General features: G+C 72.4%; 34 protein-coding genes. 22 read left to right on the top strand and 12 right to left on the bottom strand.

From position 1 onward, the window contains the following. Window positions 1–104 precede the first annotated feature (104 nt). The 15 genes from QI554_RS38550 to QI554_RS38480 all read left to right on the top strand — a co-directional run bounded on the left by QI554_RS38550 (window position 105) and on the right by QI554_RS38480 (window position 16,220). Window positions 105–1,082 carry an ABC transporter permease gene (locus QI554_RS38550; protein ID WP_281477258.1) on the top strand — a complete coding sequence of 326 codons (978 nt, stop codon included), beginning with the start codon at window positions 105–107 and terminating at the stop codon, window positions 1,080–1,082. After that, window positions 1,079–2,167: an ABC transporter ATP-binding protein gene (locus tag QI554_RS38545; RefSeq protein ID WP_281477256.1), complete on the top strand. Its 1,089-nt coding sequence runs from the start codon at window positions 1,079–1,081 to the stop codon at window positions 2,165–2,167. Before QI554_RS38550 ends, QI554_RS38545 begins: the two co-directional genes overlap by 4 nt. Then, on the top strand, window positions 2,164–3,291 hold the full coding sequence (locus tag QI554_RS38540; protein ID WP_281477255.1) for an ABC transporter ATP-binding protein: 1,128 nt from the start codon (window positions 2,164–2,166) through the stop codon (window positions 3,289–3,291). Before QI554_RS38545 ends, QI554_RS38540 begins: the two co-directional genes overlap by 4 nt. 116 nt (window positions 3,292–3,407) lie before the next feature. Continuing rightward, entirely contained in the window at window positions 3,408–4,850 is a 1,443-nt protein-coding gene (locus tag QI554_RS38535; RefSeq protein WP_281477253.1) for an aminopeptidase P family protein, read from the top strand. 180 nt (window positions 4,851–5,030) lie between these two features. Next, a complete protein-coding gene (locus QI554_RS38530; RefSeq protein ID WP_281477251.1) occupies window positions 5,031–5,897 on the top strand; it encodes an SDR family oxidoreductase in 867 nt (288 codons plus the stop codon). A 65-nt stretch (window positions 5,898–5,962) separates the two neighbouring features. Next, the gene (locus tag QI554_RS38525; protein WP_281477249.1) at window positions 5,963–6,448 is read left to right on the top strand and encodes an anthrone oxygenase family protein; all 486 of its coding nucleotides are present in this window, start codon (window positions 5,963–5,965) and stop codon (window positions 6,446–6,448) included. A 141-nt stretch (window positions 6,449–6,589) separates the two neighbouring features. Further along, complete coding sequence (locus tag QI554_RS38520; RefSeq protein WP_281477247.1) at window positions 6,590–7,126, top strand: SigE family RNA polymerase sigma factor; 537 nt, start codon at window positions 6,590–6,592, stop codon at window positions 7,124–7,126. Window positions 7,127–7,145: 19 nt separating this feature from the next. Continuing rightward, entirely contained in the window at window positions 7,146–7,973 is an 828-nt protein-coding gene (locus QI554_RS38515; protein ID WP_281477245.1) for a hypothetical protein, read from the top strand. Between the two features lie 193 nt (window positions 7,974–8,166). After that, window positions 8,167–9,084 (top strand): NADP-dependent oxidoreductase, encoded by a 918-nt coding sequence (locus tag QI554_RS38510; RefSeq protein WP_281477243.1) that lies wholly within the window; start codon window positions 8,167–8,169, stop codon window positions 9,082–9,084. Between the two features lie 249 nt (window positions 9,085–9,333). Next, on the top strand, window positions 9,334–10,236 hold the full coding sequence (locus QI554_RS38505) for a hypothetical protein (protein WP_281477242.1): 903 nt from the start codon (window positions 9,334–9,336) through the stop codon (window positions 10,234–10,236). Between the two features lie 177 nt (window positions 10,237–10,413). Continuing rightward, on the top strand, window positions 10,414–12,039 hold the full coding sequence (locus tag QI554_RS38500; RefSeq protein WP_281477240.1) for an ABC transporter substrate-binding protein: 1,626 nt from the start codon (window positions 10,414–10,416) through the stop codon (window positions 12,037–12,039). 6 nt (window positions 12,040–12,045) lie between these two features. Then, window positions 12,046–12,990, top strand: a complete 945-nt coding sequence (locus QI554_RS38495; RefSeq protein ID WP_281477237.1) for an ABC transporter permease — start codon at window positions 12,046–12,048, stop codon at window positions 12,988–12,990. Between the two features lie 13 nt (window positions 12,991–13,003). Continuing rightward, a complete protein-coding gene (locus QI554_RS38490; protein WP_281477235.1) occupies window positions 13,004–13,909 on the top strand; it encodes an ABC transporter permease in 906 nt (301 codons plus the stop codon). Continuing rightward, window positions 13,906–15,642, top strand: a complete 1,737-nt coding sequence (locus QI554_RS38485) for a dipeptide ABC transporter ATP-binding protein (RefSeq protein WP_281477234.1) — start codon at window positions 13,906–13,908, stop codon at window positions 15,640–15,642. Before QI554_RS38490 ends, QI554_RS38485 begins: the two co-directional genes overlap by 4 nt. Window positions 15,643–15,953: 311 nt before the next feature. After that, window positions 15,954–16,220, top strand: coding sequence for a hypothetical protein (locus QI554_RS38480; protein ID WP_281477232.1), 267 nt, complete (start codon window positions 15,954–15,956; stop codon window positions 16,218–16,220). Between the two features lie 100 nt (window positions 16,221–16,320). On the opposite strand, the gene QI554_RS38475 is transcribed toward QI554_RS38480, so the two are convergent. Further along, entirely contained in the window at window positions 16,321–17,037 is a 717-nt protein-coding gene (locus tag QI554_RS38475; RefSeq protein WP_281477229.1) for a VC0807 family protein, read from the bottom strand. Between the two features lie 423 nt (window positions 17,038–17,460). On the opposite strand from QI554_RS38475, the gene QI554_RS38470 reads away from it, so the two are divergent. Beyond that, window positions 17,461–18,381: a glutathione S-transferase C-terminal domain-containing protein gene (locus QI554_RS38470; RefSeq protein ID WP_281477228.1), complete on the top strand. Its 921-nt coding sequence runs from the start codon at window positions 17,461–17,463 to the stop codon at window positions 18,379–18,381. Between the two features lie 68 nt (window positions 18,382–18,449). Here the strand turns inward: QI554_RS38470 and QI554_RS38465 are convergent, their stop codons facing one another. The 3 genes from QI554_RS38465 to ssuE are packed head-to-tail and all read right to left on the bottom strand — an operon-like array spanning window position 18,450 to window position 21,660. Then, a complete protein-coding gene (locus QI554_RS38465; RefSeq protein ID WP_281477226.1) occupies window positions 18,450–19,841 on the bottom strand; it encodes an NtaA/DmoA family FMN-dependent monooxygenase in 1,392 nt (463 codons plus the stop codon). Then, window positions 19,838–21,055, bottom strand: a complete 1,218-nt coding sequence (locus QI554_RS38460; RefSeq protein ID WP_281477224.1) for an LLM class flavin-dependent oxidoreductase — start codon at window positions 21,053–21,055, stop codon at window positions 19,838–19,840. The genes QI554_RS38465 and QI554_RS38460 overlap by 4 nt, the downstream gene beginning before the upstream one ends. Further along, window positions 21,055–21,660, bottom strand: coding sequence for an NADPH-dependent FMN reductase (ssuE, locus tag QI554_RS38455; RefSeq protein ID WP_281477222.1), 606 nt, complete (start codon window positions 21,658–21,660; stop codon window positions 21,055–21,057). The genes QI554_RS38460 and ssuE overlap by 1 nt, the downstream gene beginning before the upstream one ends. Window positions 21,661–22,257: 597 nt before the next feature. On the opposite strand from ssuE, the gene QI554_RS38450 reads away from it, so the two are divergent. Then, window positions 22,258–24,243: an FAD/NAD(P)-binding protein gene (locus QI554_RS38450; RefSeq protein ID WP_281477221.1), complete on the top strand. Its 1,986-nt coding sequence runs from the start codon at window positions 22,258–22,260 to the stop codon at window positions 24,241–24,243. A 68-nt stretch (window positions 24,244–24,311) separates the two neighbouring features. After that, window positions 24,312–25,196: a glutathione S-transferase C-terminal domain-containing protein gene (locus tag QI554_RS38445; protein ID WP_281477219.1), complete on the top strand. Its 885-nt coding sequence runs from the start codon at window positions 24,312–24,314 to the stop codon at window positions 25,194–25,196. Between the two features lie 2 nt (window positions 25,197–25,198). Here QI554_RS38445 and QI554_RS38440 read toward each other — a convergent pair whose 3' ends face one another. Continuing rightward, on the bottom strand, window positions 25,199–25,843 hold the full coding sequence (locus tag QI554_RS38440) for a TetR/AcrR family transcriptional regulator (RefSeq protein ID WP_281477218.1): 645 nt from the start codon (window positions 25,841–25,843) through the stop codon (window positions 25,199–25,201). Between the two features lie 88 nt (window positions 25,844–25,931). Here QI554_RS38440 and QI554_RS38435 point away from each other — a divergent pair, with 88 nt between their 5' ends. After that, window positions 25,932–27,419, top strand: coding sequence for an MFS transporter (locus QI554_RS38435; protein WP_281477216.1), 1,488 nt, complete (start codon window positions 25,932–25,934; stop codon window positions 27,417–27,419). A 39-nt stretch (window positions 27,420–27,458) separates the two neighbouring features. Here the strand turns inward: QI554_RS38435 and QI554_RS38430 are convergent, their stop codons facing one another. The 4 genes from QI554_RS38430 to QI554_RS38415 all read right to left on the bottom strand — a co-directional run bounded on the left by QI554_RS38430 (window position 27,459) and on the right by QI554_RS38415 (window position 32,832). Further along, window positions 27,459–28,112, bottom strand: a complete 654-nt coding sequence (locus QI554_RS38430; RefSeq protein ID WP_281477215.1) for a response regulator — start codon at window positions 28,110–28,112, stop codon at window positions 27,459–27,461. Further along, on the bottom strand, window positions 28,109–29,281 hold the full coding sequence (locus QI554_RS38425) for a sensor histidine kinase (RefSeq protein ID WP_281477213.1): 1,173 nt from the start codon (window positions 29,279–29,281) through the stop codon (window positions 28,109–28,111). The genes QI554_RS38430 and QI554_RS38425 overlap by 4 nt, the downstream gene beginning before the upstream one ends. Window positions 29,282–29,371: 90 nt before the next feature. Next, window positions 29,372–31,906: an ABC transporter permease gene (locus tag QI554_RS38420; protein ID WP_281477211.1), complete on the bottom strand. Its 2,535-nt coding sequence runs from the start codon at window positions 31,904–31,906 to the stop codon at window positions 29,372–29,374. Window positions 31,907–32,100: 194 nt separating this feature from the next. Continuing rightward, complete coding sequence (locus QI554_RS38415) at window positions 32,101–32,832, bottom strand: ABC transporter ATP-binding protein (RefSeq protein WP_343230856.1); 732 nt, start codon at window positions 32,830–32,832, stop codon at window positions 32,101–32,103. A 467-nt stretch (window positions 32,833–33,299) separates the two neighbouring features. Between QI554_RS38415 and QI554_RS38410 the strand changes: the two genes are divergently transcribed. Together QI554_RS38410 and QI554_RS38405 are read left to right on the top strand one after the other, a co-directional pair. Continuing rightward, the gene (locus QI554_RS38410) at window positions 33,300–34,031 is read left to right on the top strand and encodes an ABC transporter ATP-binding protein (protein WP_281477261.1); all 732 of its coding nucleotides are present in this window, start codon (window positions 33,300–33,302) and stop codon (window positions 34,029–34,031) included. A gap of 24 nt (window positions 34,032–34,055) precedes the next feature. Beyond that, window positions 34,056–36,629 (top strand): ABC transporter permease, encoded by a 2,574-nt coding sequence (locus tag QI554_RS38405; RefSeq protein WP_281477209.1) that lies wholly within the window; start codon window positions 34,056–34,058, stop codon window positions 36,627–36,629. Between the two features lie 101 nt (window positions 36,630–36,730). Here QI554_RS38405 and QI554_RS38400 read toward each other — a convergent pair whose 3' ends face one another. The 3 genes from QI554_RS38400 to QI554_RS38390 all read right to left on the bottom strand — a co-directional run bounded on the left by QI554_RS38400 (window position 36,731) and on the right by QI554_RS38390 (window position 39,288). After that, window positions 36,731–37,363 (bottom strand): endonuclease V, encoded by a 633-nt coding sequence (locus QI554_RS38400; RefSeq protein WP_281477259.1) that lies wholly within the window; start codon window positions 37,361–37,363, stop codon window positions 36,731–36,733. Window positions 37,364–37,523: 160 nt separating this feature from the next. Beyond that, on the bottom strand, window positions 37,524–38,198 hold the full coding sequence (locus tag QI554_RS38395) for a SnoaL-like polyketide cyclase (RefSeq protein WP_281477207.1): 675 nt from the start codon (window positions 38,196–38,198) through the stop codon (window positions 37,524–37,526). A gap of 100 nt (window positions 38,199–38,298) precedes the next feature. Beyond that, the gene (locus QI554_RS38390) at window positions 38,299–39,288 is read right to left on the bottom strand and encodes an acetamidase/formamidase family protein (protein WP_281477206.1); all 990 of its coding nucleotides are present in this window, start codon (window positions 39,286–39,288) and stop codon (window positions 38,299–38,301) included. Window positions 39,289–39,486: 198 nt separating this feature from the next. Here QI554_RS38390 and QI554_RS38385 point away from each other — a divergent pair, with 198 nt between their 5' ends. Beyond that, on the top strand, window positions 39,487–40,761 hold the full coding sequence (locus QI554_RS38385; protein WP_281477205.1) for an amidohydrolase family protein: 1,275 nt from the start codon (window positions 39,487–39,489) through the stop codon (window positions 40,759–40,761). Window positions 40,762–41,107: the final 346 nt, after the last annotated feature.

Raw genomic sequence — 41,107 nt, 5'->3', positions numbered from 1 at the left:
GGGCCCCCCCCCCCCCCCGGGGGGGGGCACCCGCCCCCCCCGGCCCCCCCCGCGCCCCCCCCCCGGGGGGGGGGCCCCGCGCCTCTCGTCGTGAGGACGACCCCATGCTCCGATTCCTGGTACGGCGGCTGTTGGGCGCGGCACTGATCCTGTTCATCGTCGTCACCGCCACCTTCTTCCTGTTCTTCGCCATCCCGGACGATCCGGCGCGGTTGTCCTGCGGCAAGACCTGCACCCCCGAGACGCTGCACGCGATCCGCGCCAACCTCGGCCTGGACGAGTCCGTCCCGATGCAGTACTGGCACTACCTGACCGGCATCTTCGCGGGCCGCGACTTCGGCGACACGCACTGCGAGGCCCCTTGCCTGGGCTACTCGTTCGTCAACCACGAGCCGGTCCTCGACACGCTGATGGACCGCTTCCCGACCACGCTGTCGCTGGCCTTCGGCGCGTCCGTCATCTTCATGGTGGTGGGCGTCGGCGCCGGCATCTTCGCGGCGCTGAACCGGGGCCGCTGGCTGGACAAGGCGACCATGGCGCTGTCGCTGGTCGCGGCGTCGGTCACCATCCAGTTCCTCGGCGTCATCGCGCGCTACGTGCTGGTGGACGAACTGCGCTGGCTGCCACCGCCCAAGTACGTGCCGTTCTTCGACAACAGCGCCGACTGGGCGGGCGGGCTGCTGCTGCCGTGGTTCACGCTCGCGCTCGTGCAGGGGGCCGTGTACACGCGGCTGACCCGCTCGTCGATGGTCGACACGCTCAGCGAGGACTACGTGCGCACCGTCCGCGCCAAGGGACTCAGGTCCCGCGACGTGTACGTCAAACACGCGTGGCGCGGCGCGATGACACCCGTGCTGACCGTATACGGCATCGAGCTCGGCGTGCTGCTCGGCGGCGCGGTGGTCACCGAGACCACCTTCAACCTGCCCGGCATCGGCAAGCTCGCGATCACCTCGGTCGCCAACTCCGACCTGCCGATGATCATGGGCGTCGTGCTCATCGCGGCCACCGCGATGGTGCTCGCCAACGTCGCCGTCGACGCGCTGTACGCCGTCATCGACCCCCGGGTGAGGATCTCGTGACCGCGACCGCCCCCAAGCCCGGCGGCAAGCCGACCTCGGCCGACGCCGTCCCCCTGCTCAGCGTCGACGACCTGCGCATCCGCTTCCGCACGGAGGACGGCGTCGTCAAGGCGGTCGACGGCCTGTCGTTCACCGTCGACCGCGGGCGCACGCTCGGCATCGTCGGCGAGTCCGGCTCCGGCAAGAGCGTCACCAACCTCGCGCTCCTCGGCCTGCACAACCCGGCGCGCACCACCATCGAGGGCCGCGCCCGGTTCGACGGCGTCGACCTGCTGGGCGCGTCCCAGAAGGTGCTGCGCGACCTGCGCGGGCGGCGCATGTCGATGGTGTTCCAGGACCCGCTGACCGCGCTGTCGCCGTATTACTCGATCGGCGAGCAGATCGCCGAGACGTACCGCCGGCACACCGGCGCGGACCGCAAGAAGGCCCGCCTCCGCGCGGTCGACATGCTCGACCGGGTCGGCATCCCGCACGCCGTACGCCGAGTGGACGACTACCCGCACCAGTTCTCGGGCGGCATGCGCCAGCGCGCGATGATCGCCATGGCGCTGGTGTGCGACCCCGACCTGCTCATCGCCGACGAGCCGACCACCGCGCTCGACGTCACGGTGCAGGCGCAGATCCTCGACCTGCTCGCGGAGCTGCAGCGCGAGCTGGGCACCGCGATCATCCTGGTCACCCACGACCTGGGCGTCATCGAGGACACCGCCGACGAGGTCCTGGTCATGTACGCGGGGCGCTGCGTCGAGCGCGGCACCACCGACGAGGTGCTGACCACCCCGCAACACCCCTACACCTGGGGCCTGTTGTCGTCGATGCCGAGGCTCACCTCGGACGTCGACGAGCCGCTGCGCCCGGTGCCGGGGTCGCCGCCGAGCCTGCTCAACCCGCCCTCGGGCTGTCCGTTCCACCCCCGCTGCGTGCACGCGATCGACACGTGCCGCAGCGAACGCCCCGCGCTGGCCCGCCCGGAGGGCCTGCCGGGCGCCGGTTCCGGCGTGTCCGCGTGCCACCTCGACGCCGACGCGCGGCTGCGCGCCCGCGGGCTGCCGGTCGTCCAGCACTCCCAGGGAGCCGCCTCATGAGCCGCGCCATCCCCGCCCCGAAGCGGGCCAAGGACGCCGCGCCGGAGACCGGCGCACCGCTCCTCGAGGTCGAGGACCTGCGCATGCACTTCCCGATCCACGGCGGAATGCTGCGCCGCAAGGTCGGCGCGGTGCGCGCGGTGGACGGCGTGTCGTTCCAGGTGGGCGCGGGCGAGAGCTTCGGCCTCGTCGGCGAGTCCGGGTGCGGCAAGTCCACGACGGGCCGCCTGGTCGCGCGCCTGATGGAGCCGACCGACGGGGCGATCCGCTACGCGGGGCGCGATATCACGCACGCGAGCCGCCGCGAACTGGCGCCGCTGCGCTCGGAGATCCAGGTGGTCTTCCAGGACCCGTACTCGTCGCTGAACCCGCGGCACACGGTCGGAACGATCATCACCGCGCCGATGAAGATCAACGGGATCGACCCGCCGGGCGGGCACCGCAAGCGCGTCCAGGAGCTGCTGGAGCGGGTGGGCCTGAACCCCGAGCACTACAACCGGTTCCCGCACGAGTTCTCCGGCGGGCAGCGGCAGCGCATCGGGATCGCCCGCGCGCTGGCCGTCGAACCGCGCCTGGTGATCGCCGACGAGCCGGTGTCGGCACTCGACGTGTCGATCCAGGCGCAGGTCGTCAACCTGCTGAAGGACCTGCAGCGGGACCTGGGCATCGCGTTCGTGTTCATCGCGCACGACCTCGCGGTGGTGCGGCATTTCTGCGAGCGGGTCGCGGTGATGTACCTCGGCAAGGTCGTCGAGGTCGCGGACCGGCAGACGCTGTACACGAACCCGCACCATCCGTACACGCACGCGCTGCTGTCGGCGGTGCCCGGCGAGCGCGAGGCGGACGGCGCGCGCAAGCCGCGTATCCGGCTGACCGGAGACCTGCCGAGCCCGGCCGACCCGCCGTCGGGCTGCCGGTTCCGGACCCGCTGCCCCAAGGCGCAGGGGGTGTGCGCGGACCAGGAGCCGCCGCTGGTGCGGCTCGGCGCGACGCCCGGCCACGAGGTGGCGTGCCACTTCCCGGCGCCGCTGGAGGAGACCGCGGCGGCGGCGCTGGCCCCGGCGGACCGCGCGGAGGCCGACGAGCCGGCGGTGCCGGTCGAACGCCTGGAACAAACCGCGTAGCCCCGGCCTCATACAGCCGTATAACCACACACGCGGCCGCGCCGGGTAGCGTGCGGGGCGCGCCGCGCCGCAAGTAGACGATGTCCCATTTCGCGTGAACTGACTGGAGGAATCCTGTGACCCAGGACGCCGCCGACCGCTTCCACACCGGCAGCCACGACCTGCCGGTCTCGGACGCCCTGGCCGCTTACGTCAGCGACCGGTGGGCACCGAGCCCGCTGCCCGACCTGAGCCTGGCGGAGATCGGCCCGTGGGCTGCGAAGCGCCGCGAGCGGCTGTCGGCGCGGTTCCCGGGCGAGCGGCTGGTGATCCCGTCCGGCGTGCTCAAGGTCCGCAGCAACGACGACGACTACCGCTTCCGCCCGCACAGCGCCTACACGTACCTGACCGGCGAGCAGGAGCCCGGCAGCGTCCTGGTGCTCGAGCCGGTCGGCGGCGGGCACGAGGCGCGGCTGTACCTGCGCCCGCGCTCGACCCGCGACACCGGCGAGTTCTTCCGCGACCGCCGCTACGGCGAGTTCTGGGTCGGCCGCCGTCCCACGCTCGACGAGGCCACGACGCTGTACGGCATCGAGGCCGTGCACCTGGACACGTTCGCCGACCTGTTCCGCGGCCCGAACGTGCCCACCCGCGTGCTGTCCGGCGAGGACCCGCACGTCGACTCGCTGGTCCCGGTGCGCGGTGACACCGACCAGAACCGCGAACTGGCCTCGTACCTCTCCGAGATGCGCCTGATCAAGGACGAGTGGGAGGTCGCCCAGCTGCAGGCCGCGGTCGACTACACGACGGCGGGCTTCGAGGACGTCGTGCGCTCGCTGCCGCAGGCGATGCGCCACCACCGCGGCGAGCGCTGGATCGAGGGCGTCTTCCGGCTGCGCGCCCGCGCCGAGGGCAACGGCCTCGGCTACGAGACGATCGCCGCGTCCGGCGCGCACGCGTGCGTCCTGCACTGGATCCGCAACGACGGCGCGCTCAACCCGGACCACCTGCTGCTGCTCGACGCCGGCGTGGAGACGGACAGCCTCTACACCGCCGACATCACCCGCACGATCCCGCTGTCCGGGCGGTTCTCGCCGGTGCAGCGCCAGGTGTACGAGCTGGTCCTGGCCGCGCAGCAGGCCGGCATCGACGCGCTGCGCCCGGGCGCCAGCTTCCGCGACTTCCACCAGGCCGCGATGGCGGTCATCGCGGAGGGCCTGCACGACTGGGGCGTCCTGCCGGTCTCCGCGGCCGAGTCGCTCAAGCCGGAGAGCGGGCTGCACCGCCGCTACACGCTGTGCAGCAGCGGCCACATGCTCGGCATGGACGTGCACGACTGCGCGAAGGCGCGCGCCGAGACGTACCTGGACGGGAAGCTGGAGGTCGGGCACGTCCTGACCGTCGAGCCCGGCCTGTACCTGCAGCCGGACGACGAGACCCTCCCGCCCGAGCTGCGCGGCATCGGCGTGCGCATCGAGGACGACCTGGTCATCACCGAGGACGGCGCGCGCCTGATGTCCTCGGCGCTGCCGCGCGACCCCGACGCGATCGAGGAGTGGATGGGCAATCTTCTGGGCTGATGCGCACTTTGCCCAGCCAAGATCATGATCGCGCGGCAGACTCCGCGTGATCTAGACGATCGCATATGTCTTTGCGCTCCTCGGCTATGTTCCGTCTCACGGGCTTCCCCTTGAATTGAGTCAAGCAAGGGAACGCCAAATCCGAGACAAATCCGCGAACACAGCCGAGGAGCGCTTGTCATGTCGAACTCCGTTGAGACCACCGCCGCCACCACCTCGAACGACACCGTCCTGGTCACGGGCGGCACCGGCAAGACCGGCCGCCGCGTCGCCGAACTGCTCGCCGCACGAGGCGTCCCGACGCGCATAGGCTCACGGAGCGCCGAGATCCCGTTCGACTGGAACGACCGGTCGACCTGGAAGCCGGTGGTGCAGGGCGTGCGCGCCGCGTACCTTGCGTACTACCCGGACCTCGCGGTCCCCGGCGCGGCCGAGACCGTGGGCGCGTTCGCGAAGCTGGCCGCCGAGGAGGGCGTCGAGCGCCTGGTGGTGCTGTCCGGCCGCGGCGAGCCCGAGGCGCAGCAGGCCGAACAGCTGGTGATGGCCGCCGGCGCCCAGTGGACCGTCGTCCGCGCCGCCTGGTTCTTCCAGAACTTCAGCGAGAACTTCATGGTCGACCCGGTCATCCAGGGCGAGGTCGCGCTGCCGGTCGACGGCGTGCTCGAACCCTTCGTCGACGCCGACGACATCGCCGAGGTCGCCGCGGTCGCGCTCACCGAGGACGGGCACCACGGCGAGATCTACGAGGTCACCGGCCCGCGCATGCTCACCTTCGCCGAGGCGATCGGCGAGATCGCCGCTGCGGCCGGCCGCCCGGTCGAGTTCGTGCCGGTGCCGATGGACGCGTACGCCCAGGTGCTCACCGAGCTCGGCGAGCCCGACGAGGTCGTGTGGCTCATCCGCTACCTGTTCACCGAGGTCCTCGACGGCCGCAACTCCCACCTGACGGACGGCGTCAAGCGCGCCCTCGGCCGCGAGCCGCGCGACTTCACCGAGTACGCCCGCTCCGTCGCCGCCACCGGCCTGTGGAACGCCCCGGCGGAATGACCGGCCCCGGCCGACGGTTCGCCATGCCCGACCCCTGATCACCCGCACATCTGGAGGGCAGCATCATGAACGGAACCCTGTACGCGCTCACCCTGGCCACCGCGCTCGGCAGTGCCGTGATCGGCGGCGTGTTCTACGGGTTCTCCGTCCTGGTGATGAAGGGCCTCGCCAAAGTGCCCGCCAAGGACGCCGTCGGCGTCATGCAGGCGATCAACACGTCGGCCATCACCTTCGCCTTCCTGTCCGTCTTCATGGGCACCACCGTCGCCTCGGCCGGGCTCGCCGTCTGGTCCTTCGTGGACTGGAACAGCGACTACTCCGGCTACCTGACGGCGGGCGCGGGCCTGTACCTGGTCGGCTCGTTCCTCCTGACCGGCGGCTACCACGTCCCCCGCAACGAGGCCCTCGACAAGGTCACCGCGGGAACCCCGGAAGCCGACCGCATGTGGGCCGCCTACCTGACCGACTGGACCCGCATGAACCACGTCCGAGGCCTCGCCTCCATCGCGGCGGCCGCCCTCCTGATCGCCGGCCTGGCCGCCGGCCGGTAGCCACCACGAACCCCCGCTCCCACGAAGGCCGTACCGCCCCTCGGCGGTACGGCCTTCGGCATGCCGTCGGAAAAAGCCTTTCCGCGACCCGGGCAACCCCGTCCGCCCCATCCGTACTCCATGCCGTTGAGGAGGTGCTCATTGAGACCCGATGAGGTGGCGCAGTTCCACGAGTTCGTCCAGGCGCGCTGGGCGCGGCTCGTGCGGATCGCGTACCTGCTGACCGGTGACCATGCCGAGGCCGAGGATCTGGCCCAGACGGCGCTGATCAAGGTGTACGCGGCATGGCGGCGGGTGCAGTCGAGCGACAGCCCCGACGCCTATGTGCGCCGCATCCTGGTCAACGCCAATGCCGGCCGGTTCCGCAAGAAGCGGGTGACGCAGGTGCTCGGCATGGGCATACCGGACGTCCAAGTTGCCGACTCGACCCGGACCGTCGACCAACGCGACGCGCTGCTCAGGGCGTTGGCGAGGCTCCCGGCCCGTCAGCGGGCGGTGGTCGTCCTGCGGTACTGGGAGGACCTGCCGGAGACCGAGGTGGCCCGCACGCTGGGCTGCTCGGTGGGGACGGTCAAAAGCCAGGCGTCCAAGGGCCTCGCGAAACTGCGCGAGGACCCCGGACTCACCGGTCCCGTCTGGGACTCGGCACACCCCTCGGAGGTTCAGGTTCGTGCGTGACTTCGATGAAGGACAGTGGATGCGCGAGAGATTCGAACAGGGAATGCGGGACGTGCCGGACACGCTCGCCCCGCACCAGGCCATCGAAGGCGGCGGCCGGCGGCTGAGGCGGCGGCGCACCGCGATCGCCGGCTCCATCGCCGCGGTGCTGGTCGCGGCGGGCGGGTTGACCGCGGTGTCGCTCGCCACCGGCGGGGGCGGCGGTCAGAAGACGGCCGCGGCCGGCTCGCCGCCGTTGGCGGTGGCGCAGTCGCCCGCCGCGACACCGGCGCCGGAGTCCACGCCGTCGACCCCCAAGACCCAGCCGGACGGGCTCGGCAAGGTGACCGTGGCCAGCGGCGACTTCAAGGGCCACAAGTGGGAGTTGGTGCGGACTCGGAGCACCGGCATGTACCAGCAGCCGAGTCCCGACGACAAGAGCAAGCTCGTCGAGGCCACCGGATACTGCGAGTTGTACGAGGTGTTCCTCGACGGGCACCTCGACAACCGCGCGGGCAACGCGTGCGCGCCGGACCCGCTGTGGGACCGTCCGGTGACGGACGACCATGCCGGCTTCTCGAACGTGGGGGTCGGTGACACCGCGCTGTACAAGCCCGGCGTCGGCAAGCTCGGCGCGGTGACGTTCGGCAGGATGAGCCCGAACGTCGCGAAGGTCACCGCGACCTTCGAGGACGGCACCAAGGCGGACGCGAAGGTTCTGACCGTTCCCGGGACGTCGGAGCACTACTACGTCTTCGAGGTGCCCGAGGGTTCGCGTCCGGACGGTGCGGCGAGTGCCAAGTGGTTCGACGCCGGCGGCAAGGTGCTGAGCCAGGAGGACAACCTCGGGATCGTCGGCGGCAAGTAGCCGGTGTGGCATCCCGCGAGGCGGGCCCGGGCAATCGCAACTTGCCCGGGCCCGTTCGCGACTCTAGGCGAGCCGCCCGCGCGGCGCCGGGGTTGCCGTCGGAGCGGCCGCGCTTGACTTCAACCGCACTTCACCTCCGATCGTGTCGGGAGACCGCGGCTCGCCGCTCTCCCGCCCCGACAGGATGTGCCCCGTGAAGGCAGTGACGTTCACCGAGTTCGGCACCCCCGACGTTCTGCGGTCGACCGAGGTGCCGCTCCCCGAGCCGGGGCCCGGCGCGATCCGGGTGCGGGTGCGCGCGGCGGGCGTGCAGCCGGCCGACACGATGATGCGGCGCGGCTTCGCGCCGCCGACGATGACCGTCTCGTTGCCCGCGACGCCGGGCAACGAGTTCGCCGGCACCGTGGACGCGCTGGGCGCGGGCGTGTCCGGCGTCGCGGTCGGCGACGAGGTGCTCGGCTGGTCGATGACCGGCAGCTACGCGGAGTACGTGGTGGTGCCCGCCGATCAGACGGTGCCCAAGCCGGCCGGCATGCCGTGGGACGTCGCCGGCGTGATGTCGGCGTCCGGCCAGACCGCGCACCGCGCGCTGCGCGAGCTGCGGGTCGCGGCCGGGGAGACGGTGCTGGTGCACGCCGCGGCCGGCGGCGTCGGCACGATCGCGGTGCAGCTCGCGGTCGCGTGGGGCGCGACGGTGGTCGGTACGGCGAGCGAGGCCAACCACGACTTCCTGCGCGGGCTCGGCGCGGTGCCGGTCGCGTACGGCGACGGGCTCGTCGAACGGGTGCGCGCCGCGGCGCCGCAGGGTGTGGACGCGGCACTGGACGGGGCCGGCCGGGGCGCCCTGGAGGCGTCCGTGGAGCTGGTCGCGGACCGCTCCCGGATCGGCACGATCACCGATTTCGAGGGCGCGGCGCGGCTCGGCGCGGTCGGCCTGCGCGGCGGCCCGGGGGCGCGTTCGGCGGCGCGGCTCGGCGAACTGGTCGCGCTGTACGAGAAGGGCCTGCTGGTTCCGCATATCGGACACCGGATCCCGCTGACCGAGGCGGCGCAGGCGCACCGGCTGGTGGAGGCCGGGCACGTCCGCGGCAAGGTCGTGCTGCTGGTCTGAGCCAATGTCTCGGCCATTCCGCGCGGCGGCCTGGGGGCTCCAGCCGCCGCGCGCCCGGCGCACGCCCCGAAGAACCCCCCTCTGACCTGCGGAAACACAAAATCGCACAGAAACCGAATCGATGGATGAAACCCAACGCGCCCGCCGTTCGTCCATATACGGGCAACCAGAGTCCGCGCCACTCGCATACTTATGATGTATGCCGGTGGCGTCCTGGGGAGTGGCGAGAGTCGGGGTGTAGGTCAGGCCGTGTTCCGAGTACTAGACGTCGTCGACCGCCTCGACGACCTGCGCAAAGACGCGCAGACGGGGGCTGAGGCAGAGCCGAAGGCGCCGTCCGCCGAGACCGGCGTGCCCGCGAAGCGGTACATCCCCCCGATCCGTGTCGTGCTCTTCCTGTGGCGCATGCTGCTGAACGAGTTCAGGTCGATCGTCGTCGCGCCGTTCAAGGAGATCCTGGTCAACCGCCGTTGGGGCGGCCTGAACCTGGCCTTCATCGCGTGCATCGGCGTCATCGTGCTGCACGCCATCCACCTGACCCGGTTCGGGCACGACTTCGTGCGGATCATCGGCGGCGTGCAGGCCAGCCTGCCGCTGCCCATATCGCTGCTGCGCACCCCTGTGTCGCTGTACGTCCCGGCGCTGAACCTGCCGGTGTGGGCCGGCCTCACGCAGCTGTTCATCGCGTTCGCGCTCGCGCAGCTCACGCTGGGCTGGAAGCGCACGCTCGTGATCGCGTACATCTCCACGCTCGCGGGCACCATGACCGCCCGGTTCATGATCTCGCTCGGCCCGCACCACATGCTCGGCCTTCCGCACTCGGCGGCGTACGTGCTGGACACCGGCCCTTCGGCGGCGGTGGTCGGCCTGTTCTCCTACATCTCCGTGGTCAAGCGCGCACCGGTGCTGTTCTCGCTGACCGGCCTGTCGATGACCCTCGAGTCGATCGCCGTGCCGAACCTCGCGGGCCGCGAGCACCTGATAGCGATCGGCGCGGCGATGCTCTTGGGCTTCGTCCGCCTCTACCGCGAGTCGCGGGGCATCGAGGCAGGTGCCCTCGGCCGTGCCGCGAAGGCCGTCGTGATGCGCGGCGTCACGCGGTTGACGAAGAGTTCACACCAGCGTCGCAACTTGGAGGGGCAGAGTATCTAAGCTCCTGGAATGCACTCCAGGAAGCTGTGCAGCCGCCGCCACGTCGACTTCGGACGTGTCTCCAGCGCGGGCTGTCGTCGCGGCTAGAGCGTTCCGCTCGCCGCCCGGCCCCGCCCGTTCCGCGTTCCCCGTGGCTTCCGCATGTGCGCGCGCCGCCACGGCCCACTGGAGACTTCCATGCCCGCGCTCCGCCGTACCCGCCTGCCCGCCTTCTCCTCTCTCCTGACCGCGCTGGCGCTGGCCGCCTCCGGCTGCTCCGGGGCGGACCCCGCCACCGGCGCCGGGGCGTCCGCGGACGCGGGTCCGCCGCGTACCGGCGGCACGCTGACGTTCGCGCTCGCCGTCGACCCGACGTGCGTCGACCCGCAGCAGTACGGGCTGAACGCGAGCCTGAACATCGGCCGCCAGCTCGTCGACTCGCTGACCGACCAGGACCCGGCGACCGGGGAGATCAAGCCCTGGCTCGCGCAGTCCTGGGAGGTCGACCCGACCGCCACCGCCTTCACCTTCCACCTGCGCCCCGGCGTGACGTTCAGCGACGGCGGCCCGGTGGACGCCGCCGCGGTCAAGGCGAACCTCGACGGCATCGCCGCGTTGGGTGCCAAGGCGAGCATCGGCTCGGGCTACCTGGCCGGCTACAAGGCGTCGACGGTCGTCGATCCGACCACGGTGCGCGTGGAGTTCAAGGCGCCCAGCGCGCAGTTCCTCCAGGCCACCTCGACGGTGTCGCTCGGGCTGGTGTCCCCCGCGACGTTCGCCAAGACGCCGGAAGAGCGCTGCCTCGGCGCGCTGGTGGGCTCCGGCCCGTTCGTGTTCGGCTCGTACAAGCAGAACCAGAGCGTGGAGATCACCCGGCGCGCGGGCTACGCGTGGGGCTCGTCGCTGTGGAAGAAGCAGGGCGAGGCGTACCTCGACAAGGTGGTCTACAAGATCGTCCCGGAGTCCGGGGTGCGCGCGGGGGCGCTGGAGTCGGGGCAGGTCGACGCGATCAGCGACGTCCAGCCGCAGGACGAACCGCGGTTCGCCGCCGGGTACACCGTCCTGACCCGCCCCAACCCGGGGTTCGTGTTCAGCCTGCACCCCAACGTCACGCGCCCCGGACTCGACGACGAGCACGTGCGGCAGGCGATCCAGAAGGCGGTGAACCGCCCCGAGCTCACCACGACCGTGCTCAGCACGAAGTACAAGGCTGCAACGAGCGTGCTGGCGTCGGTGACACCGGGCTACACGGACCTGGGCGCGGCGCTGGCCTACGACCCCGAGGGCGCCAAGCGGATCCTCGACGCGGCCGGCTGGCTCCCCGGCGGCGACGGGATCCGCGCGAAGGACGGCCGCAAACTGAGCCTCGACGTCGTGTTCGCACCCGCGTTCAACGCCAGCCAGACCGTGCTGGAGCTGCTCCAGCAGCAGCTGAAGAAGGTCGGCGTCGACCTGCGGCTGCGGAAGCTGACGGCCGGCGAGCAGAACACCGTCCAGACGTCCGGCGACTTCGACTTCTCCTACTACAACCTCACCCGCTCCGACCCGGACGTGCTGCGCGTCGTGTTCTCCACGAAGGGCCTCAACCGCGGCCGGCTGCCGCTCGGCCCGCAGGACACCGCGCTGGACCAGCAGGCCCAGCTCGTCGACCCGGCCGCGCGCGCCGCGCAGGTCGCGGAGGCGCAGCGGCAGCTGGTCGACCACGGCTACACGATCCCGCTGTTCGAACTCGCGCAGGTGCACGGCTTCGCGGCCAAGGTGCAGGGCGTCACGCTCGACGCGTCGTCGCGGCTGAACTTCCACGACGCGTGGCTCAAGGGCTGACCGGCCGTGGCCCGCTACCTGCTGCGCCGGCTGCTGCAGGCGCTGTTCGTGCTGTGGGCGGCGTTCACGCTGTCCTACGCGATCCTGTTCGTGCTGCCGGGCGACCCGGTGGACATCAAGCTCGGCGGCATCGAATCGACCGCGACACCCGCGGAGATCGCCGCCGTCCGCGACAAGTACGGCATCGGTGAGCCGCTGCCGGTGCAGTACGCCAAGGCGCTGCGCAACGCGGTGCAGGGCGACTTCGGCCATTCCGTCCAGAGCGGCGCCGACGTCCGGACGACGATCACCGACGCGCTTCCCGAGACCCTCAAGCTGACGGGGTTCGCGCTGCTGCTGGCCGTGGTGTTCGGCGGCGGCATCGCGCTGCTGGCCACCTATGCGCGCAACCGGGCGATACGGCGGTTGCTGCTCTCGATCCCGGCGGTGGGCATCTCGATGCCGGCGTTCTGGGTCGGCCTGGTGCTGATCCAGGTGGTGTCGTTCCAGTGGCGCGCGCTGCCCGCGCTGGGCAACGACGGGTTCGACAGCCTGGTGCTGCCGGGCATCACGATGGCCCTGCCCGCGGGCGCGTTCATCGCCCAGGTGCTGGCGAAGAGCATGACGACCGCGCTCGCCGCGCCGTACGTCGACACCGCGCGGGCGAAGGGCGCGGGGCGGGCACGGATCCACCTGCGGCACGCGCTGCGCAACGCGTCGCTGCCGACGCTCACCGTCGTGGGCGTGCTGGCCGGGAACCTGCTCACCGAGTCGGTGGTCGTCGAGACGGTGTTCTCGCGCGCGGGCCTCGGCCGCGTGACGGCGTTCGCGGTCGACCGCCAGGACATCCCGGTGGTGCAGGGCGTCGTGGTGCTCTCCGCACTGGTCTTCGTGGTCGTGAGCCTCGCGCTCGACCTGCTCTATCCGGTGCTCGACCCGCGCGTGACCACCGCGCGGGCCGCGGCGGCCTGACGGGAGGAACGCCATGACCGTTCTCGCGACGCCCCCGGCGCACGCGACCGCCGATGCGGCTTCCTCCGGCGGAACGGCCCGGCCGCCCGGGCGCGTTCGCGCGGCGGTCCGCTTCACGGTCCGCCGTCCGGGGCTGCTGCTGTCCGTACTCGTCGCGGCCCTCGTACTCCTCGCGGCGGTCGCCCCAGCGGTGCTCGCGGGCGGCGACCCGCTCACCGGCGTCCCCGCCGAGAAGCTGCAAGGGCCCAGCGCCGACCACCTGTTCGGCACCGACCAGCTCGGCCGGGACGTGTTCACCCGGGTCGTGCACGGCACGTCGTTGTCGCTGCGCGCGAGCGCGCTCGCGGTGCTCGTCGCGCTCGCGGCCGGCGGCTCGCTCGGCCTGGTCGCCGGGTTCGCCGGCGGATTCGTCGACGACGCGGTGATGCGGCTGGTCGACGTCCTCCAGGCGATCCCCCGGCTGCTGCTGTCGCTCGCCGTCATCACCGCGCTCGGCTTCGGCACCACCAAGATCGCGCTCGCGGTCGGCGTGGCCGCCGCCGCGGTGTTCGCGCGGGTGATGCGCGCGGAGGTGCTGCGCGTGCGCGGGGCAGGCTACGTCGAGGCGGCCCGGGCGAGCGGCGTACGGCCGGGCGCGGTGCTGCTGCGCCACGTCCTGCCGAACGCGTGGGGGCCGGTCCTGGTCATTGCCGCACTGGAGTTCGGCGTCTCGATCCTCGCCGTCTCGTCGCTGAGCTTCCTCGGCTTCGGCGCCGCCCCGCCCACCCCTGAGTGGGGCGCGCTCGTCGCCGACGGCCGCAACTTCGTGGCCACCGCGTGGTGGCTGACCACCTTCCCCGGCCTGGTCGTCGCCGCGACGGTGCTGGCCGCGAACCGGATATCCCGCGCCCTCGACACCGAACGGGGAGACGACCGATGACCGACGAGGCGGCCGTGGACGGCGGCCCGGAGGACGGATCCGCACTGCTCGAGGTCCGGGACCTGCGGGTCGCGTACGCGGCGGGCGGCGGAAGCCGCGGCATGCCGCGGGAAGTGGTGCACGGCGTCTCGCTGACCGTGCGACCGGGCGAAGTCGTCGCGGTGGTCGGCGAGTCCGGCTCCGGCAAGAGCACCACGGCGCACGCCGTGCTGGGCCTGCTGCCGCTCGGCGGCGAGGTCACCGGCGGCGAAGTCCGGTTCCAGGGACGCGACCTGCTGGCCCTCGACGAAAGGCGGATGCGCGCGGTGCGCGGCGCGGGCATCGGCTTCATCCCGCAGGATCCGACGGTGTCCCTCAACCCGGTGCGCCGCGTCGGCGACCAGGTCGCCGAGGCGCTCCTGGTGCACGGGCTCGCGGACGGACGCGGCGCCCGGGCCCGCGCGGTGGAGCTGCTCGCCGAGGCGGGGCTGCCGGCGCCGCACGTGCGCGCCCGGCAGTACCCGCACGAACTGTCCGGCGGCATGCGGCAGCGTGTGCTCATCGCCATCGCCCTGGCGTGCCGTCCGCGCCTGGTGGTCGCGGACGAGCCCACCAGCGCGCTGGACGTGACCGTGCAGCGGCAGATCCTCGACCATGTGGCCGGACTGACCCGCGAGAACGGCACAGCGGTCCTGCTGATCACCCACGACCTGGGCGTCGCCTCGGACCGCGCCGACCGCATCGTGGTGATGTCGGGCGGCGAGGTCGTCGAAGAGGGGCCCGCCGCACGGGTGTTGCGCGAGCCGGTGCACCCGTACACGAAGAACCTGACGGCGGCCGCGCCGGGGCTGGGCGCCTGGCGCACCGTCGGGCGTGGCGACAGCCGGGCGGCCGTACCCTCGTCGGCGTCGGCCGACGGCACGGCCCCGCGGCGGATCGTCGACGTCAACGGGCTCGGCAAGGACTTCCCGCTGCCCGGCAAGGCCGTGCTCCACGCGGTCGAGGACGTGTCGTTCCACATCGCCCCCGGCGAGACCTTCGCGCTCGTCGGCGAGTCCGGCTCAGGGAAGTCCACCACGGCGCGGCTCGTGCTCGGCCTGGAGCGGGCCACCGCCGGGCGGATCGAGGTCGCCGGCGTCGACGTCGCCGCGCTCACCGGCACGGACGACCGGCCCCGCCCGCGCGGCGGCCGGCGCGCCGCGGCCCGGGAGCTGAGGGGGCTGCGGCGGCGCGTCCAGGTCGTCTCGCAGAACCCGTACGCCTCCCTGGACCCGCGGTTCTCGGTCGGCGACGTCATCGCCGAGCCGCTGCGCGCCTTCGGCGTCGGCGACCGCGCCGAACGCCGGGAGCTGGCCGCCGCGTCGGCCGCGCAGGTCGCCCTGCCGCCGGACGTGCTGACGCGGCGGCCCGCCGAGCTGTCGGGTGGTCAGCGGCAGCGCGTGGCGATCGCCCGCGCGCTGGTGCTGCGTCCCGATGTGGTGGTGTGCGACGAGCCGACCTCCGCCCTCGACGTGTCCGTGCAGGCGCAGATCCTCGACCTGCTCACCGGCCTGCAGCACGAGCTCGGCCTCGCCCTGCTGTTCATCTCGCACGACCTGGCGGTCGTCGCGCGGATCGCGCACCGCGTCGGCGTCATGCGACGGGGACGGCTGGTGGAGTCGGGCCCGGTCGAGCGCGTGCTCGCCGATCCGGCCCACGCGTACACCCGCGAACTGCTGGACGCCGTGCCCGGCCGCCGCCTCGCGCCCGTCTGAACCGCGGCCCGCTCCCCGTCCGCTCGTTCCCCGCTCCCCGCTCCCCGCTCCCCGCACACGGAAGGCCCGCCGTGAAGTTCGCCGTCTTCAGCCTTGTCGCCGACACCCCCGACCCCGTCACCGGCGAACTGCCCTCGCCGTACACCCGACTGCGCGAACTCGCAGGTGATGGAGAGGCTGCCGTCGGGGGTGTGGCAGGAGGTGTGAGCCCCGTGGGGGAGCCCGGGCGGACGCGCGGAGGACACACGCCCGGGGGACTTCCGGGCGCGGAGGACGTTTCCCGTCCGTCCGTCTGGTTACCGTGAAGAGCAGTGGACGACGACCCTCCGGAGCCCCCGGACGACCCCGACGCCCCGCCGCCCGAGATCCCGCGGGACCTGGCGGCGGTGTGTGTGACATGCGACGGCGACGGCTGGCGGTACGCCGCCAGGGCGGCGCTCATCGGCGGCCGCGTCGTCGCCGTCGGCAAGCAGGAGGCCTGTCTGGTGTGCGAGGCCAGCGGGCGCCACTCGTGGGCGCGCGGGCCCGGCGCCTGGGTCAAGCGGCACGAGCGCAAGCCGCTGCCCGGATACGGGTGACGGGACCCGCGCGGCCGGTCGGCCGGCCGTATGGGTCCCGTCGCCATGCTGCAGTGGTGCTGTGCGGTGTTGTGCGGTGTTGTGCGCTGCCCGGGCTCGGTCAGCTGGCCGACGGCTCGGCCTGCGCCTGCTGCTCGGCGCTCGCCTGGCCCGGGACGCGCCCGGCGGCCTCGGCGGCGGCGCGGCGCTTGTTGCCGAGCCGGATCGTCCAGAAGAGCAGGCCGCCGGTGACCGCGTACGGCATGACGTTGTTGACGGTGAGCGCGGCGCTGTGCGACAGCACGTAGGTCAGCGCGATCCGGATGACCGCCTCGACGATGTAGGCCACACCCCACACGGTGGTGATGAGCCGCTGGGTGGCCCGGAAGCCCTCGTACTGCCAAAGGCTGTTCCAGTAGGCGATGCCCTCGGCGGTGCCGTCGGTCGCGAACTTGCGGCCGAAGTAGAACATCAGCGGTCGGGCCGCGAACAGCGTGCCCAGGCAGATGACCCCGAAGATGCCGGTGATCACCGACTCCTTGATGAGGAGGAGCCGCTCGCTGTGGAAGAACGCCGACGTCACGATCGTGAGCACCAGGAAGATCAACGTCAGCATGCTGAAGTCGTCCAGCCGGCGCTTGGCGACGAAGACGACCGCCAGCTCCGCGACCGGCCACAGCGAGGCGATGAGCAGCGCGTTCACGCCGCTCATGCCGTGCCCGGTCAGGTAGTTGTAAGTGACCACCGGCATCAGGACGTTGAACAGCAGCGTAGGCAGCCAGTTCAACGCGAGCGCCCGCATTCCGCCCCCGGAACGCCCCGCCGTGGAGTCAGACATCTTCCCCGTGCCTCTCATGCAGACCCAGCTGCGTATACAGCGACAATCCCCCGTCAAGCGCCGCATCTTACGGGGCAAGACGGCCCTTGACGGTATATGGACGCCCTGCGAATAATCCGGTAACGGCAAACCCGGGGAGGGGGACGGCGATGCGCGGCACACGCGGAACGCTCTTCCCTCGGCCTCTCCGCCTGGTCTCCGGCCGTTTCCTCCGGCGCCGCCACATCGACCTGTTGCGCGTCGCCAGCGCGGCCTAGCCGCACGTGCGGCGGGGCCCCCGTGAGGCCCCTCGTCCCGGTCCTTCCGGTCCCGTCGCGTCCGCCGGCCTCGAGCCCGGCCCCCGTATGCCCGCGCGCCGCCTCCACAGTCCCGGCGGCCGTGTTTCCCTGCCCCCGCCCGACCCGGCCTCCAGGGAGTCCTGTCATGCCCGTACACCTACCCACCTCTGCCGCCCCGTGCACCGTCCGTTTCCAGGGCCGCATCGGCCGGGAGCCCGGCAGCGGCTTCACCGCCGTGCCGCACCGCTATCACCTGTACGTGTCGCTCGCTTGTCCGCGCTCGCTGCGCGCGGCGGTCACCCGCTCCCTGGCCGGCCTCGAGGACAAGGTGACGCTGTCCGTCGTCACACCGGTGCGGGACGGCCGGGGCTGGGCGTTCCGTACGGGCGAAGGCCCCGACAGCGTGGGTGGGTTCGCCCAGTTGCGCGAGGCGTACGAGGCCACCGAGCACCACTACGAAGGCCCGGTGTCCGTCCCGGTGTTGTGGGACCGCTGGAGCGGACGCATCGTCAGCAACCAGGCGGACGACATCATGTACGACCTGGCGACCGCGTTCGAGGGGGCCGGGCCCGAGCTGTACCCGGCCGGGCTGGCGGACGGCATCGCCCGCTACGGCGCGCTGTTCGACGACGACGTGTGGGAGGCCGCGCAGCAGGCCGGCCGGGCCCGCAGGGGCGATCGGTACGACGAGGCGACGGGCACCGTCTTCAACGCGCTGGGGCTGCTGGAACACCGGTTGTCCCAGAGCCCGTTCCTGTTCGGCGACCGGCTCACGGCCGCGGACGTCCACCTGTGGACGACGCTGCTGCACGTCGACGCCGTGCACCGCCGGCACCTGTGGGTCGAGGACGTCCGCCGGATCGGCGAACACACGGTGTTGTGGGCCTACTTCGAGCGCCTGTACGAGCTTCCGGCGTTCCGCGACAACCTGCGCCTGGACCACATCGCGCAGCACCACCGCGCGTCCTGTCGCGGCCCGGCCGCGTCGGGGAGCACCCTGCCGATCGTCGACTGGGACCGGCTCGCCGGCACCGCGCCGGAGGCCGCGGCCGGGGACTGCGGCTGAGCAAAGTGCCGCGCGGCCCCGGGCCTGCCCCCGGGACCGCGCGGCACGTGCTGCGTGAACGGCCCTCCCTAGACCGCCAGGTGGCCGGGTTCGGCGCCCTCGCTGTGCGTGGAGGCGCGGGGCGCGCCCAGGCCCAGATGGTCGCGCAGTGTGCTGCCGGTGTAGGCGGTGCGGAAGCTGCCGCGCTCCTGGAGGAGCGGGACCACCGTTTCGACGAACTCGTCGAGCCCGTGCGGGATCACGGTCGGGACGAGGATGAACCCGTCGCACGCCTCCGACTGCACGTACTCGTCGATCAGCGCCGCCACCGTGCTCGGGCTGCCGACGAACCCCGGCCGGGCGAAGACCTCGATGACCAGTTCGCGGATGCTCAGCCCCTGCGCGGCGGCGCGTTCGCGCCACTGCCTGGCGACCGCGAGCGGGTCGCGGAACAGCCGGACGCGGCCCTGGCTGATGTCGGCCTGCGCCTCGACGTCGGGGTCGAAGTCCGGGAGCGGGCCGTCGGGGTCCAGGTCGGACAGGTCGCGGCCCCAGACCTGTTCGAGGAAGTGCAGGGCGTTCTGCGGGCTGATCTGGTGGCGCCGCACCTCCTCGGCGCGTTCCCTCGCCTCCTCGTCGGTGGCGCCGAGCACGAAGCCCGCGCCGGGCATGACCTTGAGCTCGTCGCGGTGCCGCCCGTACTTGGCGAGCCGGCCCTTGACGTCGGCGAAGAACGCCTGGCGTTCGGCGAGCGCGCCGTGCGGTGTGAAGATCACGTCGGCGTACGCGGCGCCGAACTCGCGTCCCTCGTCGGAGTCTCCGGCCTGGATCAGCACGGGGTGGCCCTGCGGGGCGCGCGGGACGGTCGCCGCGCCTTCTATGGCGAAGTGCTTCCCGGCGCGGGTGAACCGTCCGATGCCGGTGTCGCCGTCGGGGGCGAACACCCCTGCCTCCCGGTCGGCGACGACCGCGTCGGGCGCCCACGAGTCCCACACGGCGCGGACCGTGTCGACGAACTCGGTGGCGCGCTCGTAGCGTTGCCCGCGCGGCAGGAAGCCGCCGCGCCGGAAGTTCTCGCCGGTCCAGGCGTCGGGCGAGGTGACCGCGTTCCACGCCGCCCGTCCGCCGCTGACGTGGTCCAGCGACGCGAGCTTGCGGGCCAGTTCGTACGGCTCGTTGTACGTCGCGGTCGCGGTGGCGGCGAGGCCGATCCGGTCGGTGACCGCGGCGAGCGCCGCGAGGACGGTGAGCGCGTCCGGCCGCCCGACGACGTCCAGGTCGAAGATGCGGCCGCGGTGTTCGCGCACCCGCTGGCCCTCGGCGAGGAAGAAGTAGTCGAACAGGCCGCGTTCGGCGGTCCGGGCGAGGTGCGCGAAGGACGCGAAGTCGATCTGGCTGCCGGCCGTCGGGTCGGACCAGACGGTGTGGTGGTTGACGCCGGGGAAGTGCGCGGCGAGGTGGATCTGCCTGCGGGGGCTCATGGCGTCCTCACGGGGGTGGCCGGCGCGACGGGCGCAAGGGCGTCCGAGGCCGTCGGCGCGGTGGCGGTGGCGGTGGGCCGCGCGTAGCGGCTCTCGGGGCGGGCGAGGCCCAGGTGGCCGCGCAGCGTGTCGGAGCGGTACGTGTCGCGGAACAGGCCGCGTTCCCGCAGTCTCGGCACGACGGAGTCGACGAGCCGGGTCAGGCCGTCGGGCAGCAGGGCGGGCAGGACCGTGAACCCGTCCACGGCGCCGGCCGCGGTCCACGACTCGACGAGGTCCGCGAGGCCGCTCGCGGTCCCGGTGAACTGCAGTGCGCCCGGCGCTGATTCGTGGTCGAGGTCGTCGAGGTCGCGGCGGGCCCGGCCGGCCTCGGCGGCCGTGCGGCCGAGCACGACGGTGACGTCCGCGAGGACCCGCAGCGTGTCGGGGTCGCGGCCGGCGGCCTCGGCTACCCGGTGCGCCTGGGCCCGCAGTTTGCGGGCCTGCCCGGGTGTGGCGACGTCGATGAACAGCACGTCGGCGTCGCGTGCCGCGATCTCCAGGGACGCCTCGTCGGTCACGGAGTAGGCGACGACCGGGCGGCCCTGCGGCGGGCGCGGTGTGATCGAGGGGCCGCGCACGTCGAAGTAGGTGCCCTGGAAGTCGACGTAGTGCAGGCGCTCGCGGTCGACGAAGCGGCCGGTCGGCACGTCGCGGATGACGGCTCCGTCCTCCCAGGAGTCCCACAGTCGGCCGACGACGTCGATGAACTCCGCAGACTCGTCCTGGAGTTCGCCGGGCGAGGCGAGCGGCTTGCGGCCGAACAGCCGGGTCTCCTCCTCGGTCGTCGACGGCTTGGCCCACCATCCGGCGCGGCCCCGCGACGCGAAGTCCAGTGTGGCGAGCGCGGTGGAGACGTGGAACGGCTCGGTGTGGGTGGTCGTCGCGGCCGGGATCAGGCCGATCCGCTCGGTGACCGGGGCGACCCGGGCCAGCACGGTGACGGCGTCCAGTCGGCCGCGCAGCCGGTCCTGGCCGTCGGAACCGAGTCCGAGCGCGTCGTCGACGCGGACGAAGTCGAGCGCGCCGCGTTCGGCCTCGCGCACCAGCTCGAGCCAGTGCTCGGCGGTGAACACCCGGTCGGGCCGGGTGGCCGGGGAGCGCCACGCGGCGGGGTGGTGGCCGACGCCCTCCAGGGCGACGGCGAGGTGGACGTGGTCGCGTACGGCGGGCATCAGCGGGCCTCGCCTTCCGCGAACAGGCGGGCGGAGAAGGCGTCGACGAGTTCGAGCAGCGGGGCGACACCGTCGGGGTCGACGCGGTGGACCCGGTCGGCGGGATCCGCGGGCTCGGCGGGAGCCCCGGTGTGCGGGTCGGGGTCCGGGCCCGGCGTGGCCGCGGGGTGCACGAAGCTCTCATGGACGAACCAGCCCTGTGCGACGTGCGTCGCGCCGAGCGAGGTCAGCACGGGGCGCAGCGCGTAGTCCAGCGCGAGGACGTGCGCCGGGGTACCGCCGGTCAGGACCGGGAGGACGGACTTGCCGCGCAGCGCGAACTGCGGCAACACGTCCAGGAACGTCTTCAGCACGCCGCTGTACGACGCCTTGTAGACGGGGCTCGCGACGACGAGCGCGTCGGCCTTCTCGACGAGGCGCAGCGCGTCGCGGAGTACGGGGTCACTGGTGTCGGCGTGCAGCAGCGCGGTGGCGGGCAGGTCGCGCACGGCGAGCCGGTCCACGCGGTGGCCGGCCGCGGCCAGGCGGGTCGCGACGTGCTCGGCGACGATTCCGGTACGGGACACCGCGGAAGGGGTGCCCCACAGGGTGAGGATCGAGGACATGGGTGTGCTCCGGTGGGGTCGCGGACAGGGCCGCCGGGGGTCACGGCGGCCTGGAGCCGGTGGCTAACCGGCGGAGCTACACGCGGCGCTGTAGACGCGCCCGAGGTCGACGTAGAGCCGACCGCACAGCAGCGCGCTCGCGGGCATGCGGGCGGACCGGTGCGTCATCAGGCGCCCTCCGTCCCTCGCGATCCCTCACCTGACAGGTCGTCACTTATGAACGATCTGTGAACTACCCATGAAATAGGGCCACTTCGTTGCCAACCTGCTTTTGGAACCTACGTGACACCTCTGAGTTGGTCAACGTTGACAGCACGTCCGACGGGTTCGTAGCGTCGATGCCGTGAGTGCGGACCTCCACCTCGTGTCGTGCCGCCACATCGACCTGTGTCGAGTGGCCGGCGGTACCTGTCCGCGCGCCTAGACGACGCCCACGGGCTCCTTCCAGTGCCGCCCGTCGGCTGCGCACCGGTCTTCGCCGCCGCGCCCCGCGCGCTCTCCGTACGCCTCGCGCCCGTCCGCCCCCGTCCTCCGCCGCACCCTCGGTGCCGCGTGACGCGACCCGGCTGGGCGGCCGTCCGTTCCCCGGGGGATTCCATGCCCGCCACCCCGTCCTCGCCCGAGCCGCTCACGGTCGCCGTCGTCGGCGCCGGCCCCGGCGGCACGTCGCTCGTCGAGCGGCTGTGCGCCAACGCCGCCGGGCTGCTCGGCGCCCGCCCGCTGCGCGTCCACGTCGTCGACCCGTTCCCGCCCGGCGCGGGCCGGGTGTGGCGGCGCGAGCAGTCGCCGCTGCTGTGGGCCAACTCGCTGGCGTCGGACGTCACGCTGTTCACGGACGAGGCGAGCACCTGCGCCGGTCCGATCCGGCCCGGCCCGTCGCTGTGGGAGTGGGGGCGCGCCCGCGCCGCCGAGTTCCGCGAGGGGCGGCCGCACGCGACGCTGCTGCCGTTCGCGGACGAGCTCGCGCGGCTGACCCCGGTGTCCTTTCCCAGTCGGCCGCTGATGAGCGCCTACCTGGCGTGGGTGTTCCGCTCCGCCGCGGCCGCCGCACCGCCCAACGTCCGGGTGCTGGTGCACCGGGACCGCGCGGTCGACCTGACCGACACCGTGGGCCCCGGGCCGGCGCCCAGGCAGCGGCTGACGCTCGCGAGCGGGGCACAGCTGACCGTCGACGCGGTGGTGCTCGCCCAGGGGCACCTCGACGCCGACCCGGACCCCGAAGAACAGCGGCTGGCCGCGTACGCGCGCGACAACGGCCTCGTGTACGTGCCGCGCGGCTACACCGCGGACCAGGACCTGGACACGCTCGCGCCGGGCGCGCCGGTGCTGGTCCGCGGCATCGGGCTGGCGTTCGTCGACCTGATGGTCCGGGTCACGTCGGAACGCGGCGGCCGCTTCGAACGCGACGGCGCGGGCACGCTGGTGTACCGGCCCAGCGGGCGTGAGCCGGTGCTGTACCCGGCGTCGCGGCGCGGCGTGCCCTACCGCGCCAAGACCGGCTACGAGCTGACCGGCGAACGTCCCACGGGACCGCAATTCTTCACCGTCGAGGCGTTCGACGACCGACCCGGACACGGGGCGCTGGAGTGGGAGCGCGACCTCCATCCGGTCCTGCTGCGCGAACTCGAATGGTCTTACTACCAAAGGCTGTTCACCGCCCACGGCGAGCGGACGACCGGCACCTGGGACGACTTCGCCACGGCGTTCGCCGCCGCCTCCGGGCCCGCGGCGACGGCCGCGCTGGTCGCGCGCACCGTGCCCGACGCCGAGGACCGGCTGGACCTCGCCCGGCTCGACCGGCCGCTCGCCGGGCGGCGGTTCGCCGACCGGGACGCGTTGCAGCGCGCGCTCCACGGACACCTCGCCGCCGACCTGGCCCGCCGCTCCGACGCGCGGCACAGTGCCGACCTCGCGATGATCCACGGGCTGCTGGCCGCGTACGGCGTCCTCGCCCGGCTGCTCGGCACGGGGCGGGTCGCCGACTCCGCGCAGGCCCAGGGGCTGCCGGAGTTCCACGGCTTCTTCAGCTATCTGGCGAGCGGCCCGCCGGGGCCGCGCCTGGAGGAGATGCTGGCGCTCGCCCGGGCCGGGGTCGTCCGGTTCCTGGGGGCGGACGCTGCGATCGCGGCGATCGACGGCGCGTTCACCGCCCGCTCGCCGTCGGTGCCCGGCACCGTGCGCGCCGGCGCGCTGGTCGACGCGCGGCTGCCGGAACCGTCGTTGGCCCGCACGCGCGACCCGCTGCTGCGCCGCCTGTACACCCGCGGCGACGTCTCCGAGCAGGTCCTCACCGGCCGGGCCACCGGCAAGCTCGCGACCGCCCCCGGCACCCAGCGGCTGATCGCGGCGGACGGCACCGAGCACCCGGCCCGCCACGCCGTCGGGCACGGGGCGGCCGGCGGGGCCGCGGTCGGCGGGTTCGCGCGCCCGCGGCTGGACGCCCCTGCGTTCCGCGTCAACGACGCGCTGGCCCGCACCGTGCTGACCCGGTTGGCCGAAGGCGGCGGCGAAGCGGAACCGGACGCGGGCACCCGGGCCGGAGCCGCCGCGACCGCCCCGCCCGAGGCCCGCGACGTCGCATGACGAGCCCCTCCCCCATTCCCCCCTCCCCATCCGAAATCCGGTTCCCGGCAGCACCTTTGGAGTCCTCGATGACCAGCACCGCAGTGTTCGCCAGCCCCGTAGACACCGACGTCTTCGGGGTCTACCGCGCCAAGCCGCCGTCGTCCGCGAACGGTGTCGAGTGCCCGATCTACCCGTTCCAGGGCCGGATCTCCGCGCCCGGCTCGGTCCCGTACCCCGCCGAGCCCGGCCGCTACCACCTGTACCTCGCGCACGGCTGCCCGTGGGCGCACATCGCCGCGATCGTGCGGACCGTGAAGGGGCTCGAGGACGTGGTCACCGCGTCCTACGTCGACGAGGAGCGCGACGGGCGCGGTTGGGCGTTCCGCGAACGCTTCGGCCCCGACCCGGTCAACGGCTTCGCGCTGCTGCGCGACGCCTACGAGGCGACCGAACCGGGCTACGACGGCCACATCTCCGTCCCGACGCTGTGGGACCGCACGACGTCCCGGGTGGTCAGCAACGAATTCCCGGTCATACCAGTGGACCTGGCCACCCGGTTCGACGCGTGGGCCGACGGGTCCGTCGACCTGTATCCGGTGGAACTCCGCTCGGACATCGATGTGTTCGACGCACGGATCACCGCCGAGGTGCGTGCGGGCGGGCTCGTCGAGGACGCCGACGGAACCTCCGCCAACGCCCTCGACGCCCATGAAGAGCGCTTGTCCGCGCTGGCGTTCGTGCACGGCAGGGCGCTGACGCTGTCCGACGTCCGGCTGTGGGTCAAGTTGATCCGCTTCGAGAAGGCCTACGGCGCGGCGGTCGGGAAGGACGGCCGCACGCTGCGGGACTTCCCCAGCCTTTGGGCGTACACACAACGGCTCGCCGCCCTGCCGACGTTCGCGGCGGCGACCGACTTCGCGGTGCTGGGCCTCACCGGGTTCGAGACCGGGACCGGAGTCGACCCCGCCTAGCCTCAGGTGCGGTTCGCGGCCTCCGCCGGAACGGATCGGAGCGACTCGATCGCGCGGCGGAGGCCGATCTCGATGTAGCGCGGGTCGGCCGGCTGGTTGACCAGGTAGTGGAACAGCATGCCGTCGATCATGGCGATGAGGACCTCGCCGTCGGCCTCCGCGTCGGTCGATCCGCACGCCAGCGCGATGAACTCGGTGAGCTTGCGGAACTCCGCGGTGGAGCGGCGCATCGCGTCCCCGATCAACGCCTCGCGGCGGCCGGCGATCTGCATCTCGTAGCGGGCGAGCTCGCGGTCGCGGCTGCCGTCCCACCACGCCTTCGTCAGGTCCGCGATGTGCCGGTAGTCCGGGTCGAACGGCCGGGCGACCATCGCGCGCATCAGCTCGTCGGCGACCTGCGAGGCGGCGGCCTGCTCGAGCTCGCTCATGCGCTCGATGACGCCGAGCACGAGGTGGTCGCGGGTCTTGAAGTAGTACGTCACCGAGCCGTGCGGCAGCCCGGCCTCCTGCTGCACGGCGCGGTGCGTGAGACCGCGTAGCCCCTGCGCGGCGAGCACGCGGATCGCGGCGTCGAGCAGCTGCACGCGCCGGCCGGCCGCGGCGCCCTGGTGCCGGGCTTCGCCGGTGGTGTCGTCCTCGTCTCGCATGCCCCCATTCTGCCAGCAGCTTGACGCCTGTAGAAGAAATCTCTACAACTGGAGAAGTCATTTCTACAACTGTAGGAGGGGCTCTCCCATGCAAGCCCACGGCACCGGCCACGAGGGCGTGAACCGCCGTCTCGTGCTGCTCCTGGTGTGCACCGCGCAGTTCGTGCTCCTCATCGACGACACGATCGTCAATGTGGCGCTGCCGACCGTCGGTGCCGACCTCCACTTCTCCCCGAACGCGCTGTCGTGGGTCACCAACGCGTACTTCCTGACGTTCGGCGGCTTCCTGCTCATCGGCGGCGGGCTCGCCGACCTCGTCGGACGGCGGCGGCTGTTCGCCGGCGCGCTCACCGGCTTCGTCCTCGCCTCGGCCGCATGCGGGCTGGCGCCCAACGCCGGGACGCTCATCGCCGCCCGCGCCACGCAGGGCGTCGCCGGCGCGATGCTGTCCCCCGCCGCCCTGTCGATCCTGCTCGCGACGTTCCAGGACCGCGCCGAACGCGCCCGCGCCCTCGGCGTCTGGGCCGCGCTCACCGGGCTCGGCGCCGCGACCGGGCTGCTCCTCGGCGGGGCGCTCGTCGAATGGACGGACTGGCGCTGGATCTTCCTCATCAACCTGCCGGTCGGCGCGGTCGCGCTGCTGGCCATGCCGCGCGTCATCCCCGCCGACGAACGCGGCGAGCGCGGGCGCACGCCCGACTTCCCCGGCGCCGCGCTCGGCACCCTGGCCGTCCTGCTGCTCGTCTACACCGTCGTCGAGACCGACAAGCACCCGTGGGGCTCCGCCCGCACCCTGCTCGGCCTCGCGGGCGCGGCCGTCCTCGCCGCCGGGTTCGCGCTGCGGCAGCGCACCGCCGACGAACCGCTCATCCCCCGCGGCCTGCTCAAGCGGCGCGACGCCACGCTCGCCCAGCTCCTCGTCCTCGTCGCGGCCGGCGGCCTGTTCGCGATGTTCTTCTTCCTCACGCTCTACATGCAGAACATCCAGCACTGGGCGCCCATGCGGACCGGGCTCTCGTACCTCCCGTTCAGCGTGGGCATGGGCGTCGCGGCGGGTGTCACGTCCAAGGTGCTGACCACGCGCGGGCCGGCCGTCCCGCTGGTCCTGGGCCCGGCCGTCGCCGCCTGCGGCATGTTCTCGATGAGCCGCCTGGACGCGGCCAGTTCCTTCACCGCCCACCTGATGCCGGCCCTCGTCGTCACCGGTCTCGGCCTCGGCGCGGCGTTCGTCGCGATCATCCAGGTCGCGACCGGCGGTGCGGGCGAGGGCGACGGCGGCGTCGCGTCCGCGATGGTGACCACCTGCCAGCAGATAGGTGCGGCCATCGGCATCGCCGTCCTGGTCACCGTCGCGAGCAGCCTGCGCGACGACCGCATCGCCGAGGGCGTCGACCCGCTCCACGCCAACGTCGACGGGTTCAGCCGCGCGTTCGAGATCCAGTCGGTGCTGATGGCGTGCGCCGCGTTGCTGGGCGTCCTCGTCGCCTGGACGGCCCGGCACAACACGCTGTCCGCCGCCGTCGCCGAGTCTCCGGAGGCGGAGGCCGAGGCCAGGAGCGGGGTCCCGGTGGGCTGATCCGCCGGTGCGACCACGACGCGGGGCCGACCGCGCGCCTCATGTGCGCGCGATCAGCCCCGCGTCGTACGCGATGATCCCGGCCTGCGTGCGGTTCGCGCAGTCGAGCTTGACCAGCAGCCGCGACACGTAGCCCTTCACGGTCGCCTCGCTGAGGAACAGCCGTTCCGCGATCTGCGCGTTCGACAGGCCCTCGCCCAGGCAGGCGAGCACCTCCCGTTCCCGCTCGGTCAGTTCCTCGATGCGCAGCAACGCCCGCTGCCGGACGGCGTCGTGCCCCGCCGACGCGGTCACCAGGCCGCGGGTGGCCGCGGGCGACAGCACGGTGTGCCCCTCGGACGCCACCCGCACCAGCCCGATCAGGTCCTCCGGCGGGGTGTCCTTGAGCAGGAAGCCCGCGGCACCGGCGTGCAGCGCGCGGAGGACGTACTGGTCGGGGTCGATCGTGGTCAGGACGACGACGCGCGGCGGTTCGGGGAGCCTGCGGATGCGGTCGATGGCGGTGAGGCCGTCCACGCCCGGCATGTGCAGGTCCATCAGGACGACGTCGGGGGCGAGGCGGACGACGGACTCGACGGCCTCGGCGCCGTCGTAGGCCTCGCCGACCACCTCGACGTCGGACGACGTGCCGAGGATGGTGCGCAGCAGCGTGCACACCATCCGCTCGTCGTCGACCACCAGCACCCGGATCATCGTGCTCCTGAAGGGGTTTGGGCGGGTGTCCCGGCCGCGGTCGCGACGGGGAGGTCGGCGGCGACCGCGAACCCGCCGTCGCCGGTGGGTCCGGCGCGCAGCGAGCCCTTGACCATCTCGACGCGCTGCCGCAGCCCGGTCAGGCCGGTGCCCTCGCCGGGGAACACGAGTTCGCACGGTCCGGTCGCGGCGGTGTTGACGACCTGGATGCGCAGCCAGCCCTCGGAGTGCCGCACGTGGATGCCCACGCTCGCGCCGGGGGCGTGCTTGTGCACGTTCGTGAGGGACTCCTGCACGATGCGGTACGCGGTGCGCACCACCACCGGCGACGCGGGCGGCATCGCGCCCTCGAGGCTGAGCCGCACGTCGACGCCCGCGGTGCGGGACTCGGCGACGAGCCGGGACAGGTCGAGCTCGGCGGGTTCGGCCGCCGCCGAGGTGCCGAACCGGTCCTCGTTGCGCAGGATCGTGACGAGGTTGCGGAGTTCCTCGAGCGCCTGGCAGCCGACGAGGCGAAGGTCCTCGGCGGCGTCGCGGACCGCCTGGTCGGGGGCGCGGGTGCGCAGGGCACCGGCCTGCAGGACCATCAGGCTGACGCGGTGCGTGACGACGTCGTGCATCTCGCCCGCGAGGCGTTCGCGTTCTTCCGAGCGGGCCTGCTCGGCGCGCAGTTCCTGTTCCCGCTCGGCCCGTTCGGCGCGTTCGGCGAGGGCCGCGATGAGCCGGTTCCGGGACGCGACGTACAGGCCGTACAGCGCGGGTGCGAGGCCGATGAGGATGTTGCCGATCCGGTCGCCGGTGCTCGGCATCGCCCAGGGCTGCGCCCAGACCACGCTGACCGGCACGACGACGAACCACACCTTGGTGCGGTCCTCGACGTAGCGCCCCACGGCGTACATCGCGAACGGTGTCGCGACGGCCTGCTCCGGGAGGGACAGCAGCCCGCACGCGAGGCCGACGGCGATCGGGTGGGCCCGCCGCCAGAACAGCGCGACGGTGCTGGCGATCTGCATCGCCGCCTTGATCCACTCGGTCGCGGCGATGCCCTCGTGGCGCTCGGTCCAGCCCGCCCAGGCGAGGGCGGCCACGATCAGCACGGTGAAGCCGCCGGCGAAGATCCGGTCGAACACCACGGGGGGCACCGGACGCGAGAAGGGGCGGCGTTTCACCTGGTCCACGGTACCCACCGCCCCTGCCCGCGCCCACTGGTCGCCGGCCGGCAGGGCCGGCACGGTCGGCAGCCAAGCTGTCACTGGTCGTTACTCCGCCTTGATCGCACCGAGGACCTCCATACGTGCGGCGCGCCGGGCGGGCCAGGCCGCCGCGAGCATGCCGACCAGCGCGGCGAGGACCAGGAACAGGCCCATGCGCTCCCACGGGACCGTGGGCGTCATCTGTGTGCTGCCCTTGAGGGCCTTCACACCGAGGACGCCGACGCCGAGGCCGATCCCCGTGCCGAGCAGCGCGCCGAACACGGAGATCATGACGGCTTCGATGCGGATCATCGAGCGGATTCGGCGCCGGTCCATGCCGATCGCCCGCAGCATGCCGATCTCACGGGTGCGTTCGAACACCGACATGGCCAGTGTGTTGACGATGCCGATGACCGCGATGACGATGGCCATGCCGAGCAGCGCGTACAGCAGGTTGAGCATCAGGTCGATGATGCCGCCGAGTTCCTTGCGGTAGTCGTCCTTCGACATGATCTTCACGGCCGGGTTGCGGTTGAGCGCGTTCTTGAGGTTGTCGCGCATCGAACCGCCCGCGCCGGGCGCGGACTTGACCAGGACGTCGGTCGCGGTGGCGCGGTCCAGGTGCGGTTGGAGCAGCTGGTTGGGCATCAGCGCGTTGCCCAGCAGCAGACTGGTCTCGTAGAGGCCGGCGACCGTTACGGACGCCGTCTGGCCGTCCGGGTAGGTGACCGGCACGGTGCCGCCGACCTTCCAGCCGTGGTCCTTGGCGAACTTCTGGTCGAGCAGGATGCCCGCGGCGAAACCCTCGGGGCCGCCTTCCGTGAAGTCGGCGTGCAGCAGCTGCATGCCGGTGCGGCCGTCGACGCCGGTGACCTCGGTGGTGGTGCCGCCGGTGCCCATGGCGACCTCGGTGGACAGCAGCGGCGACGCGGCCTGGACGCCGGGCGCCTTGAGCACCGCGTCGACCATCGCCGGGTCCATGGGCTGGTTGGAGACCAGGCTCACGCCGTAGTCGGCGGTGATGCCGCGCAGCGCGACCCGGTCGAGCTCCTGCTTCAGCGAGGCGCCGAACACGGACAGCATGCTGACCAGCACGAGCCCGATCATCAGGGCGGACGCGGTGGCGGCGGTGCGCCGCGGGTTCCGCACCGCGTTCTCCCGCGCGAGTTTGCCGGAGATCCCGAACCCGCGTGCCAGCGGCAGTCCGACGGCGCGGACGACCGGCGTCGCGAGCATCGGCACCAGCATGATCACGCCGGTCAGCGCGACGGCGCCGCCGAGCAGGATCATCAGGACGTCGCCGCTCGTCTTGTCCTTGAGCTGCCCGTAGCCGTAGCAGATGACCGCGCCCAGGCCGACCATGAACGCGCCGCTCAGGTTGCGCCGCCGCAGGCTCTTCGCGGTCGGCGGCACATCGCTGCGCAGCGCCGCGACGGGCGGGATGGACGCCGCGCGCCGGGCCGGCAGCCACGCCGCGACGACCGTGACGAGGACGCCGACGACGAGCGACGCGATGACCGCGTTCGGCGTGATCACCAGGGGCCCGGACGGCAGTTCGGCACCGGCCGCGTTGAACACCGCGCGCAGCCCCTGGCACAGCCCGAGGCCGAGCACGAATCCGGCCGTGCCGGACAGCACACCCAGCAGCGTCGCCTCGACGAGCACCGACCGGGTGACCTGCGTGCGGGTCGCTCCGACGGCGCGCAGCAGCGCGAACTCCCGTGTGCGCTGGGCGACCAGCATGGTGAAGGTGTTGGCGATGATGAACGTGCCGACGAACAGCGCGATACCGGCGAACGCCAGCAGCGTCATGGACAGCGACTTGGTGTCGCGTTCGATGTCCTTGGCCTGGTCGTCGCGCAGCTTGGTGCCGGTGACCGCCTCGGCGCCGCGCGGTACGAGCGGGCGCACCTCGGCGAGCAGGGCCTCCTCGCCGGTCCCCGGCAGGGTGCGCACGCTGAGCTCGCCGTCGCGGCCGGGCTGGTTGAACAGCTGTTGCGCGGTCGCGCGGTCGAACAGCGTGATGGAGCCGCCGAGTTTGTACTGCGCGTCGTCGGTGGTGAAGGTGCCGACCAGCAGCACGTCGCGCACGGGACCGTTGGCGACGACGCGGATGCGGTCGCCGACCTTGTAGCCGCCGTCCTCCGCGACGCGCTTGTCGATCGCCACCTCCTGCGCGTTCGCCGGTCCGCGGCCCGTCTCGAAGCGGTACTTGGGGTCCTGGCCGTCCTTGCCGGGCGAGAACGTCGCACCGACGACGTTGCGGCGCCCGCCGAGCCGCTCGCCGTCGCGGTCGACCACGGCGGTGAACCCGCTGCTGGTCGCGCGCACCGAGGCGACACCCGGCAGCGCGCGCAGCTTGGCGGTCAGCGCCTCGTCGAGGGCCGGGATCTGGTTGGCCTTCTTCGCGTCGCCGGTCGGGCGGACGGCGACGGACACTCCTTCGTAGTCGGTGGCCGCGGCGTCCTTGTACGCCTTCGACAGCGTGCTGCTCAGGGTGAGCACACCGGAGACGAAGGCCACGCCGAACACGATGGCGACGGCGGTCAGCGCGAGCCTGAGCCGGTAGGCGACCAGGTTGCGCAGGGTGGTTTTCCACATGGTGGGTTCAGTCCTCGACGGAGTCGGGGGCGGACGGGGGGGTGCGCGGGCTGCGCCGCCGTTCGCGGGCATGCGGAATCGCCCTCCGGGCAACGGCGGTCGCGGACGCCGCGGGCGAGCCGCCGCTCAGCGGTGAGGCACCTCCCGGCCGTGGGACGGGGGGCGGTTCAGCGGGAAGGTTCGGGCGCTGTCGGTCAGGTGGTGCGCACCGCGTCGAACCGCTTCATGCGCTCCAGCACGCGGTCCGGGGTCGGCGCGTCCATCTCGTCGACGATGCGGCCGTCGGCGAGGAAGACCACGTGGTGCGCGTAGGACGCCGCGCCGGGGTCGTGCGTGACCATGACGACGGTCTGCCCGAGCACGTCGACGCTGCGGCGCAGGAAGGTGAGCACCTCGGCGCCGGAGCGCGAGTCGAGGTTGCCGGTGGGCTCGTCGGCGAAGATGATGTCGGGCCGGGCGGCGAGCGCGCGGGCGCACGCGACGCGCTGCTGCTGGCCGCCGGACAGCTCCGCCGGGCGGTGGTGCAGCCGGTCCTTCAGGCCGACGGCGGCGACGACCTGCTCGACCCACTCGGGGTCGGGCTTGTGGCCGGCGATGTCCATCGGCAGCGTGATGTTCTCGAGCGCGGTCAGCGTCGGCAGCAGGTTGAACGCCTGGAACACGAAGCCGATCCGGTCGCGCCGCAGCTTCGTGAGGTCCTTGTCCTTCAACTGGGTGATCTCGGTCCCGGCGATCCACACCCGGCCGTGCGTGACCGAGTCCAGCCCGGCCAGGCAGTGCATCAGCGTCGACTTGCCGGACCCGGACGGGCCCATGATCGCGGTCAGCCGGCCGCGCGGGATGTCGATGTCGACCGCGTCCAGCGCGACCACGCGGGTCTCGCCCTCGCCGTACGCCTTGGTCAACTGGGCCGCGCGCGCCGCCACTCCGGGCCGCGCGGGCGGTTCGGGCACCGCCGCCGATCCGTTCGGCGGGGTCTGCTCGCGGTACTCGTTCACGACGGTCCTCCTCGATCGCGGTGCCGGGCACGGGGCCGACGGTTCTCCGACTCCATCCAGACTCCTCCCGCCACCCGGACCGCCGGTAGACCGGAAGGGAGCGATCGGCACCTACGAAAGTCGCTACCCCTCGTCCTCATGGATGAGTGCCCGTCTCCTCCCGTCCCCTCCCGTCCGGGTTCCCCCTAGGGGAGGGCGTACGTCGTAGTACCCCCGCTCCTCCTGCGGGAGGAGTGGATGTTCCCTTCCTGGCGACGATTCATCATCTTTACCTGGGCCATACCGTGATCGTGTTCGCTCGAAGAGTCCCGTTGGACACCGGCTAGACACCGCAGGAGACACTCGTGACCACGGCCACGGCAGCCACGCAGAACGCGGATCCCCGCGGCACCGGGATCGCCGCCCGCGCCCAGCAGCTCACCAAGGCGTACGGCGAGGGCGAGACCCGCGTGGTCGCGCTCAACGCCGTCGACGTCGAGATCGCCCGCGGTCAGTTCACCGCGATCATGGGCCCGTCCGGCTCCGGCAAGTCCACGCTGATGCACTGCCTCGCCGGCCTGGACACCGTCACCTCGGGTCGCAGCTGGATCGGCGACACCGAGATCACGCAGCTCAAGGACAAGGACCTGACCAAGCTGCGGCGCGACAACATCGGCTTCATCTTCCAGGCGTTCAACCTGCTGCCGACGCTGACCGCGCTCGAGAACATCACCCTGCCGATGGACATTGCGGGCCGCAAGCCCGACGAGGCCTGGCTGGCGAACGTCATCGACACGGTCGGTCTGCGCGACCGCCTCGGCCACCGCCCGTCCGAGCTGTCCGGCGGCCAGCAGCAGCGCGTCGCGTGCGCCCGCGCGCTGGCCAGCCGCCCCGAGATCATCTTCGGCGACGAGCCCACCGGCAACCTGGACTCGCGGGCCGGCGCCGAGGTGCTGGGCTTCCTGCAGCGCAGCGTGCGCGAGCTCGGCCAGACCATCGTCATGGTCACGCACGACCCGAGCGCGGCGTCCTACGCGGACCGCGTCCTGTTCCTCGCCGACGGCAGCATCGTCGACGAGATGCACCGCCCGACCTCCGACGCGGTCCTCGAGCGCATGAAGCGCTTCGACGCGGCCCGCACCAGCTGAACCTGACCAACGGGGCATCCTGACATGTTGAAGGCATCCTTCAGAAGCTTCCTGTCCCACAAGGGCAGGATGGTGCTGTCGGCGATCGCGGTGTTGTTGTCGGTCGCCTTTGTGTCCGGCACGCTGATCTTCACGGACACCATCACCAAGACGTTCAACGACCTGTTCAGCTCGACGGCGTCGGACGTGACCGTCTCGCAGAAGACCGACCAGAGCGACCAGGACATCGCGATGTCCGGCCAGATCAAGTCGATCCCGGCCGACACCGTCGAGAAGCTCTCGGCGGTCGACGGGGTCAAGAAGGCCCATCCGTCGGTCGAGTCCGAGCAAATCACGCTTGTCGACAGCAAGAACACCCTGCTCGGACGGGACACCGGCCCGCCGACCATCGGCCTGAACTGGTACCACAGCGACCGCTCGGCCGTGAACATCACGTCGGGCACCGAGCCGACCGGCCCGAACCAGGCCGTCGTCGACGCGGACACGATGGACCGCAAGAACCTCAAGATCGGCGACACCATCCGGCTGATCAACGGGTTCGGCACCGTCGACCTCAAGATCGTCGGCATCGCGACGTTCACCAAGACCAACCCGGGCGCGACGCTCGCGTTCATGGAGACCCAGTTCGCGCAGAAGACGCTGCTCGGTTCCACGGACAAGATCAGCAAGGCGGAGCTCGAAGCCGTCCCCGGCGTCAGCAACGACACCCTCAAGAAGCGCGTGCAGGACACCCTGGGCGCCGGCTACGAGGTGAAGACCCAGAAGGAGACGGCGAAGGACGCGGCCGACCAGATCGGCAGCTTCGTCAACTTCATCAAGTACTTCATGCTCGGCTTCGCGGGCGTGGCGGTGCTGGTCGGCATCTTCCTGATCTTCAACACCTTCTCGATGCTGGTCGCGCAGCGCACCCGTGAGCTCGGCCTGATGCGGGCGATCGGCGCCAGCCGCGGGCAGGTCACCCAGTCGGTGCTGCTGGAGTCCGTGCTGCTCGGCCTGATCGGCTCGACGCTCGGCATCGCGGCCGGCTTCGGGCTCGCGGTCGGCCTCAAGGCGCTGATCACCGCGGCGGGCATGAACCTCAAGGGCGCGTCCCTGGTGTTCAAGCCGCTCACGCCGATCGTCGCCTACCTCGTCGGCACGCTCGTCACCGTCATCGCGGCGTACATCCCGGCCCGCCGGGCGAGCCGTATCTCCCCGATGGCGGCCCTGCGCGAGGCCGGCGCCCCGCCGCAGAAGTCGCTCAAGCGCCGTACGATCATCGGCCTGGTCATGGCCGGCGTCGGCGTGGCCGCGCTGCTCGGCGCGGCGACCACGAGCTCGGGCGGTACCGGCGGCCTGGAGCTGGTCGCAGGCATCCTGCTCACGCTCGTCTCGTTCGTGGTGCTCGGCCCGGTGCTGGCGCGCACCGTCATCCCGGCGCTGTCCGCGGGCTTCCCGAAGTGGTTCGGTCCGATGGGCCGGCTGAGCCGCGAGAACTCGACCCGCAACCCGCGCCGCACCGGCGCCACCGCGTCCGCGGTGATGATCGGTGTCGCGCTGGTGGCCGGCACGTCGATCGTCGCGTCGTCGATGAACTCGTCGATCGCCGACCAGATCGACAAGAACTTCGGCGCGGACTTCACCATCCAGGCGAACCAGAGCAACCCGCTGCCGGACGACATCGCGACGTCCGTCAAGAAGAGCGACGGCGTGGGCGAGGTGGTCCGCTCGCGGATGATCGGCGGCGTGTCGCTGACCTACCCCGACGGTCACACGACCGAGAAGGACCAGGTCGTCGCGACCGAGCCTGGCTTCACCCAGATGTGGAAGATCGACTTCGTCGGCGGCGACAAGGGCAAGGTCGGCGAGCCGGGCACCATCGCGGTCAGCGAAGGCGTCGCGGACGATCACAAGGCCGTCGTCGGCAGCACGGTCCAGGTGAAGTTCGCCGCGACCGGCCAGACCGTCCCGCTCAAGGTCGTCGCGATCCAGAAGGACTCGAAGGGCGGCTTCGGCTTCGGCAACGCGTCCACGATCCCGATCGCGGACCTCGACAAGGCCAACCCCGGCACGCACGACTTCCTGGTGATGTTCAACGCCAAGCCGGGCGCGGACAAGAACCAGGTCAGCGAGACCGTCAAGAAGACCATGGACCCGTACCCGCAGTTCAAGGTGCGCGACCAGGCCGACTACAAGGACCAGGTGCAGGGCCAGATCAAGTTCCTGCTCTACCTGATCTACGCGCTGCTCGGCCTGACGATCATCATCGCGGTCCTCGGTGTCGTGAACACCCTGGCGCTGTCGGTGGTCGAGCGGACCCGGGAGATCGGCCTGATGCGCGCGATCGGCGCGTCCCGCAGGCAGATCAAGCGGATGGTCAAGCTGGAAGCCGTCGTGATCGCGCTGTTCGCGGCCCTCATCGGCCTCGCGCTGGGCGTGTCGTGGGGCGTGGTCGCGCAGCGGCTGCTGGCCAACTACGGGCTCGAACTGCTGACGTTCCCGTGGATCACGCTCATCGTGATGGTCGTGGCGGCGGCGATCATCGGCCGCCTGGCGGCCCTGCTGCCGGCCCGTCGCGCGTCCAGGATGAACGTGCTCCGGGCGATCTCCTCGGAGTAACGGGGTAGCACCGCAAGGAAACGCGAAGGGCGCCTGCTCCCTCGGGGGGAGCAGGCGCCCTTCGGCGTCTCCGCGCATCGGGTCGGCGGATTCGGCTTGGTTCAGCCCGCCTGCGCGGCGGCCAGCGCCCTGCGGCACGCGGAGTCCGCCGCGCGCGTGGTCTCCGGCAGTCGGAACCGCGGGCTCAGCGCGAGCACGTGGGCGCACGCTTCCGGCAGGCTCAGGCCGTGCCCGACGGAGACGAACACCGGCTTCACGCCCGGCTGCGTGCGCAGGACGGCGCCGACGACGTCGCCGTCCAGGACGAGGTCGGAGCGTTCGCCGCGGGCCGCGCCCGGCGGGTCGTAGGTGCCGACGAACGCGGTCTTGCCGACGCCGATGCTCGGGATGCCGGTGTGCACGCCGATGTGGCACGCCAGTCCGAAGCGGCGCGGGTGAGCGAGGCCCTGCCCGTCGCAGACCAGCAGGTCGGGCGGCGCGCTGAGGCCGTCCAGCGCCTCGACGAGCGAGGGCAGCTCGCGGAACGCGAACAGGCCGGGCACGTACGGGAAGTGCGCGTGCCCCTCGACGACGGAGGACTCCAGGACGGTGAGGGTCTCGGCGTCCAGCACCACGACGGCGGCGGCGAGCCGGTCGGAGTCCTCGGCGTACGCGACGTCGAGGCCCGCGACCCGGCGCACGGCGGCCGGACCGGGTCCGGTGGTGTCGACGAGCCTCCGGAGCCGGTCCTGCATCGCGCGCGCCTCGTCCGCGGTGGTCGGCCAGGGCTCGGCCGCCGCCAGGGTGGCGGTGGGCTGGATCGCGGTGGTCGGGTCGTGGGTCGGGACAGTGGTCGGCACGTGTCCACACTAGGCCGGACCGGGTTCCCGGCCCCAGCGGATATGGCGCCGGGGCTCAGCCCGCGGTGTGCGCGACCGGGCAGCCGCCGGTCAGCTTGCCGAGGAAGGTGTTGGGGTCGTAGTAGTGCTCGACGTCCAGCAGCCGCAGGTCGTCGCTGACCTTGGCGATGCTGACGCCGAACATCTCGACGGTCTCTCCGGTCGGGGCGAAGCCGTTGTACTCGCCCTCGAACTTCCCCCAGTGCCGCCACTTGAAGGTGACCACCGGCGGCGGGGTCAGGACCTCCAGGACCTCCCAGAAGAACCCGTTCGGGAGCGCCTTGTGGAAGACGTCGTGCGACGACTCGAAGCTCTCCTGGCCGGTGCGGTAGAAGACGCTGTCGCCGATGAGGATGTTGTAGCTGCCGATCTCGGCGATGTCGGCGGCGGTCGCCCAGGGGCCGCCGTTGACGTTGGTGCGGAACTTCTCGGTCACCATCGAGACCCAGGTCGCCGGGTCCTTCTTGTGCGACACCTCCATCTCGAAGACCTGCACCAGGCTTTCGACGATCGCCTCAAGCGAGCCGGCGTCGAAGGTGTGGGTGCGCTGCTTCGGCATGAGGGTGTGCGACAGGTGGTAGTCCGGCGCCTCGTCGCGCCAGTCCTCCGGCGCGGCGGCGGCGACCACGGCCTCGCGGCCCTGGAGCCACAGGGGAGTCTCAGGCGCCTCGGTGCTTTCGGAAGTCGTCATGGGGGCGATCCTGACCCAGTGGCGCTCGCCATGGCAACCTCCCAGATGGCAACTCTCCGTACATGTACGCGAGTTCCCGCATTGCACCAATCCCTGTACGTCAGGCGGCAGTTGCCCCGACTGGTTCCCGGTCGGGCAGCGGCAGCCGCGCATGCACTCCGTAACCGGAACGGTGGATGCGGAATTCCGCGTCCTCGAGCCGGGCGCGGGCCGCCGCGCGCGGTTCCCCGTAACGGCCCGCGAGCAGGGCGAACGCCTGGGCGCGGCACAGCTCCAGGGCCCGGTCGACGTTCGCGTCCAGGCCGAGCGGAACCAGGTGTCCGGGGGTGGTCACGAACGGGCGGCGGCCGGCACCGCCCCAGTCCCGGACGCGGGGCTGCGGGACGACGTCCAGCCGGATCGTCGCGCGCAACGGGCCGTCCCACGCGGTGCCCGGCGCGTCCGCGCGCAGCCCGAACCGCGGCCCGCCGACGTGGAAGAGGGCGCCCGGGACCTGCACGGGAAGGTGCAGCGTGGCGCCCGGGCCGAGCTCGGGCAGGTCGAGGTTGCCGCCGAACGAACCGGTGCGTGCCGAGTGCCGGCGCAGTCCGTCCGACGTCGCCACGCCCAGCACGCCGAGCGAGGGGCGGAACGCGCAGCCGGGCGCGGCGGGTTCGGTCGTCGCGCGCGACCGGTCGTCCACTCTGCGCAGCGCCTCGGGCCCGGGGCCGCCGTCGCGCGGCGCGACCACGCCGTACCCGACGCGCGGTTCGAGCGCTTCGATGTGCACGGCGAGCACGTCGCCCGGGCGCGCGCCGCGGACCTCGATCGGGCCGGTGACCACGTGCGGGCCGTCGATGGCCGGATCGTGTGCCAGGTCGGAGGCCGCGAGCGCGTGCACATCGTCGAGGACGTCAGCCGCGTCGACGCCGAGCGATGCGAAAAAGGCATGGGGATCCCGTCCCTGATGCCTCATCAGTCCCTGGTGCGACAGTGTGTCGACGACTACGGTGGCGCCCGGTTCGACGCTCAGCACCGGACGGTCGACGGCACCGGGCAACCAGCCCCACAGCACGGTTCCGGGGCGCGACGACAGCAGATCTCGGGACATATCCCGAGGTTGTACGCCTGACCGGTAACTCCGCGGAGTCATGCCTGTTACGCGCCGGTTTCGTGCGAGACCGGTGCCCCTGTAACCCCTAGGTAACCCTGTGGCAACAGCCCACCATCAGAGTGGTCGGACGACAGTTCAGTCGCAGTCCAGGCGCACCGGAAATGTCCGCGTACACCCGGCGCACAAGGAGAAGCCGTGACCGAAACGACCACCTTGACCGGCGCGACGCTGCCCGACGGCCGTGTCCGCAACGTCGTCCTTCGGCACGGCAGCGTCAGCCACATACGTCCCGTCGGCATACCCGATCCGGGCCAGACCGTCGTCGACCTCACGGGCTACCTGCTGCTGCCGGCGCCCGTCGAGCCCCATGTGCACCTGGACCGGGCGCTCACGTGGGAGCCGGTCGGGAGCGACCCCGACGGCCGGGACGGCGCGGTGCGTTCGTGGCGCGCGTGGTCGGCCCGGTACACGACGAACGACCTGCGGCGCAGGGCCCGGACGGCGCTGATGACGCTGTCCGGCAACGGCGCCACGGCCGTTCGCACGCACATCGACATCGGTGTGGGGGCCGGGGCGCCGCTGCGCGCCGTGGAGATCCTGCGCGAACTGCGCGAGGACCTGCACCGCGTGCTGGACCTGCAGATCGTCGCGGTGCCGTCGCCCGGGCTGTCGGACCGGGCCGCGCTGGAGGCGTTCTCGGCGGGCGCCGGGCTGCTCGGCGGCCGGCCGCACAGCGCGCCGGACCCGCGCCGCGAGACCCGGCGGCTGCTGCGGCTCGCCGATCGCGCCGAGGTCGACCTCGACCTGCACCTGGACGATCAGCCCGACTCGCGGGTCCTCGCCGTCGCCGACCTGGCCCGGCTGCTGCGCGCGTCCGGCTTCGGCCGGCAGGTCACCGCGAGCCACTGCGCGCTCCTCGGCCGACTGCGGCCGCCGGCGCTGGCCAAGGTCGTCGAGGCGATCGCCGCGTCCGGCATGGCGGTCGTCGGCCTCCCGTCGGCGCCCCCGGCGCGCCGCCCCGGCGCCGACCCCGGTACGGCCACCGCCCCGTGCGGCGGCGCGACCGCAGTCCAGGCGCTCCTCGACGCGGGCGTGCCGCTCGCGGCCGGCGGCGACCACCTCCGCGACGCCCTCCACCCGATGGGCCGCGCCGACGCCCTGGAGACCGCCGCGCTGCTCGCGGCCACCTGCCGGCTCACCCCCGACCAGGCCTACGCCGCGGTCAGCGTCGACGCCCGCGACACCATGCGCCTCCCCCAGGCGGGACCCGAACCCGGGGCAGTCGCCGACCTGTTGGCCGTCCGCGCCGGCTCCCTGGCCGAGGCGCTGGCATCCCCGCCGGTCGAACGCATCGTCTTCCGCCGAGGCCGCGTAATCAGCCGCACCAACGCCCCCGCCCTCGCCCCACCCGCACGAGGCCGCCTCACCATCACCCCCCAACGCACCCGCGTCCCCGCCGGAGCCCGCTGACCCACCCCCAACCACGCGGCGCAGCCCGCCGCAAGCCCTGGCGCCCGCAGCGGACGGCGGCCCAAGGTCGGGAACGTCGGCCATCGCGATGACCCGACGAACGGCCGCAGCCTGCGATCCCCGTCACCCCAACCGATTGCGCGGCGCGCCCACGGTCCGCGCCGCGCCAAAACCCCATGTGGCGGATCGGATCGGGCTCGTGCTGATGCATAAGCCCGACCTGCGCGGATTATGGACGGCTTGCGCGACGCCGCCGATGGCGGCGCCGCGCTCAAAACCCTGCCTTACACAGCTCTGGCACCCACCCGAAGGCACCGGTAACCGCACTACCCGAACCTCCGTTGTG

It is taken from the genome of Yinghuangia seranimata, from assembly GCF_029953285.1.
In the GTDB taxonomy this organism is placed as follows: Bacteria; Actinomycetota; Actinomycetes; order Streptomycetales; family Streptomycetaceae; genus Yinghuangia; species Yinghuangia seranimata.
Note: the sequence above shows the minus strand (reverse complement) of the source record. Positions and strands in the feature narration are given on the sequence as shown.

Coding starts and splice junctions, on each gene's coding strand:
- QI554_RS38465 (WP_281477226.1), bottom strand. CDS start 19,841: ATGAGCCCCCGCAGGCAGATCCACCTCGCCGCGCACTTCCCCGGCGTC.
- QI554_RS38530 (WP_281477251.1), top strand. CDS start 5,031: ATGTCGAACTCCGTTGAGACCACCGCCGCCACCACCTCGAACGACACC.
- QI554_RS38405 (WP_281477209.1), top strand. CDS start 34,056: ATGTTGAAGGCATCCTTCAGAAGCTTCCTGTCCCACAAGGGCAGGATG.
- QI554_RS38540 (WP_281477255.1), top strand. CDS start 2,164: ATGAGCCGCGCCATCCCCGCCCCGAAGCGGGCCAAGGACGCCGCGCCG.
- QI554_RS38435 (WP_281477216.1), top strand. CDS start 25,932: ATGCAAGCCCACGGCACCGGCCACGAGGGCGTGAACCGCCGTCTCGTG.
- QI554_RS38500 (WP_281477240.1), top strand. CDS start 10,414: ATGCCCGCGCTCCGCCGTACCCGCCTGCCCGCCTTCTCCTCTCTCCTG.
- QI554_RS38485 (WP_281477234.1), top strand. CDS start 13,906: ATGACCGACGAGGCGGCCGTGGACGGCGGCCCGGAGGACGGATCCGCA.
- QI554_RS38420 (WP_281477211.1), bottom strand. CDS start 31,906: ATGTGGAAAACCACCCTGCGCAACCTGGTCGCCTACCGGCTCAGGCTC.
- QI554_RS38450 (WP_281477221.1), top strand. CDS start 22,258: ATGCCCGCCACCCCGTCCTCGCCCGAGCCGCTCACGGTCGCCGTCGTC.
- QI554_RS38445 (WP_281477219.1), top strand. CDS start 24,312: ATGACCAGCACCGCAGTGTTCGCCAGCCCCGTAGACACCGACGTCTTC.
- QI554_RS38395 (WP_281477207.1), bottom strand. CDS start 38,198: ATGACGACTTCCGAAAGCACCGAGGCGCCTGAGACTCCCCTGTGGCTC.
- QI554_RS38475 (WP_281477229.1), bottom strand. CDS start 17,037: ATGTCTGACTCCACGGCGGGGCGTTCCGGGGGCGGAATGCGGGCGCTC.
- QI554_RS38550 (WP_281477258.1), top strand. CDS start 105: ATGCTCCGATTCCTGGTACGGCGGCTGTTGGGCGCGGCACTGATCCTG.
- ssuE (WP_281477222.1), bottom strand. CDS start 21,660: ATGTCCTCGATCCTCACCCTGTGGGGCACCCCTTCCGCGGTGTCCCGT.
- QI554_RS38515 (WP_281477245.1), top strand. CDS start 7,146: ATGCGCGAGAGATTCGAACAGGGAATGCGGGACGTGCCGGACACGCTC.
- QI554_RS38400 (WP_281477259.1), bottom strand. CDS start 37,363: ATGCAGGACCGGCTCCGGAGGCTCGTCGACACCACCGGACCCGGTCCG.
- QI554_RS38440 (WP_281477218.1), bottom strand. CDS start 25,843: ATGCGAGACGAGGACGACACCACCGGCGAAGCCCGGCACCAGGGCGCC.
- QI554_RS38390 (WP_281477206.1), bottom strand. CDS start 39,288: ATGTCCCGAGATCTGCTGTCGTCGCGCCCCGGAACCGTGCTGTGGGGC.
- QI554_RS38490 (WP_281477235.1), top strand. CDS start 13,004: ATGACCGTTCTCGCGACGCCCCCGGCGCACGCGACCGCCGATGCGGCT.
- QI554_RS38430 (WP_281477215.1), bottom strand. CDS start 28,112: ATGATCCGGGTGCTGGTGGTCGACGACGAGCGGATGGTGTGCACGCTG.
- QI554_RS38470 (WP_281477228.1), top strand. CDS start 17,461: ATGCCCGTACACCTACCCACCTCTGCCGCCCCGTGCACCGTCCGTTTC.
- QI554_RS38460 (WP_281477224.1), bottom strand. CDS start 21,055: ATGCCCGCCGTACGCGACCACGTCCACCTCGCCGTCGCCCTGGAGGGC.
- QI554_RS38525 (WP_281477249.1), top strand. CDS start 5,963: ATGAACGGAACCCTGTACGCGCTCACCCTGGCCACCGCGCTCGGCAGT.